A 40752-nucleotide genomic window follows, 5' to 3' on the forward strand; every position below is an offset into this window, starting at 1 on the left:
GAAGCCTTCGAACCGTCGGAGCCGTCCGACGTGCCCGCACCCTTGGACGCACCGCCGGAAGCGGACCCGGAGGCGGCCGGAGCCTTCTCCTTCGCCGGCTCGCCGAGCCGGTCCACGCCGAACTTCAGCGCGGAGGCGTAGGTGTCGTCCGGGTCCAGCCGCCGCAGCTCCTCGGCGATCAGCTCGGCCGTCTCGCGCCGCTTGAGCGCCACCGCGCGGTCCGGCTGGCCCTGGATCGAGAGCGTGGCCAGCGAGCCGTCGGCGCGGTCCAGGACGATCGGACCGCAGTCGGTCTCCATCCGTACGGCGGTCAGGCCCGGGCCCGAGGACCGCGAGCGCTTCACCGGTACGTCGAGGCGGTCCGCGAGCCACATGGCGAGCAGCTCGCAGCTCGGGTTGAACTCCTCGCCCTCCACCTCGACCGACGTCACCTCGCACGACACCTGGTCGAGCGCCGCGGCCAGCATCGAACGCCAGGGCGTGATGCGGGTCCAGGCCAGATCGGTGTCGCCCGGGGTGTAGGTGTCGGCGCGGGCGGTCAGCTCCTCTATGGGCTGCTCGGCCGCGTAGGTGTCGGTGACCCGGCGCTGGGCGAGGGAGCCCAGCGGGTCGTTGGCCGGGTCGATCGGCGAGTTCACCGGCCACCAGACGACGACCGGCGCGTCCGGCAGCAGCAGCGGCAGCACCACCGACTGGGCGTGGTTGATCACCTCGCCGTAGAGCCGCAGCATGACCGTCTCGCCGGTGCCCGCGTCCGCGCCGACCCGGACCTCGGCGTCCAGGCGCGACTGGGTGCGGTCGCGGGGCGAGCGCGAGACGCGCTTGATGACGACGAGGGTGCGCGAGGGGTGCTCGCGCGAGGCGTCGCTCGCGGCGCGCAGCGCGTCGTAGGCGTTCTCCTCGTCGGTGACGATGACGAGGGTCAGGACCATGCCGACGGCGGGGGTGCCGACCGCGCGGCGGCCCTGGACCAGCGCCTTGTTGATCTTGCTGGCCGTGGTGTCCGTAAGGTCGATCTTCATGGCCGGCGCCAGCTCCGTCCGTCTCGTGCGAGCATTTCGTCCGCCTCGACCGGGCCCCAGGTGCCCGACGCGTACTGCGCGGGCGTGCCGTGGGCGTCCCAGTACTGCTCGATCGGGTCGAGGATCTTCCAGGACAGCTCGACCTCCTCCAAGCGGGGGAAGAGGTTGGAGTCGCCGAGCAGGACGTCGAGGATGAGCCGCTCGTACGCCTCGGGGCTGGACTCGGTGAAGGACTCGCCGTAGGCGAAGTCCATCGACACGTCCCGGACCTCCATGGAGGTGCCCGGCACCTTGGAGCCGAACCGTACGGTCACGCCCTCGTCCGGCTGGACCCGGATGACCAGCGCGTTCTGCCCCAGCTCCTCCGTCGCCGTGTGGTCGAAGGGGGAGTGCGGGGCGCGCTGGAAGACGACCGCGATCTCGGTGACGCGGCGGCCCAGGCGCTTGCCGGTGCGCAGGTAGAACGGCACGCCCGCCCAGCGGCGGTTGTCGATCTCCAGCTTGACCGCGGCGTAGGTGTCGGTCTTCGACTTGGGGTCGATCCCGTCCTCCTGGAGGTAGCCGACGGCCTTCTCGCCGCCCTGCCACCCGGCCGCGTACTGGCCGCGCACGGTGTTGGAGCCCAGGTCCTTCGGCAGCCGTACGGCGCCCAGGACCTTGGTCTTCTCGGCCGCGAGCGCGTCCGCGTCGAAGGAGGCGGGCTCCTCCATCGCGGTCAGCGCGAGCAGCTGGAGGAGGTGGTTCTGGATGACGTCACGGGCCGCGCCGATGCCGTCGTAGTACCCTGCCCGGCCGCCGATACCGATGTCCTCGGCCATCGTGATCTGGACGTGGTCGACGTACGACCGGTTCCAGAGCGGCTCGAACATGGTGTTGGCGAAGCGGAGCGCCAGGATGTTCTGGACGGTCTCCTTGCCGAGGTAGTGGTCGATCCGGAAGACCTCGTCCGGCGGGAAGACCTCGTGGACGACCTGGTTGAGCTCCTGGGCGGAGACCAGGTCGTGGCCGAAGGGCTTCTCGATGACCGCGCGGCGCCAGGCGCCGTTCTTCTGGTCGGCGAGCCCGTGCTTCTTGAGCTGCTGGACGACCTGGGGGAAGAACTTCGGCGGCACCGAGAGGTAGAAGGCGAAGTTGCCGCCGGTGCCCTGCGCCTTGTCGAGTTCGGCGATCGTCGACTTCAGCTGCTCGAAGGCGTCGTCGTCGTCGAAGTCGCCCTGGACGAAGCGCATGCCCTGGATGAGCTGCTGCCAGACCTCCTCGCGGAAGGGGGTCCGCGCGTGCGCCTTGACGGCGTCGTGGACCTCCTGGGCGAAGTCCTCGTCCTGCCACTCGCGGCGGGCGAAGCCGATCAGGGAGAAGCCCGGCGGAAGCAGACCGCGGTTGGCGAGGTCATAGACGGCGGGCATCAACTTTTTACGGGACAAATCGCCCGTGACGCCGAAGATCACCAGGCCCGACGGCCCCGCGATACGCGGGAGCCGTCGGTCTGCGGCGTCACGGAGCGGATTCGCTGGGCGAATCGCAGTCAAGGTCTTAGCCCTCCGAAGGTGCCAGGCGCTTGAGCTCCGCCTCGGTCGACTTGAGCAGGTCGTTCCAGGCCGCCTCGAACTTCTCGACGCCCTCGTCCTCCAGGAGCTGCACGACCTCGTCGTAGGAGATCCCGAGCTTCTCCAGGGCGTCGAGCTCGGCGCGGGCCTGCTCGTAGGTGCCCGAGACGGTGTCACCGGTGATCTGCCCGTGGTCGGCGGTCGCCTCCAGGGTGGCCTCCGGCATGGTGTTCACCGTGTTGGGGGCGACCAGGTCGTCGACGTACAGGGTGTCCTTGTACGCCTTGTCCTTGACGCCGGTGGAGGCCCACAGCGGACGCTGCTTGTTGGCGTGCGCCTTGTCGAGGGCGGCCCAGCGGTCGGAGGAGAAGACCTCCTCGTACGCCTGGTAGGCGAGCCGCGCGTTGGCGAGACCGGCCTTGCCGCGGGCGGCCTTGGCCTCGTCGGTGCCGAGCGCGTCGATCCGCTTGTCGATCTCGGTGTCCACGCGGGACACGAAGAAGGACGCCACCGAGTGGATCTTCGACAGGTCCAGGCCGCGCTCCTTGGCCTTCTCCAGGCCGGTCAGGTAGGCGTCCATGACCTTGCGGTAGCGCTCGAGCGAGAAGATCAGCGTGACGTTGACGCTGATGCCCAGACCGATGGTCTCGGCGATCGCCGGCAGACCCGCCTCGGTGGCCGGGATCTTGATGAGCGTGTTCGGGCGGTCCACCAGCCACGCCAGCTGCTTGGCCTCGGCGACCGTGGCGCGGGTGTCGTGCGCCAGGCGCGGGTCGACCTCGATGGAGACCCGGCCGTCCTGGCCCTCGGTCGCGTCGAAGACCGGCCGCAGGATGTCGGCGGCGTCCCTCACGTCCGCCGTCGTGATCATGCGGATGGCCTCTTCGACGGTGACCTTGCGGGCCGCGAGGTCGGTGAGCTGGGTGTCGTAGCCGTCACCCTGGCTGATCGCCTTCTGGAAGATCGACGGGTTGGTGGTGACACCCACCACGTGCGACTGGTCGACCAGCTCGGCCAGGTTGCCGGACGTGATCCGCTTGCGCGACAGGTCGTCGAGCCAGATCGCGACGCCTTCGTCGGAGAGGCGCTTGAGTGCGTCTGTCATGAGAAATGCATCTCCTACTAGTTCGTATACCGGCGTCAGCGCGCGGCGGCGGCGAGAGATTCCCGGGCGGCGGCGGCCACGTGGTCGGCGGTGAAGCCGAACTCCTGGAAGAGGACCTTGCCGTCGGCCGAAGCGCCGAAGTGCTCCAGCGAGACGATGCGGCCCGCGTCGCCCACGTACCGGTGCCAGGTCAGGCCGATGCCGGCCTCGACCGCGACCCGGGCCCTGACCGACGGCGGCAGGACGCTGTCCTTGTACGCCTGGTCCTGCTCCTCGAACCACTCCACGGACGGCATCGAGACCACCCGGGTCGGCACACCGGCCGCCTGGAGCTGCTCGCGCGCCTCGACGGCGAGCTGGACCTCGGAACCGGTGCCGATGAGCACGACCTGCGCGTCGCCCCCTTCGGCGTCGAACAGGACATAACCGCCCTTGGCCGCGTCCTCGTTGGGCTCGTACGTCGGCACGCCCTGGCGGGTCAGCACCAGGCCGTGCGGGGCGCCCTTGCCGAAGACCTTGGTGTAGCGCCGGAGGATCTCGCGCCAGGCGATGGCGGTCTCGTTGGCGTCCGCCGGGCGGACCACGTTCAGACCCGGGATGGCACGCAGCGAGGCCAGGTGCTCGACGGGCTGGTGGGTCGGGCCGTCCTCGCCCAGACCGATGGAGTCGTGCGTCCACACGTACGTCACCGGCAGGTGCATCAGGGCCGACAGCCGCACCGCGTTGCGCATGTAGTCGGAGAACACCAGGAAGGTGCCGCCGTAGATACGCGTGTTGCCGTGGAGCGCGATGCCGTTCATCTCGGCGGCCATCGAGTGCTCGCGGATGCCGAAGTGGATCGTTCGGCCGTACGGGTCGGCCTCCGGCAGCGGGTTGCCCGCGGGCAGGAACGACGAGGTCTTGTCGATCGTCGTGTTGTTCGAGCCCGCGAGGTCGGCGGAGCCGCCCCACAGCTCGGGGATGACCGCGCCCAGGGCCTGGAGGACCTTGCCGGAGGCGGCGCGGGTGGCGACGCCCTTGCCGGTCTCGAAGACCGGGAGCTTCTCCTCCCAGCCCTCGGGCAGCTCGCCCGCGTTGATCCGGTCGAACTCGGCGGCGCGCTCGGGGTTGGCGGTGCGCCAGGCGGCGAACGACTTCTCCCACTCGGCGCGGGCCTCACGGCCGCGGTCCAGGGCGCCACGGGTGTGCGCGAGGACCTCGTCGGCGACCTCGAAGGTCTTCTCCGGGTCGAAGCCCATCACCCGCTTGGTGGCGGCCACCTCGTCGTCGCCGAGCGCCGAGCCGTGCGCGGCCTCGGTGTTCTGCGCGTTCGGGGCGGGCCAGGCGATGATCGAGCGCATCGCGATGAAGGAGGGGCGCTCGGTCTCGGCCTTGGCGGCCTCGATCGCCTCGAACAGCGCCTTGGGGTCCAGGTCGCCGTTCTCCTTCGGGGCCACACGCTGGACGTGCCAGCCGTACGCCTCGTACCGCTTCAGCGTGTCCTCGGACACGGCGGTCTCGGTGTCGCCCTCGATCGAGATGTGGTTGTCGTCCCAGAGCAGGACCAGGTTGCCCAGCTTCTGGTGACCGGCCATCGAGGACGCCTCGGCGGAGATGCCCTCCTGGAGGCAGCCGTCGCCCGCGATCGCGAAGACGAAGTGGTCGAACGGGGAGGTGCCGGGGGCCGCCTCCGGGTCGAACAGACCGCGCTCGTAGCGGGCGGCCATGGCCATGCCCACGGCGTTGGCGACACCCTGGCCCAGCGGTCCCGTGGTGGTCTCCACGCCGGTGGTGTGGCCGTACTCCGGGTGACCGGGGGTCTTGGAGCCCCAGGTGCGGAAGGCCTTCAGGTCGTCCAGCTCCAGGCCGTACCCGGCCAGGTAGAGCTGGACGTACAGCGTCAGGGAGGAGTGGCCCGCGGACAGCACGAAGCGGTCGCGTCCGGTCCAGTCGGCGTCCGCCGGGTCGTGGCGCATCACCTTCTGGAAGAGGGTGTACGCGGCCGGGGACAGGCTCATCGCCGTACCAGGATGGCCGTTGCCGACCTTCTGTACAGCATCCGCGGCCAGGACGCGGCCGGTGTCTACGGCCCGCTGGTCCAGTTCGGTCCACTCAAGGTCTGTGGTGGTCGGCTTGGTGCTCACCCTGGGTCAGGGCTCCTCTCCACATGTTCGTTCCCGGTGACTGTGGGCGCACCGGGCGTTGTCGAGCCTACCCCCGCCGGAACGCTCATTTTTTCGACTGCCCACCGGTTGGGACACACACTCCAGAGTGCCCAAGACCGGTCACTTCCGCCTCACGGCGCGGTCTTCGCGACCCGGCGCCAACACGAGCCCACCCCCGCGAAGGGCGGCGTCTGGGCAACGTCTACAGTGGCGTGGTACGCGCAAGTCTTCACCGGGTTCTCTTGCCCGGAACGTCCGGGCCCATCCGACCGATTGCCCCGGGACTTGCTGGGAATTCTCTGTCAGGGGTGTGCGTGACGGCCGTCGAGTCCCGACCCGCAGGGGTCGTCTTGACTCCCAGCCCGGGGGCCCATCGGCCGTTCGGGGCCCGCGTCAAGGCGTTCGTGGCACTGACCAAGCCGCGGATCATCGAACTGCTCCTCATCACCACCATTCCGGTGATGTTCCTGGCCGAGCAGGGCGTTCCGTCCCTCTGGCTGGTGCTGACCACCACCGTCGGCGGCTATCTCTCCGCGGGCGGCGCCAACGCGCTGAACATGTACATCGACCGCGACATCGACGCCCTGATGGACCGCACCTCGCAGCGGCCGCTGGTGACCGGGATGGTCTCGCCGCGCGAGTGCCTCGCCTTCGGCATCACCCTCGCGGTCGTCTCGACGCTGTGGTTCGGACTGCTCGTCAACTGGCTGTCCGCCGCGCTGTCCCTCGGTGCGCTGCTCTTCTACGTGGTCGTCTACACGATGATCCTCAAGCGCCGCACCTCGCAGAACATCGTCTGGGGCGGCATCGCGGGCTGTATGCCGGTGCTCATCGGCTGGTCGGCCGTCACGGACTCGATGTCGTGGGCCGCGGTCATCCTCTTCCTGGTCATCTTCTTCTGGACGCCGCCGCACTACTGGCCGCTGTCGATGAAGGTGAAGGACGACTACGCGCGCGTGGGCGTCCCGATGCTGCCGGTCATCGCCTCCAACCGGGTGGTGGCACGCCAGATCGTCGCGTACAGCTGGGTGATGGTCGCGGTCTCGCTGCTGCTGACGCCGCTCGGCTACACCGGCTGGTTCTACACGGCGGTGGCGCTGGTCTCCGGCGGCTGGTGGCTCTGGGAGGCGCACGGCCTCCAGAACCGCGCCAAGGCGGGCGTCACCGGCGCGAAACTCAAGGAGATGCGCCTGTTCCACTGGTCGATCACCTATGTGTCGCTGCTGTTCGTGGCGGTCGCGGTGGACCCGTTCCTGCGGTAGACACGCGCTCCTCGTGACGGGAGGGCCCAGTGGCACAGGCCACGGGGCCCTCCCGTCGCATCTGGATCTACTCGCGAGTAGCATCCTGGGCATGGCAGAAACCCAGGTTGACGAGAAGCAGGCCGCCAAGGCCGAGCGGCGGGCGGCGCGCCTCGCCAAGCAGATCGGCCACTTCGCCAAGGAGCACGGCGGCGCCGAGGGCCAGGTCGCGTACATCGGTCAGCGCGGCGCGCGGATCGTGCTGGTCGGCGGGGACGGCGGCTGGGGCGACCTGGTGGCCCCCAGCCACGCCATCGCGCTGAGCGCGGTCGAGAAGGCCGGGATCACCGTCCACGAGGACTTCGACGGCGAGTTCGCCGCCAAGGTCAGGACCGGCCGCTACGAGTGGAGCCGGATGGCCGGCATCCAGCTCGGCGGTCCTAAGAACGGCTGAACGGCAAACAGCAACACTCATCCGGGGCTCACCCGTTAGTGAGGTGGAAGCACACCACCCAGGGAGCCCCGGATGATCGACGCCGTGCCGCAGCCGGACCTGGTGGACCAGCACTGCCACGGCGTGCTCCGCACCGAACTGGGGCTCGGCACGTTCGAGACGCAGCTCGGCAGGACCGGTGCCCCGCCCGCTCCCGGCACGACGTTCTTCGACACCCAGACCGGCTTCGCGGTGCGCCGCTGGTGCCCGCCGCTGCTGGGCCTGGAGGCGCACTGCGCCCCGGCCCGCTACCTCGCCCGCCGGCGCGAGCTGGGCGTCCTGGAGACCGTACGACGGCTGCTGCGCGGCTCGGGGGTCTCCACCTATCTGGTCGACACGAGCCTGCCCGGCGATCTGACCGGGCCCGGTGAGCTGGCCGCCGCCGCCTCGGCCGACGCCCATGAGATCGTCCGGCTGGAGCCGCTGGCCGAACAGGTCGCCGACACCTCCGGCACCGTCGACGCCTTCCTCGCCAACCTCGCCGAGGCCGTGCACACCGCCGCCGCCTCCGCCGTGGCCTTCCTCTCCGTGACGGCCGTACGCCAGAGCCTCGACCCGGCGCCGCCCGGACCCGGCGAGGTGCGCGGGGCGGCGGGCCGCTGGCTCCTCCGGCGCCGCATCCAGGAGCCGCTGGAGGACCCGGTGCTGCTGCGGCACCTGCTGTGGAGCGCGGTCGCCTCCGGCCGCCCGCTCCAGCTGCGGCTCGGCATGGACGACGCGACCGGGCTCGCGGGGTTCGCCGCCGCCACCAACGGCCTGGGCACGGACCTGGTGCTGCTGCACGGCTATCCGTACCACCGCCAGGCCGCCCATCTGGCGAGCGTCTTCCCGCATGTGTACGCGGATGTGGGCCCGGCCCTGGTGCGCACCGGCGCGCGCGCCGCGGACGTGCTGGCCGAGCTGCTGGAGCTGGCGCCGTTCGGGAAGCTGCTCTACTCCAGCGGCGCGCGCGGCCTGCCCGAACTGCATGTGGTGGGCGCGCGGCTGTTCACCCACGCGCTGGGCCGGGTGCTGGGGGCGTGGGTGGCCGACGGGGCGTGGGCGCGCGGCGACGCCGAGCGGGTCGCCGCGATGATCGGGGCGGGGAACGCCCGGCGGGTGTACGGGCTGTCAGGCGCGGGTGAGCGCCGGGTCTGACTGGGCCGGCACCGGCACGGCGGTGTGCGGCCGCTCGCGCAGCGAGAGCACGACCCGGACCACGCCGATCCACACCAGGCAGGAGCCGAGCATGTGCACGGCGACCAGGGCCTCGGGGGTCTTGGTGAAGTACTGGACGTACCCGATGACGCCCTGGGCCATCAGCACCAGGAACAGCTCGCGTGCCCGGTCGCGCGGGCCCTTGGGGGCGTCGACCGCCTTCAGGACGAACCAGAGCGCGACCGTGAGGGCCACCACGACCCAGGCGAGGTCGGCGTGGAGCTGGCTGATCATCGTCCAGTTCAGCGGGATGCGGTCCACGTCGCTGGAGTCGCCCGCGTGGCGCCCGGAGCCGGTGACGACCGTGCCGACCGCGACCAGCGCGCCGGCCGCGACCGTCAGCAGCCAGGTCAGCTGGACCACGGCCCGGCCCACCAGCGGACGCGGCGCGCCGTCGCCCTCGCGGACGCGCTGCCAGGTCATCAGCGCCACGGTCAGGAGCGCGGTGGAGAGCAGGAAGTGGGCCGCGACGGTGTACGGGTTGAGGCCGACCAGGACGACGATGCCGCCCAGGACCGCGTTGCCCATGACGATCCAGAACTGGATCCAGCCGAGCCGGGTGACACCGCGCCGCCAGGGGCTCGCGGCCCGGGCCGCGATGATCGCCCAGCCGACGGCCGCGCACAGCACGTACGTCAGCATCCGGTTGCCGAACTCGACGGCGCTGTGGAAGTCCATCTCGCCGGTCGGCGTCAGGCTCTGGTCGGTGCACTTGGGCCAGGTCGGGCAGCCGAGCCCCGACCCGGTGAGCCGGACCGCGCCGCCGGTCACCACGATGACGACGGCCATGACGACGGCGATGAGCGCCGCGCGCTGGACGGTCCGCGGGGACGGCGTCCACCGCTCGGCGATGAAGGCGAGCGGGTTGCGCACCGCCTGAGCCGCTTCGGCTCGGGTCACGTTCGGCATGGCCCCTATCGTAGGGCTCCGTTTGTGCACGTTTTCACGAGGGGTCCGCCGCCCTCCGCCGCGCCCCTCACTCCCAGCGGAAGAACTTCGCCGCCGCGCCCAGTCCCAGGACCGACCAGACCGCCAGGATCCCCAGGTCGCCCCAGGGCATCGAGGCCCCGTCCCGGAGCACGTCCCGCAGCCCGTCCGAGAGCGCCGAGATGGGCAGCAGCCCGAGCGCCGTCTGCACGCCGCCGGGGAACTTGTCCATCGGCACGATGACCCCGCCGCCCACCAGCAGCAGCAGGAAGACCAGATTGGCCGCGGCGAGCGTCGCCTCGGCCTTCAGGGTCCCCGCCATCAGCAGCCCGAGCCCGGAGAAGGCGGCCGTCCCGAGCACCAGGAGCAGCAGCACCGCGAACGGGTTGCCGTGCGGCGACCAGCCGAGCGCGAAGGCGATCGCTGTCAGCAGGACGACCTGGAGGACCTCGGTGACCAGCACCGACAGCGTCTTGGCGGTCATCAGCGCCCAGCGCGGCAGCGGGGACGCGCCGAGCCGCTTGAGCACGCCGTAGCGCCGGTCGAAGCCGGTGGCGATGGCCTGCCCGGTGAAGGCGGTCGACATCACGGCGAGCGCCAGGATCCCGGGGGTGAGGAAGTCGACCGACTTCCCCTCGCCGGTGTCGATGATGTCGACGCCGCTGAACAGCACGAGCAGCAGCGTCGGGATGACCACGGTGAGCAGCAGCTGCTCGCCGTTGCGCAGCAGCATCCGCGTCTCGAGCGCGGTCTGCGCGCCGATCATCCGGCCGACGGGCGCGGCCCCGGGGTTCGGCGTGTACGTACCGGTACCGACACTCATCGGCGCAGCTCCCTGCCGGTCAGCTCCAAGAAGACGTCCTCCAGGGTGTGGCGCTCCACCGCGATGCCGTCGGGCATCACGCCGTGCTGGGCGCACCAGGAGGTCACGGTGGCCAGCAGCTGGGGGTCGACGGTGCCGCTGATGCGGTACGCGCCGGGGGTCAGCTCGGCCGCGGCCGTGCCGTCGGGCAGCGCCTTGAGGAGGGATGCGAGGTCGAGCCCGGGTCGCCCGGTGAAGCGCAGGGTGTTCTCCGCGCCCCCCCGGCAGAGCTCCTCGGGGGAGCCCTGGGCGACGGCCCGGCCCGCGTCGACGATCACCACGTCGTCCGCGAGCTCCTCGGCCTCGTCCATGAAGTGCGTGGTCAGGACCGCGCTGACGCCGTCGGCGCGCAGTTCCCGTACGAGGTCCCAGGTGGCGCGGCGGGCCTGCGGGTCGAGGCCCGCGGTCGGTTCGTCGAGGAAGACGAGCTCGGGGCGGCCCACCACGGCCAGGGCGAGCGCGAGGCGCTGCTGCTGGCCGCCGGAGAGGCGGCGGTAGGGGGTGCGTCCGCAGCTCTCCAGGCCGAGGCGCTCGATGAGCGCGGGCACGTCGAGGGGGTGGGCGTGCAGCTTCGCCATGTGGCGCAGCATCTCCTCGGCGCGGGCGCCGGAGTAGACCCCGCCGGACTGGAGCATCACCCCGATGCGCGGGCGCAGCCGCTCGGCCTCGGCGACCGGGTCGAGGCCGAGGACGCGGACGGTGCCGGCGTCGGGTCTGCGGTAGCCCTCGCAGGTCTCGATCGTGGTGGTCTTGCCGGCACCGTTGGGGCCGAGGACGGCGGTGACGGTCCCGGCGGCGACCCGCAGGTCGAGGCCGTCCACGGCGGTCTTCGATCCGTACCGTTTGACCAGGCCGGTGACCTGGACGACGGACTCGCTCTTCATGGGTGCCAAGTCTAGGCAGCGCGCGAAGGGCGCCGGACCGGGGGAGGGGGTCGTACAGGGGCGGGGACGCGCGCGTGCGCGACCGCCGATTTCCGGCCGGTCACCGGGCCTGCGGGGAGCGGCCGGGACCCTGACCGGGCCCGCCCGCGCGGGGCCGGGCAGGAGGGTGGGAACAGAGCGCCGAGGTGGCCATATGGCGAGGTCACAGGGGTCGTCGGCCCTGTGTTCCCCCATCCGTCAGATGATCGATCGGAGATCGTTTCCGCAGGTCAGCTTAGGTATGCCTAAGTGATGCACCGCACCGTTCGATGATCGGGACGTGGCTTGTCAGGCTCTGAGGAATTACGCAACAATGGTGTTGTGAAAAACGTCGGCGAGGCTCCGCAGGAGGAGATCGCGACCGGTGAGCGGTCCACCCGCAACCGGGTCGCGCGCTCCATCCTGGACCACGGCCCCTCCACCGTCGCGGACCTCGCGAAGCGCCTCGGGCTCACCCAGGCCGCCGTCCGCCGCCACCTCGACGCCCTCGTGGCCGACGACGTGGTCGTCGCCCGCGAACAGCGGGTGTACGGGGCACGGACCCGCGGCAGGCCGGCCAAGGTCTTCGCCCTCACGGACTGCGGGCGGGACGCCTTCGACCAGTCGTACGACAAGCTGGCCGTGGACGCGCTCCGCTGGATCGAGCGGTCCGCCGGCGAGGAGGCCGTCGTCGCCTTCGCCCGCGCGCGGATCGAGGCCCAGGCCGAGGGCTACCGCGAGGCCGTCGAGGCGGCGCCGCCCGAGGAGCGCACCGAGGCACTGGCCAAGGCCTTGACCGCCGACGGGTACGCTGCTACGGCGCGCAGCGCGCCCCTCCCCGGACGGGGCGAGCAGCTCTGCCAGCACCACTGCCCGGTCGCCCACGCCGCCGAGCAGTTCCCGCAGCTGTGCGAGGCGGAGACGGAGTTCTTCTCCCGCCTGCTCGGAACCCATGTGCAGCGTCTGGCCACCATCGCCCACGGCGACGGGGTGTGCACGACGTTCATCCCGCACAGCGCACCACCGACCCCGCACGACACCGAATCAGCATCCACAAGCACGGCCGGGAGGAACCCCGCATGACTCTCCCCACGGAGACTGCCCACCCCGAACTCGAGGGCCTGGGCACGTACGAGTACGGCTGGGCCGACTCCGACACGGCGGGTGCCGCCGCCAAGCGCGGGCTCTCCGAGGACGTCGTCCGCGACATCTCGGCGAAGAAGAACGAGCCCGAGTGGATGCTGAAGCTGCGCCTCAAGGGCCTGCGCCTGTTCGACAGGAAGCCCATGCCCAACTGGGGCTCGGACCTGTCCGGCATCGACTTCGACAACATCAAGTACTTCGTGCGGTCCACGGAGAAGCAGGCGGAGTCCTGGGAGGACCTGCCCGAGGACATCAAGAACACGTACGACAAGCTCGGCATCCCCGAGGCGGAGAAGCAGCGCCTCGTCGCCGGTGTCGCGGCCCAGTACGAGTCCGAGGTCGTCTACCACCAGATCCGTGAGGACCTGGAGGAGCAGGGCGTCATCTTCCTCGACACCGACACCGCGCTGAAGGAGCACCCGGAGCTCTTCCAGGAGTACTTCGGCACGGTCATCCCGGTCGGCGACAACAAGTTCGCGTCGCTGAACACCGCGGTGTGGTCCGGCGGCTCGTTCATCTATGTGCCCAAGGGCGTCCACGTCGACATCCCGCTCCAGGCCTACTTCCGTATCAACACGGAGAACATGGGCCAGTTCGAGCGGACGCTGATCATCGTGGACGAGGACGCGTACGTCCACTACGTCGAGGGCTGCACCGCCCCGATCTACTCCTCCGACTCGCTGCACAGCGCCGTCGTGGAGATCATCGTCAAGAAGGGCGGCCGCTGCCGCTACACGACGATCCAGAACTGGTCGAACAACGTCTACAACCTGGTCACCAAGCGCGCCGTGGCGTACGAGGGCGCGACCATGGAGTGGATCGACGGCAACATCGGTTCCAAGGTCACCATGAAGTACCCGGCGGTCTACCTGATGGGCGAGCACGCCAAGGGCGAGACCCTGTCCATCGCCTTCGCGGGCGAGGGCCAGCACCAGGACGCCGGCTCCAAGATGGTCCACATGGCGCCGAACACGTCCTCCAACATCGTCTCCAAGTCGGTGGCGCGCGGCGGTGGCCGCACCTCCTACCGCGGTCTGGTCGAGATCGGCGAGGGTGCCCACGGCTCCAAGTCGAACGTGCTGTGCGACGCGCTGCTCGTCGACACGATCTCGCGCTCCGACACCTACCCGTACGTCGACGTCCGCGAGGACGACGTGTCCATGGGCCACGAGGCGACCGTCTCCAAGGTCTCCGAGGACCAGCTCTTCTACCTGATGAGCCGCGGTCTGACGGAGTTCGAGGCGATGGCGATGATCGTGCGCGGCTTCGTCGAGCCGATCGCCAAGGAGCTGCCCATGGAGTACGCCCTGGAGCTCAACCGGCTGATCGAGCTGCAGATGGAGGGTTCGGTCGGCTAGTACCGCCACCGTCCCCGCCAAGCAGCGAACGCAGACTGATCTAGGAAGAGAGCACTACGACAGCCATGGCTGAGGCTCAGCAGAACATCCCGGCGGGCTCCACCACCGCCGGCTCGATCGCGGTGGCCGCCGAGTCGACCGTCGCCACGCGCATGAGCGCGCCCCCGTCCTTCGACGTGGCGGACTTCCCCGTGCCGCACGGGCGCGAGGAGGAGTGGCGGTTCACGCCGCTGGACCGGCTGCGCGGGCTGCACGACGGCACCGCCGTCGCGACCGGCGACGGGCTGCGCGTCGAGGTGAGCGCCCCCGAGGGCGTCACCGTCGAGACGGTGGGCCGCGACGACGCGCGGCTCGGCCGGGCCGGCACCCCGGTGGACCGGGTCGCCGCCCAGGCCTACTCCTCGTTCGAGAAGGCCTCGGTCGTGACCGTCCCCAAGGAGGCGGTCCTCAGCGAGCCGATCCGTATCGCCGTGCACGGCGAGGGCGGCACGGTCTACGCGCACCAGGTCGTCGAGCTCGGCGCGTTCGCCGAGGCCGTCGTGGTCATCGACCACACCGGTGACGCGGTGCTCGCCGCCAACGTGGACTTCGTCCTCGGCGACGGCGCCAAGCTGACCGTCGTCTCCGTGCAGGACTGGGACGACAAGGCCGTCCACGTCGCCCAGCACAACACGCTGGTCGGCCGGGACGCCTCCTTCAAGTCCGTGGTCGTCACCTTCGGCGGCGACCTGGTCCGGCTGCACCCGCGCGTCTCCTACGCGGGCACCGGCGGCGAGGCCGAGCTCTTCGGTCTGTACTTCACCGACAAGGGCCAGCACCAGGAGCACCGCCTCCTGGTCGACCACAACACCCCGCACTGCAAGTCCAACGCCGTGTACAAGGGCGCCCTCCAGGGCGACGACGCGCACGCCGTGTGGATCGGTGACGTCCTCATCCAGGCCAGGGCCGAGGGCACCGACACCTACGAGATGAACCGCAACCTGGTGCTGACCGACGGCGCCCGGGTCGACTCCGTGCCGAACCTGGAGATCGAGACCGGCGAGATCGCCGGCGCCGGTCACGCCTCGGCCACCGGCCGCTTCGACGACGAGCAGCTGTTCTACCTGATGGCGCGCGGCATCCCGCAGGCCGAGGCCCGCCGCCTGGTGGTGCGCGGCTTCTTCGCCGAGCTCGTCCAGCAGGTCGGCGTGGCGGACGTCGAGGAGCGCCTGCTCGCCAAGATCGAGGCGGAGCTGGAGGCGTCGGTCTGATGAGCGCCTTCGTCCGCGTCTGCGCGCTGAGCGAGCTGGAGGAGGACACCCCGAAGCGGGTGGAACTCGACGGCACGCCGGTGTCGGTCGTCCGCACGGCGGGCGAGGTGTTCGCGATCAACGACATCTGCTCGCACGCCAACGTCTCGCTGTCCGAGGGCGAGGTGGAGGACTGCCAGATCGAGTGCTGGCTGCACGGCTCCAGCTTCGACCTGCGCACCGGCAAGCCGTCCGGCCTCCCCGCGACGCGACCCGTGCCCGTATACCCCGTAAAGATCGAAGGGGACGATGTGCTCGTCTCCGTATCCCAGGAGAACTAAGTCCCCATGGCAACGCTTGAAATCCGCGACCTGCACGTCACCGTGGAAGCCGAGAACGGCCCCCGGGAGATCCTCAAGGGCGTCGACCTGACCGTCAGGCAGGGCGAGACCCACGCCATCATGGGTCCCAACGGCTCCGGCAAGTCCACCCTCGCGTACTCGCTCGCGGGTCACCCCAAGTACACGATCACCGGCGGTACGGTCACCCTGGACGGCGAGGACGTCCTGGAGATGTCCGTCGACGAGCGTGCCCGCGCCGGCGTCTTCCTCGCCATGCAGTACCCGGTCGAGGTCCCCGGCGTCTCGGTCTCCAACTTCCTGCGCACCTCCGCCACCGCCATGCGCGGCGAGGCCCCCAAGCTGCGCACCTGGGTGAAGGAGGTCAAGTCCGCGATGGAGCAGCTCCAGATGGACCCGGCCTTCGCCGAGCGCAACGTCAACGAGGGCTTCTCCGGCGGTGAGAAGAAGCGCCACGAGATCCTTCAGCTGGAGCTCCTCAAGCCGAAGATCGCGATCCTCGACGAGACCGACTCCGGCCTGGACGTCGACGCCCTGCGCGTCGTCTCCGAGGGCGTCAACCGCGTCCGCGAGACCGGTGAGGTCGGCACGCTGCTGATCACGCACTACACGCGCATCCTGCGCTACATCAAGCCCGACTTCGTGCACGTGTTCGCGAACGGCCGTATCGCCGAGTCCGGCGGCGCCGAGCTCGCCGACAAGCTGGAGAACGAGGGCTACGAGGCTTACACGAAGGGCGGCGCATCCGAGTGACACATCTGCCGGGCCTCCTCACTGGGTCTGATCTTCTTGACGAGGCGATCCGTAAGGACTTCCCCCTCCTGGACCGCGTGGTCCACGACGGCAAGAAGATCGTGTACCTCGACAGCGCGGCGACCTCGCAGAAGCCGCGCCAGGTGCTCGACGCCCTCAACGAGTACTACGAGCGGCACAACGCCAACGTCCACCGTGGTGTGTACACGGTGGCCGAGGAGGCCACGGCGCTGTACGAGGGCGCGCGCGACAAGGTCGCCGCGTTCATCAACGCGCCGAGCCGCGACGAGGTGATCTTCACCAAGAACGCCTCGGAGTCGCTCAACCTGGTCGCCAACATGCTGGGCTGGGCCGACGAGCCCTACCGGGTGGACCACGAGACCGAGATCGTCATCACGGAGATGGAGCACCACTCCAACATCGTGCCGTGGCAGCTGCTCGCGCAGCGCACGGGCGCGAAGCTGAAGTGGTTCGGCCTCACCGACGACGGCCGCCTCGACCTCTCGAACATCGAAGAGATCATCACCGAGAAGACGAAGATCGTCTCCTTCACGCTGGTCTCCAACCTGCTGGGCACCGTCAACCCGGTCGAGGCGATCGTCCGCCGCGCCCAGGAGGTCGGCGCGCTGCTGTGCATCGACGCCTCCCAGGCCGCGCCGCACATGCCGCTGGACGTACAGGCCCTCCAGGCCGACTTCGTGGCCTTCACCGGCCACAAGATGTGCGGCCCGACCGGCATCGGCGTCCTGTGGGGCCGCCAGGAGCTGCTGGAGGACCTTCCCCCCTTCCTCGGCGGCGGCGAGATGATCGAGACGGTCTCGATGCACTCGTCGACGTACGCTCCGGCGCCGCACAAGTTCGAGGCGGGTACGCCCCCGATCGCGCAGGCCGTGGGCCTGGGCGCGGCCGTGGACTACCTCTCGGCGATCGGCATGGACAAGATCGCCGCGCATGAGCACGCGATCACGGAGTACGCGGTCAAGCGCCTCCTGGAGGTCCCGGACCTGCGGATCATCGGCCCCACCACGGCCGAGGACCGGGGCGCCGCGATCTCCTTCACGCTCGGGGACATCCATCCGCACGACGTGGGCCAGGTCCTCGACGAGGAGGGCATCGCGGTCCGGGTCGGCCACCACTGCGCCCGCCCGGCCTGCCTGCGCTACGGAATTCCGGCGACCACGCGAGCGTCTTTCTATCTGTACTCCACGCCTGCCGAGGTCGACGCCCTGGTGGACGGTCTGGAGCACGTACGGAACTTCTTCGGCTAGGGGTCGGGACGTGCGGCGAGCGATTGCAGGGACGCGAGGTAATTCGTTGTGAAGCTGGATTCGATGTACCAGGACGTCATCCTGGACCACTACAAGCATCCGCACGGGCGGGGCTTGCGGGACGGTGACGCCGAGGTGCACCACGTGAACCCGACGTGCGGGGACGAGATCACCCTGCGGGTGAAGTACGAGGGCTCGCAGATCTCGGACATCAGTTACGAGGGCCAGGGCTGCTCGATCAGCCAGGCCAGCGCCTCGGTCCTCAACGACCTGCTGGTCGGCAAGGAGCTCGACGAGGCGCGGCGCATCCAGGAGACCTTCCTGGAGCTGATGCAGTCCAAGGGCCAGCTGGAGCCGGACGACGCGATGGAGGAGGTCCTGGAGGACGCGGTCGCGTTCGCCGGTGTCTCCAAGTACCCCGCGCGCGTGAAGTGTGCTCTGCTGAGCTGGATGGCCTGGAAGGACGCGACGGCCCAGGCGCTGGGCGCCGAAGCCGAGAGGAAGAGCGCATGACCGAGAACGCAGAGGCCACCTTGAAGCCGGCCTCGGAGGAAGAAGTCCGCGAGGCGCTGTACGACGTCGTCGACCCCGAGCTGGGCATTGACGTCGTCAACCTGGGCCTCATCTACGGCATCCACATCGACGACGCCAACATCGCCACCCTGGACATGACCCTGACGTCCGCGGCCTGCCCGCTGACCGACGTGATCGAGGACCAGGCGAAGGCGGCGACGGACGGCATCGTCAACGAACTCAAGATCAACTGGGTCTGGATGCCGCCGTGGGGCCCCGACAAGATCACGGACGACGGCCGCGAGCAGCTGCGGGCGCTGGGGTTCAACGTCTGATCCCCCTTGCGGGACGTGTGGTCCTGTGTGACCTGTATGACGTGTCGGGCCTCTGGTGCCAATGGGTACCGGGGGCCTTTCGCGCGTGCGGCGGACGGCTCGCGAGGCGGTGCGGCTCAGGGGGAGGCTCCGGCCACGGGCGCAAGCGCGTCGAGCAGTACCGCCGCCGAGCCGACGGAAAGCGCCCCGATCTCCACGTACCCCCGCCCCCTCCCGGTCACCAGACCACGCACCCGCGAGACCTCCTGCTCGGGTACGCCGGTACGGCGCAGGGCCGCGCGCAACAGAGCGGCGGTGTGCTCCGCCTCGGCGAGCGCGCTCCTGTACTGCTCCATGGAGATCATCGTCCCGCCTCCACGGGGGCGCAGTCCGTATGCCAGTACGCGGCGACCGGAGCGGTGTCGGGGCGGGCCGATGCCGCCCGCCGACAGATTTCAAGGCTCATGATGGGCCTTTCACACGCCGGGCACGTCTCGCCTGCGGGCGCGTAGGTCGTGTACTCCCACTGCCGCGCGTCGGTATCACCCTTTGCCTGCTGGGGGCTTTCGGCGGTTCTGGCGGTGACTTCGGGCACTGTCGTCAACCTCTGCTGGTTGTGACCACGCCCCGGACCGTCTGCTTGGTCGTGGGCGTGGGTGTCGTCCCAAAAGCTTGGGCGGGGCGCGGCTGCCTACGGAACAGCGAACGGGGATCCCCACAGGGGCATTTGGGGAACCCCGTTGCGGTTCGACGGGCCCCGTCCAGCGCCCGGGGCTACTCTGGAAAAGATCACTCCGGTCCTCCCCAGGGGCGCCCATGGACGAACGCGAAACCCGGCGCGGCGGCTATCCACTGACGATCCCAGACGCGCTCCTTCGGAGTGAGGCCATGCAACAGGCCTGCTCCGCACGGGACTTCCGGGAGATCTTCCGGCTTGTGAACCGGCGCACCGGCTCCAGTCATGCCGCCATGGCGGCGGCCATCGGGAAGATGTCGAGTTCACGCGTGAGCGACATCATCCGGGGTGTCCGTGGTATCCGGGGGCGTGAAGTTGTCGAACGCGTGGCCGACGGGTTCGGTATCCCCGGAGAAATGATCGGTCTGCCGAGACGGTCATGGGAGAGTGCTTCCGGGGATGGTGGCGAGAGCGCCGCGCTCCTGGAGATCCGTTGCGCGGCCGCACCGCTGGAAGACCAGTACCGCGACTTCGACGGCCCGGCGGTCGACTTTTTACGTGAACAGCTCGAAGTGGCCAAACATGATGACGGTGCTCTGGGCGCGCGGAAGAGCCTGTCGCTGGTTCTCGCTCTGTTGAGTGCCGTGGAGCGCAGGGCACGCGAGGTGAAGCCGTCCGTTCGGCGAGAGCTGTTGTCGGCCGGCGCGGACGGTGCGGAGTTCGCAGGATGGCTCTATCGCGATATCCAGCAACCGGTTGAGGCTGTTTTCTGGTACGACCGAGCTGTGGAGTGGGCGCAGGAAGCCAATGATCCCGCCATGCAAGGCTATATGTTGCTGAAGAAGTCCCAAATGGCGTACGACGACGGAGATGCGGCGCGCATGGTGACGCTGGCGCAGGCGGGTCAGCACGGGAGATGGCGGCTTCCGGCGCGGGTCCGGGCGGAGCTGACGCAGCAGGAAGCGCTGGGGTGCGCCATGCTCGGGGAGCCGTTCTCGCTGGTGGAGCGGAAACTTGGTGCGGCACGCGAACTGCTGGCTGACGCCGCCGTCGCCGAACCGGGCGACCTGGGTGCCTACTTCAACGAACACACGTTGTCGCTCCGGAACGCGGTGAGCTACACAGAGGCAGGGAGACCGGGCCTGGCCGCCGACCTGTTCGGGAGAATCATGGAGGCCGGTACGCTCTCCCGCCGCGACATGGGATTCTTCAACGCCCGGCGTTCTGCCGCCTTGGCGCTGAGCGGTGAGCCGGACGAGGCGGCCCGGATCGGTCGCGCTTCGGCGGAGGTGGCTCGGGCGATGAAGTCCGCACGCACCCTGCGGGTCCTGGACGAAGTAGCACAAACACTGCGCCGCTGGCGCAGTCGCCCTGCCGTGCGGGAATTCCGCGAAGCACTCCAGGCGGTCTAACCCTGGGACGGGTCCGTCGACAACCACTCGGTGACCGTGCGGATCACGAATGCCTGCCATTTCTGACTCTGCGGGTCGAGGTATTCCGGATCGTCGTGCATGGCGAAACCGTGCTGTGATCCTTCGATCTCGACGAGTTCGCAGGGGGCGAGGAACTTCCGTACGGCGGACCGCGATGACTCGATCGGCACGAAGGTGTCCCGCGTGCCATGCACGAGGAGCGTCGGGGCCCGCACCTCCCCGAGCACTTCGTGTGGGTGCAGCCAGAACACCTCGTTGAGGAGAGGCCGCCCATGCCGAAGCGTCGGTGTGAACTGGATGAATCCGTGCTCGGTGAGCTGCCGGGCCGCTTCGTCGCTGATCGAATCATCGGCCCAGTACGAGCGCGTATCAATGGTGCGCCACTTGTAGTCCAGCTGAGGGTTGAACAGAACCAGTCGTGACAGGTCTGCCGGACGCTTCGCGGCGTAGTACGCGCAGATACCGCCACCGAAGCTGGCGCCCAGCAAGGTGATTCCCCCCGCGGTCGTGGCACTGCGCAGACGGTCGATGGCCACACGAATGTCGTTGAGGATCGTGGTGAGCGTCAGCTCCTCCTGCCGGCCCTCGCTCTCCCCGTGGCCCCGCATGTCGAAGCGGAGAGAGGCCACACCAGCGGCAGCCAGTCCGGCGGCCAACCGGGAGAAGAATCCGCCCTCTTCACGGGTGACGCCCCCACCGTGCACCAGGACCACGCCGTGTGAGGCGGGAGCAGCGGGGCTCACGAGGGTGCCGGCCAGGCGCAGACCATCAAGCGTCCGAAGCGTCACGCTGTCAGATGTGGGCATGGCACGAGCCTAGTGTCGGCGCGCCGGACGAGGCGAGACCGCACAGCGCGGGCCCCCCGGCGGAGGCAAATCGGCATCAGTGCCCCGCTCACCCCTCTTCGGAGGCCGTCCCGTCGGTCGGAGGCGGTCGTCGAGGGCGCCCGGCTGCGGCCCCGCGCCGAGGCCCTTTCCACCGGGCTTGCCGCCCCGGGCCCCCAAAGGCTGAGGCCGGGTGCCGGGTACGGTCGTGGCATGGCCCCCGTCCCAGGGCGGGCGACTGAAGGCCCGCCGGTACGACCTCGCCCGGCGGCGCCGCCCACCGAGCCCCGGTCCGCCCCCGCTCAGCCCCCGCCCCCCGCCCGGCGGACCCCCTCCAACGCCGCCCGTACGCTCGCCTCGATGTCCGTGATCGGGTACAGCGCCTCCACCACCGTCCGGTCCCGGGCGACTACCAGGGTGAGGCGCTTGAGCCGGCTCACCCCGGCCGTGCGGAAGGTGGGCAGGCGCAGCGCGGCCGTCAGCTCCAGGTCCGCGTCCGACAGGAGCGGGAAGCGCAGGTGCTCCTTGTCCGCGAACGCCCGCTGCTCGTCCGGGCGTTGGGTGGACACGCCGTGCACGCTCGCGCCCGCCGCCGTGAACTCGGCGAGCTGGTCGCGGAAGGTGCACGACTCCAGCGTGCAGCCCGGCGCCCCCGGAATGCCCGCCCAGCCCGGCGGATAGGACTCCTTGCGGGCGTAGGCGCCGGGGAAGCAGTAGAGCACGGTGTACGCGCTCTCCCGTGACACCGGGTCCCGCGACCGCCCGTCGAAATCGGTGAGTTCGAGCGCGGGCACCGTCGTTCCCACCAGCTCGCGCACCCGCCCGGTCTCCCCGGACCGCTCCGTCGCCGTGGCCATCGTCTCTCCCTCTCCCAGCACCCAGGTGTCACCCCAGTCCTGGAGCGCGATCAGTACGGGCAGCAGGGCACGGCCGCGCGGAGTGAGCCGGTACTCGTACCGCACCGGACGCTCCTGGTACGGCTCCCGGCTCAGCACCCCCGTCTCCACCAGCAGCCTCAGCCGCTCGGCGAGCACCTTCCGGGACATGCCGAGCTCGCGCTGGAGCGCGTCGAAGCGGTGCACCCCGCGTGCGGCGTCGCGCACGATCAGGAGGGTCCACCAGTCGCCGACGACGTCCAGGGCCTGGGCGATGGCGCAGTGCTCGTCGTGGAGCCGGGTGCGTTGAGGCATGGCTCCATCCTTCCGTACGCCGTTGACCTGCGAACCCCATGCTGACATAGTCCGTTCCCATAGGGAACTTACTGAGGGCGAGGCCGGGGGGGCGACGGTGTGAAGACCTTGCGAGCGGTGCCGAGAGACGTCCGGCTGCTGTGCTTCGGCATGTTCTTCAATGCGGTCGTCAGCTTCACCTTCGTCTACCTCTTCATGTACCTGACCGGCCCGCGCGGCCTCGGCGTCGGCCAGGCCGGAGTGATCGGCGGGATCGGAGGCGTCGGCTTGGTCGCCGGGAACCTCACCGGCGGCTGGTTCGGCGACCGGTACGGCCACCGGCGCGCCCTGCTCGCGGGATCCCTGGTCAGCGGCGTCCTGCTCGCCGCCCTCGCACCGCTGCCGACCCCGGTCCTGGTCGCCGCGCTGCCGGTCGCCCAGTACGCCTCCGGAGTCGTCCGGGCCGCGAACTCCGCGCTCGTCGCCGTCGGCGTCCCCGAGGGCAGCCGCCGCCAGGGCTTCGCGGTGATGCGGTTCGCGTCCAACGCGGGCTTCACCGTCGGCCCGCCGCTCGGCGCCCTGGTCGCCGCCCACTGGTCGTACGACTGGCTCTTCGCCGCCGACGGTGCCGGCACCCTGCTCTTCGCGGCGTACGCCGCCCGGGTGCTGCCCGCCCGCGCGGCCGCCCACGCCGGGCCGGTCCACGACCCCCGGGCGCCCGGTCTCCGGCGCGAGCTGCGGGTGCGGCCCGCCGTGCCGGTGCTGCTCGCCGCGATCGTCTGCGTCGACCTCGTCTACCGCCAGCAGTACTCCACCCTGCCCGTCTTCCTCGGCGACCACGGCCTGGACGCCCACGTCTACGGCTGGCTGATCGCCCTCAACAGCGGATTGATCCTCTGCCTCGAACTGCCCGCCGCCCACGCCCTGCGCGGCCGCGCGCCGCTGAGCGTCGTCGGCTGCGGACTGCTCCTGGTCGGCCTCGGCTACGCGCTGCTGATCCCGGGCGCCGCCCTCGGCTGGGCCCTCGCCCTGATGGTCTCGCTCACCCTCGGCGAGATCCTCTACAAGACCACCGCCACCGCTTACGTGGCCGACCAGGCACCGCCGCACGCGCAGGGCCGCTTCCAGAGCCTGTACGCGGGCGCCTCCATCAGCGGCCAGGTGCTGGCCCCGCCACTGGGCGGCGCGCTGTACACCGCCGCGCCCGCCCTGTTGTGGCCCCTGTGCGCCCTCCTCGCGGGCCTCGCCGGGCTGGCGGTGCTGTGGGCGCGGAGGCTGCCGGAGCCGCCGGCCGGGGGCGACGCGCACGGCGGCGCGGGCGGTGAGCCGGCCGGCGGCGCGCGCCCGGCACCTGAGACCGGTTCGCCCCTGCGGGCCGCCGCCGGTTAGGTTTTCCGCTATGACCGACACGACTGCTACTGCTTCTCGCTCCACCGGCGCCGTCGCCGCCGGCCTCGCCACCCTCGCCGGCGACGGCACCGTCCTCGACACCTGGTTCCCCGCCCCCGAGCTCACCACCGAGCCCGGACCGGCCGGCACCGAGCGCCTGAGCGCCGACCGGGCCACCGAACTCCTCGGCAAGGGCGCCGCCGCCGCCCTCGGTACCGACGAGCGCCGGGGCGTCGAGGTCGTCGCCGTCCGTACGGTCATCGCCTCGCTCGACGACAAGCCGCTCGACGCCCACGACGCCTACCTGCGGCTGCACCTGCTCTCGCACCGCCTGGTCAAGCCGCACGGGCAGAACCTGGACGGCCTCTTCGGCCTCCTCGCCAACGTCGCCTGGACCTCGCTCGGCCCGGTCGCCGTCGACGACGTCGAGACGGTGCGGCTGAACGCCCGCGCCGCCGGACTGCACCTCCAGGTCACGTCCATCGACAAGTTCCCGCGCATGACGGACTACGTGGCCCCCAAGGGCGTCCGCATCGCCGACGCCGACCGGGTGCGCCTGGGCGCGCACCTGGCCGAGGGCACCACCGTGATGCACGAGGGCTTCGTGAACTTCAACGCGGGCACCCTGGGCACCTCGATGGTCGAGGGCCGCATCTCCGCCGGCGTCGTCGTCGGCAACGGCTCCGACATCGGCGGCGGCGCCTCCACCATGGGCACGCTCTCGGGCGGCGGCAACGTCCGTATCGTCATCGGCGAGCGGTGCCTGGTCGGCGCCGAGGCGGGCGTCGGCATCGCGCTCGGCGACGAGTGCGTCGTGGAGGCGGGCCTGTACGTCACCGCCGGTACGCGGGTGACCATGCCGGACGGGCAGATCGTGAAGGCGCGCGAGCTCTCGGGGGCGTCGAACATCCTGTTCCGGCGGAACTCCGTCACGGGCGCGGTCGAGGCCCGGCCCAACAACGCCGTGTGGGGCGGCCTGAACGAGGTTCTGCACGCGCACAACTGACGCCGCCCGCTCCACCACGCGGTCCGAGCCCCCGGCTAGCCGGGGACCAGGTCGTCGTACGCCTCGCGCAGTGCGGCGACCCGGTCCGGGGACGCGGGCCGCAGCGGCTCCCGCACCGGACTGCCCAGCAGCGCCTTCGCCGTCACCGTGCCCGGCAGGCCCGACGCCATCATCAACTCCGTCAGCGGGAGCGTGAGGTGGTTGAGGCGGGCCGCCTCCATCGGGTCGCCCTTGTCGTGGGCGTCCAGCGGCGCCCGCATCTGGGCGGGGGCCACGTTCGCCACCGTACTGACGTACCCCGCGCCGCCCACCGCGTACAGCGGCAGGTTCGTCTCCTCGCAGCCCGAGTAGTACGCCAGCGAGGTGCGGCCGATCACCTTGGTGGAGCCGAGCAGGTCGTAGGCGCAGTCCTTGACCGCCACGATCCGCTCGTGCTCCGCGAGCCGCAGCAGCGTGTCCGTGCCGATCCGGACGCCGGTGCGGCCGGGGATGTCGTAGAGCATCACCGGCAGACCCGTGGCGTCCGCCACCGTACGGAAGTGCGCCTCCACCGCCTCGCTCGGCGGGCGGCTGTAGTACGGCGAGACCACCAGCAGGCCGTTCGCGCCCGCCTCCTCGGCCTGCCGGGCCAGCTCCACGGTGTGCCGGGTGGAGGCGGTGCCGACCCCGGCCACGACGTGGACGTCCGGGCCGACCTCCGCGCGCACCGCCCGGACCAGCTCCGCCTTCTCGGCGTCGGTGGTGGTGGGCGACTCGCCGGTGGTGCCGCTGAGCACCAGCCCGTCGCAGCCCCCGGCCACCAGGCGCGCCGCCAGCCGTCGCGCGTGGTCGAGGTCGAGGCGGTCGTCGGCGGTGAACGGCGTGACCATGGCGCAGAGTGCGCGCCCGAAGGGGCGGGAAGTGCTCATGGCCGCAGTCTGGGCCGCGATGAGCGTGAAGGTCTACTTAGATCTGCTTGCCGTTCATCAACAGCAGTGCTGAAGTGTGGCCGCCGCAGGCGCTCTTGGCGGGGACCGCCGCGTACGCCACCATGGGAGGCCGGTGCGTCCGTTCCCGTCCGTCCCGTCGTTCCGTCGGAGGTCGTCATGAGGCTCGGCAAGGCTCTCGCCACCGGGGTCGCGGAGGAGCGGCCCGAGGACGTCGTACGGGACGAGGCGCCGCCCGTGCCCGAGGAGGTCCCGGCCGGGGATCCCGTCGAGGTGACGGCGGCCCGATGAGGCCGCGGCTCCCCGAGGAACGCCCGACGGAGCCGCCCACCGGCTACAAGATCGCCCATGCGGCGCTCTCCGAGGACGGCTCGCGGGCCGGGTTCCTCGGTGTCTCGCTCGGCGCCGCCCTGCCCTACGGCGTCCTTGACGACGCGCGCTGCGTCTACGGGCGGCGCCACCGCTCGCCCTCCCGGCTCTGCGACTGCGGCTTCCACTGCCTCCACGAGCGCGCCGAGGCCGCCGCGCTGACCTGCACGGCCGAGCACCGCCCGGCCCTGCTGCTCGACGTGGCCGTCCTCGGGCGCTACCTCCGCTTCGAGCGCGGGATGCGCTATGCCCGGCAGCGGGTGCGCACCGCCACGGCCGGCCCGTGCCGCTGCCGGCGCACCGCGACCGGTCTGGCCGACGCGGGCTGGGGGCGGCCCGGCTGGCGGGCCGTGGAGCCGGTCTGCCCCGGGTGCGCCGGGGCGCGCGCGGTCGTGGGGTTCGACGACTTCGCCCGCCGGGGCGGCGAGGGGCTGAAGGTCACGGCCGCGCCCGCCACCGGCGCGGATCCCGGTCCCGGCCGCAGCTTCCCGGAACTGGTCGCGGAGGCGGCCCTGCTCCAGGCCCGGCTCGACTGGTTCCAGAGCGAGTTGGCGCGGCTCGGCGACCAGCGGGAGTGAGGCGCCCGGCCGCCCTTGACCTCAAGTGGCCTTGACGTTTCAGGATGGTGATCGTCCACGCGGCACAGGACCCCCACGATCACCAGGAGACCACCATGGCCACGACGTCCACCGACGCCATCTTCGACGCCCTGCCCGACCCGCGCCGCCCCGGCGTCGGTGTGGTCAAGTCCAGCGTCTGGCGCACGGGCACCCCCGAGCGGCAGCGGGCCGCCGTCGAGGCCATCGCCAAGGCGTGGGGCAGCCGGGACTGGCCGGACTCGGGCCTGCTCGCGTACAGCGTCCTCACCGGAACCGACGGGGACTCGCTGCTCCACTACTCGCAGTGGCGGAGCGAGTCGGCGTACCAGGACTTCGTCCGGCGGTTCCGGGACGACCGCAACGCCGAGATCGACGCGGCCGTCCCGGGCATCGAGCGCGTGGCACTGCACTCCTACGCGCTCCACCGCAGCAGCGACCCACGGCCGGGCGCCCCCCGGACGCCCGGCTGCGTGGTCGTCGTCGACGTGGAGTTCGAGGGGCCGGACCCCGAGCGGCAGCGGGCCTGGGTGGACGGTGTCCTCGAGGCGCTCGCCACCGACCCGGACCTGCCCGAGGGAGGCATCTCCGCCCACTTCCACACCAGCCTGGACGGCACCCGCGTCCTCAACTACGCGGAGTGGGAGAGCGAGCAGGCCCACATCGACGCGCTCGCCGCACCCGGCTCCGGGGTCGGGTCGAGGACCCCGGAGTGGGAGCGGGTGCAGAGCTACCCCGGCGTGAGCGGTGGCGGGGTGGCGCGCTACCTCCCGGCGCTGACCGTCACCCCGGCCGCCTGACCTACGGGCGGAAGCGGATGACCTGCGGGTCGTGGTCGCTGGTCTGGTCGGCGAACTCCGCGTTGATGTGCACGCTGTCGTAGTCGAAGCCGCGGACGGCCGGGCTGGTCAGGATCTGGTCCAGAACCTGGGTGTTGCCCTGGTAGACGTAGGAGTAACGCTCCTTCTTCGGCAGCGTACGGAACGCCGAGCGCAGCGCGCCCCCGTCCTCCAGGGCCCGGGTGGTGTCCGAGAAGTCGAAGTCGTTGATGTCGCCGAGCGCGAGGACCCGGGCGTGCTTGTCGACCGCGAGGAGCTGCTTCACGAAGCCGTTGACGGCCTGCGCCTGGAGCAGCCGCTTGGCCTCGGAGGAGCGCGGCACCGGCTGGTGCTGGGAGACCAGGCCCTCGTCGCCGCCCTTGGAGGCGAAGTGGTTGGCGATGACGAAGACGGTCTTCCCCCGGAAGACGAACTCGCCCGCGAGCGGCTTGCGGCTGTCCGCCCACGCCGGGTTCGCCGGGTCGACGCGGCCGGGGGAGAGGGTGAGCGCCGGGTGGCCCTTGGCGCCGGTGACGCCGACGGCGGTGCGGGCGTCGCCGCCGGGGCGGTCGGTGAAGGAGACCCGCGCCGGGTTGAAGAGGAACACCTGGCGGATGTTGCCGCCGGGCTCGCCGCCGTCCTTCAGGTTCTCCGGGTCGATCGAGCGCCACTGGTAGGCGGGTCCGCCCTTGGCGGTGATCGCGTCCGTGAACTTCTTGAGGGTCGCGGAGGCGCCGACCGTGCCGTCGTTCTTGGCGCCGTTGTCGTCCTGGATCTCCTCCAGGGCCACGATGTCGGGCGAGGCGAGGTGGGTCACGATGCCGTCGGCCAGCGCGTCGAACTTGGTCTGCGGGTCGGACGGGTCCAGGTTCTCCACGTTGTACGTGGCGACCGCGAGCTCGCCGGTGCGCTGCTTGCGGGTGCTCTCCCGCGTGAGGCCCTTGTCCGCGACCGTGCCGAGCGTCCGGGCGGTGATCGTGTAGCCGCCGAACTGGTTGAAGTCCAGCGGGCCCTCGGCGCCACCGGTCAGGGTGTCGCCGACGTTCGCCTTGGGGAACGGCTGCTGGGCGCTGGGCACCAGGCTCTGGATCTGGAGCCGGCCGGTGTTCTGGTCGCCGTAGGACGCGTAGAGCGTGCCGCCCCGCTTCGTGCGGTTCTCGTGCGGCTTCACGGTGACCCACAGCTCGCTGTACGGGTCGGTGGCGCCCACGATCCGCGAGGTGCCGACGCGGACGTTCATGCCCTCCAGGGACTCGTAGTAGTCCAGGGCGTACTTCTTCGGCTTCAGGGTCAGGCCGTTGACGCTGTTGCCGGCGGCCGGGTCGCCCGCCGGGGTGTAGCGGTCCGGGACGGTACGGGCCGTCACGGCGACCGGGGCGGGCAGCGGGTTGCCCGAGGAGACGACCGTCACGGTCGCCTTGGATATCTGGGTCAGCGACTGGTTGCCGGAGGAGAGGCCGCCCGGGACGTACTCGGTGACCGTGCCGGAGACCGTCACCGCGTCACCGACGGCCACCTTCGGCGCCGAGCTCGTGAAGACGAAGACGCCCTCGCTGGTGGCCGGGTTGTCGTCCGGGGCGGAGTCCTGGAACCAGAAGCCCTTCGAGGAGCCGTACGTCCGTACGCCGGTGACGACGCCCGGCACGTCGGCCACCTGCGCGCCGGCCAGCGGCGAGGTGCGGGTCGTGCCCTGGATGTCGTGGATGCGGGCCGCGGTGGGGGCGGCCGGGTCGGCGGCGGCCGACGAACCGGCGGCGAGCAGACCGGCGCCCAGCGCGGCGGCGACGACGGCGGAGACGGCGGCGGATCTCGGAACGGGCATCAACAGACTCCGGAGGATGAGGGTGAGGGTGGACCGGCGCACGTGCCGGTGCGGTGCCGCATGCGGGCGGCAAGTTCTACGCGCGTCAATCTCTTGGCTGAGCGGGGCAGTTGTCAAGGGTCGCCGGGTGGCCGGAATCCGACGGCCGGATGAACCGGCCGCGCCGGGAGGCCGGACACCGCCCGCCGATTCCCGTACGCAACCGCGCCGCGCCCCGGCCGGAACCCGTCGTCCGGCCCGGGCGGGACGGGGACCGCGCGCGGCGATACCCGGTGAAATGCGTCTACGCTGGGTGCCTCATCCCTCACACCCGCGACCCCACCGCTTCGCCCGAGGAGTACGTCACAGATGTCCGGAGACCGCCCCACCCTGCCGCCGGTGCGGCTGCACTCCGAGGCCGAACTCGCGCGCGCGGCCCTGGCCGCCCCGCTGCTCGCCCGCGCGGTCCGGCTGGCCCGCTGGGCCGGGCCCGCGACGCGCGTCGGCCCCGGGGGCGAGCTCGTCGAGGAGCAACTGCCCGCCGCGGCCGAGGCCCTGGGCCTCGCCTCCGACGACGACGGCGCCGCCGAGGCGAGCGAGGCGTGGCGGGTCGCCGTCGACGCCGGGCTCGTCGAGGTCCAGGACCCCCCGGGGGAGGAAGGGGCCGAGGAGGACGGCGAGGGCACGGCCGCGGCGGGCGAGGCGCTGGCCCAGCTCACCGCCGGATCCCCGCAGGACGTCCTCACCGTCTGGCTGGACGCGTTCGACGCCGTCTTCGCGGACGCGACCGCTCCGGTACTCGACGACTTCGCCGACCTCATCGGCGAGGACGGCGAGGTGGACTTCGACCGGCTCGACTGGGACCCGCAGGCGGAGGCGGACTTCCTGGAGGGCGTCCTCGGCAACCTGTACCTGCTCACCGTCACCGAGGGCGGCGCGGGCGAGGGACCGGTGCCGCTGCCCGCGCTCGCCGCGTCGATGATCGTCCCCGACGACATGGGGGAGCCCACCGACGACGTCCTGGAGCAGGTCTCCGACGCGATGATGCGCCTGGACGACCAGTTCCGCCTCCTCGAACCGATCGGCCTGGTGGAGTACCGGCCCGTCGACGAGGCGCTGATGGCCGAGGAGGGCGAGGAGCCCGCCCCGCCCGTCGACGACGAGGACGTCGCCCGGTACGGCATGGTCCGCCTCACCCCGCTCGGCCTCTACGGCGTACGGGCGCGGATGCTGGAGGCGGGCGTGGAGGCGCCGGCCGTCGGCGACCTCGTGGACAAGGGCGCGGACGTGCTGCTCGACGGTATCGCCCACTACCCGGAGGCGGCCGCCCGCGCCGAGACCGAGCAGTGGCTGGCCCGGCACGAGATGCCGGGCGCGGTACGGGAGTTGCTGGCGGCGGCCCGCGGCACGGACGACCGCGGCCCGCTGCGCCGGCTCCACTGCCAGCAGGCGCTCGCCCTCACCGGCCCCGAGGCGGAGCCCGCGTTGCGCGAGGTCCTGGACGACGCCGAGCTGGGCGGCCTCGCCCGGGTCTGGCTCGCCGAGCGCGGCGCCCAGGACGTCCCCGCGCCGCCGGAGGCGATGGTGTTCTGGCTCGCGGTGGACACGATCGCCGCGCAACTGGAGGTGGACGGGGACCTGGAGGAGCTCCAGGGCCTGGTGGAGGGCCTGATCGGGCAGCACAGCGGCTTCTTCGATGCCGCGTGGCGGGTGGAACACCCCGCGACGGCGGACGTGCTGGAGGCGATGGGGCGGCTGCACCCGGACAAGAAGGTGGCGAAGGAGGCCCGCAAGGCGGCTTTCAAGGCCCGCTCACGGGCGTAGCGCGGGCCCTTGCGGGGCGCGGTGATGTTTGGCCGCGGTCCGTATGCGGCTGGCCGCGCCCTTTTCTGCCCGGGGTTCGTCTGCGGGCCGGTGGGTGGCTGAGCGCGCAGTTCCCCGCGCCCCTTTTCTGCCCGGGGTTCGTCCGCGGACCGTGGGCGGCTGGCCGCGCAGTTCCCCGCGCCCCTTTTCTGCCCGGGGTTCGTCTGCGGATCGGTGGGTGGCTGAGCGCGCAGTTCCCCGCGCCCCTAACTGCCTAGGGGCGCGGGGAACGGCGCGAGCAACCCAGCACGGTCCGCAGGCGAACGACGGCAGGTGTCTTGGGGGCGCGGGGAACGGCGCGACCAGCCCACCGCCGGCCCGCAGGTGAGTGACGGCCTTTGAGGGGCGCGGGGAACGGCGCGAGCAACCCAGCACGGTCCGCAGGCGAACGACGGCAGGTCTCTTGGGGGCGCGGGGAACTGCGTGACCAGCCCACCACCGGCCCGCAGGTGAGCGACGGCCTTTAAGGGGCGCGGGGAACTGCGCGAGCACCCTCCACCGGCCCGCAGGCAACGACGAACCCCTTCAGGGGCGCGGGGAACTGCGCGAGCAATCCACCACGGCCCGCAGGTGAGCGACAGCCCGGGGCGGGAGTTGGGGTCGGCGACACCCCGTGTTATCGCGGTGTTCGCCCACCCCCGGCACCCTGACCCCGCCCCCCCCGCCTCACCCCACCTCGTCAGGAGACCCGCGATGTCGCTCAGCCGCAGGGAGTTCGCCAGGAACTCCGCCCTCACCGGTGCCGGGGTCGCCCTCACCGGATCCGTCGGGGCGCTGGCCACGGCGCCCGGCGCGCTGGCCGCCGAGGACGTCCACGGCGCCGCCGGACACGGCCACCACCACGAACCCGGATACGGCCCGCTGCGGCCCGACCCCCAGGGCATACTCGCGCTGCCGCAGGGCTTCTCGTACCGGATCATCACCCGTACCGGCGTCACCAGGCTGGACTCCGGCGAGAGCACCCCGTCGAACCACGACGGCACCGCCGCCTTCGAGGGGCCGCGCGGGGTCACCCTGCTCGTCAACAACCACGAGCTGAAGGGCCCGCGCAAGAACTGGCCGCACCCGGTGCCCCTCACCGAGGGCCTGGTGTACGACCCGGCCGCGTCCGGCGGCTGCACCGTCGTCGAGGTGCACCCGCACGGCGGCCCGGTCGCCGAGTGGGTCGGCATCGCCGGCACCTCCACCAACTGCGCGGGCGGCGCCACCCCCTGGGGCACCTGGCTGACCTGCGAGGAGACCGAGGACAGGGCCGGCTCCAACGGCATGACCAAGGACCACGGCTATGTCTTCGAGGTCGACCCCTGCGACCGCCGCGCCAACCGCGCCCCCGAGCCGGTCAAGGCGCTCGGCCGGTACGCCCACGAGGCCGTGGTCGTCGACCCCCGGCGCGGCCACCTGTATCTGACCGAGGACGCCTCCGGCCCCAACGGCCTGCTCTACCGCTGGACCCCGCCGCACGGCTTCGAGCACGGCCGCGGCCGGCTGCGCACCCTGGCCGACGACGCCGGCGTGCTCCAGGCCCCCAAGTGCTACGACGCGGGCGGCCGGTTCGTCGACGACCTCTCGCGCGCCACCGCGATCGGCACGGTGTACGGGGTCGACTGGGTGGACGTGCCCGACCGCGACGCCCGCACGACCTCCGTGCGCAAGCAGTTCGCGGCCGGGGACGTCACCCGCGCCCGCAAGCTGGAGGGCATGTGGTGGGCCGACGGCGGCGCCTACATCGTCTCCAGCTACGCCCGCGAGGAGTCCCCGGTGCGGCACGACGGCCAGGTGTGGTTCTACGACCCGCGCCGCCGCACCCTCACCCTCAAGGTGCTGCTCGGCGTCAACACCGAGCCCGGCGAGGACGGCGCCTTCGACGGCCCCGACAACATCACCGTCTCGCCGTACGGCGGCCTGGTCATCGCCGAGGACGGCGAGGGCGTCCAGCACCTCTTCGGCGCCACCGACTCCGGGCGTACGTACCCCATCGCCCGCAACGAGCTCAACCTGGGCACCGCGCAGGAGCCGGAGTACAGCGAGTTCACCGGGGTGACCTTCTCGCCCGACGGGCGGACCCTGTTCGCCAACATCCAGGAGCCGGGCATCATGCTCGCCATCACCGGCCCCTGGCGCCGCCAGCCGCGCTGAGCGCCCGGCCGGAGCGGAGGCGGCGGATCCGTGGCCCGTCACGGATCCGTCAGCCGGAGCCGTCCGGCCCCTGGAAGGTGGTGAGGACCGAGCCGACGCACACATGCGCCAGCCCTCCTCCGCCCGCGCTCCCGCACGGCTCGCCGCGGCTCTCGAAGGGCACGGCCCACAGCAGCCGGCCGGTCGCCGGGTCGAGCGCGTGCAGCCCCCACGTCGGCCCGCCCAGGGCGAGCCGGTCACTGCCCGGCTCGGGCCCGGTGGCGTACAGGTGTCCCTGGTGGAGCAGCGGCGGCCCGTCCACCGTCCCGCCGAGCCGCCGTACGTCGGTGCGCAGCCAGCGGGTGCGGCCCGTCGCCGCGTCCAGGGCGTTGACCTCCGCGTCCGAACCCGCGTGCACCAGGCCGCCGGAGGCCCGCGGGGTCACCGACACCGCACCGGTCACACCCCGGGACCACAGGGTCGTCCCGGTCGCCAGGTCGACCGCGCCGACCGCCTCGCCCCTGGCGAAGTAGCCCGTGCCTTCGGCCCCGGGGTGGGCGTCCGGCCGGGGCGCGCCGCCCGCGAGGGTCGTCTCCGCCCGGCCGTCGGCGGCCCGCAGCACATGGAGCGGGCCGCCCGCCCCGTGCCCGCCGGGGCCGTCCGACGCGGCGGGGGCGGAGGCGGCGACCGCGAACCGGCCGCCCGCGTGCCGTACCGCCGTCACCGCGGCGGGCGTCCCCTCGTGGTACCAGAGCCCCTCGCCGGTCGCCGGGTCGTAGCCGTACGCCCGCCAGGGCAGCGCCCGCGCGGCCTCCACGAGGGAGTCGTACGGCTCGTACGTGACCAGGCACGCGACCGCGTCGCCCAGCGCGAACAGGCCCCGGGAGCCCTCCGGTCCGGCCGCACCGGGCAGCGGCGAGGACGGCGGGCGCAGGCCCTCCAGGCGCGGATCGCGGGTCTCCCAGCGGGTGTCGCCGGTGGCGGAGTCGAGCGCGGCCAGGACCGGGGCGGCGCCGGGCGCGGTTCGTACGACATGGACCGTGTCGGTGCCGTGCGGCACGACCTGGGTGACGCCCTCGGCGTCCCGCCGCCAGCGGACGGCGCCGGTGGCGGGGTCGAGGCGGGTGAGAGAGGCCGCCTCGTGGACGTAGAGGGCGTCGCCGTGGCGCAGGAGGCCGGCGGGGGCGGCGCCGAGGTCGCGGGTCCACAGGGCGCGGCCGCGGGGCCAGGAGGCCCTGTCGCCGGCCGCCGGGTCCTCGGCGCCGTCCGCCCGCTGGGCGACGGCGGTGGAGATCGCGGCGGCGGCGACGGCGCCGGAGGCGGACCACAGGAGGAAGCGCCGCCGGGACGCGGGGGAGTCGGCCGGGGCGGCGGAGGCGGGCGCGTCGGGGGCGGGCGCTGCCTCGACCAGTTCGGCGGTGGCCTCCTCGTGCTGGCGTATCAGGCCGGTGACCGGCTCCCGCTCCCACCAGGGCTCGCGGGCGCCGCGCTCGGCGCACCAGGCCAGCGCCTCGTCGACGGTGGGCCGCTCGGCGGGCTCGCGGGCCAGGCACCGCCCCAGGAACTCCCGCCAGTCGTCGTCCGGTACGCCGTCGAGGTCCGGCGCCTCGTGGAGCGTGCGGTGCAGGACCTTGGGGGCGCTGCCCGCGCCGAACGGGTTGCGGCCGGTGGCGCAGAGCGCGAGCAGCCCGCCGAGCGCGAACACGTCGGCGGCCGGGCCGGGTTCGCCTTCGCGGGCGAGCCGCTCGGGGGCGATGAAGCCGGGGGAGCCGACGGCTGTTCCGCCGGTGCCCTCGTCCGGGGCGCCGCCCGCGATCCCGAGGCCGACGACCTTCGGCCCCTCGCGGGTCACCAGGACGTTGGCGGGCTTGAGGTCGCGGTGGAGGAGGTGCGCGGCGTGTACGGCGGCCAGCGCCTCGGCCAGCAGGGCGCCGAGGGCGGCGAGTTGCCGGGGACCGAGGGGGCCGAGCGCGGAGACGGCCTCGGAGAGGGCGGGGCCCGCGGCGTACGCCGTGGCCAGCCACGGGGGTTCGGCGTCCGGGTCGGCCGCGAGCACCCCGGCGGTGTACGGGCCGTCCACGGTCCCGGCCGCCGCCACCTCGCGGCGGAAGCGCTCGCGGAAGCGGGGGTCGGCGGCGAGGTGCGGATGCACGGTCTTCAGGGCGACCAGCCGGCCGGACGCGGTGCGGGCGAGGTGTACCTGGCCCATGCCGTCGTCGCCGAGCAGGGCGACGAGCTGGTACCCGCCGATGTTCCGCACCGCACCTCCCCAACGTCCCTGACCTTGTGGTCGTCAGGATGTGCGACGCGACGGGGGCCCCGTCCGGTTGCGTCCCCAGGGTGTCCTCGGCAGGTCGGGAGGCAGGTCGAGCGGCTTCCGCGCTCCTCGGGCGCGCCTCCGGATGCCGTGATTCCAGGGGAATTACGGGGCGTCGGGCGCCCAGACCCAGGGTTCCGGGAAGGGAATGGGGTGGGGAAGGTCACCCCACCGCGCCCGACCTCCGTACCGCCGCCAGGTCCTGGGCCGAGGCCAGCCCCCCGTGGTACAGCCGCACGTCCGTCGCCCCGGCGGCCGCCGCGCGCGCCGCGTCCTCCCCCAGCGCCCCGGGCCGGCCGCCCATCCCCGCCACCACCGTGAAGTTCGCCGCCACCACCGCCCCCTCGGGCGCGTGCTCCGCGAACGGCCGCAGCAGATCCACTCGGCCCCCCGCGCACGGCACCACCACCCCGTCCGCGAACCCGAGGACCCCCGCCGCGTCCACTCCCGCGTTCGCCCCGCACCGGTGCACCCCGGGATCCGCGTGCAGCAGCACCTGGAAGCCCGGTTCCGCCGCGTCCCGTACCGCGCGCACCACGTCCTCCTGGAACGCACGCGCCACCGAAGCCCGGTAGCCGACCGTGGCGTCGAGGAGCTCCTTCCCGTCCGCGCACGGGCCCTGCGCCCACACCGGCTCCAGCGCCCCCCGCACCCGCGCCGCCAGGCGTTCCGCGTCCAGACCCGCCTCCCCGTACCCCCGCCGGCAGACGTCACAGAAGCACAGGGACATCAGATACTGGGCGGTGTCGTCGAGCGGCACCCCCGCGGTCTTGTCGTGGGCGTGCAGATGCGCCAGGCCGTACCAGCCGCAGGACTCCAGTTCCGTCCCGCGCGCCCCGGGCCGTACCGCCGCCTCCGCCGCCAGGGCGATCAGGTAGGCGCGGACCTCGGGCCGCGCTATGCAGGGCGCCCAGGGGTAGCGGTCGCCGTAGGCGTTGACCACCGACGTTCCGGGATGCTCCGCGCCCAGGCGGGAGTTGTGGGCGAGGACGACCCAGGAGTGGACGTCGAGACCGGCCGCGGCCAGCGCCTCGGCGGCCTCGCCGTAGGCGTCGCCGGGCGCCCACCGGCCGGCGGGGTACGGCCGCAGCGCACGGCCGGACCAGCGCCGTTCGTCCACGGGGTACAGGACCGCCGCGTGCTCGGCGGTGACCACCCGGTGGCGCGGGTGGTGCGGGGTCAGCGCCCGGGTCGCGTGGTAGGCGGCGGCGAGCGTCACCTGTCCCGCCCCGAGGCCGGCGATGCGCGCGGGCGCGTCCGGGTCGCCGATCACGTCCCAGGGGTAGAGGAACACCGACGCCTTCACGCGCCCGCCCCGTTCCGTACCGGCCCGTCCTCCGCCAGCAGCGCACGCCCGCGCTCGATCAGCGCGGCCAGCTGCTTGACGTGGGCCGCGTCGGGCTCGCTCAGCGGGGGCCGCACCTCGCCCACGTCCAGACCGGACAGCCGTACGCCCGCCTTGACCAGCGAGACGGCGTAGCCGCGGCCCTGCTTGCGCAGCTCGACGAGCGGCACGAAGAAGCCGTCGAGGAGGCGGTTCACGGTGGCGTCGTCGCCGCCGGCCAGCGCCCGGTGGAAGGCGAGAGCGATGTCCGGGGCGAAGCAGAAGACCGCCGAGGAGTAGAGGGTGACGCCGATGCCCCGGTAGGCGGGGCCGGTGAGTTCGGCCGTGGGCAGCCCGTTGAAGTACAGGAGGGCGTGCTCGGGGGCCTCGCGGCGGACCGTGCTGACGATCCGCTGCATCAGGTCGAGGTCCCCGACGCCGTCCTTGAGGCCGATGATCTTGTCGTTGCGGGCCAGTTCGACGGCGGTGGCGGGTGTGAGGACCGCGCTGTCGCGCTGGTAGACGATGACGTCGAGGGAGGTGGCGGCGGCGAGGGTGGTGTAGTGGCGCAGCAGCCCCTCCTGGTCGGCGACGACGAGATAGGGCGGCAGGGCGAGCAGTCCGTCGGCGCCCGCGTCCTCGGCGAGCCGGGCGTACTGGACCGCGAGCGCCGTCCCGTACCCGGCGCCCGCCACCACCGGGACGCGGCCCGCGGCCTCGGCCACGGCGGCGGCCACGCACGCGTGGAACTCCTCCGGGGTGAGCGCGTGGAACTCGCCCGTCCCGCAGCAGGCGAACACCGCGGCGGCGCCCGCCTCGATGCCGCTCCTCACATGCGCGCGGAAGGCGTCGAGGTCGAGGCCGCCGTCCGGGCCGAAGGGGGTGACCGGGAAGAAGAGCAGGCCGTCCAGGCGGGCGGCGAGCGGGGAAGGGTTCTCGGGCGTCACGGGCGCTCCCAGGGCAAAGGCCGTCGGCACGGGCCGTCGTGCACAGTTCTGATCGGCGTCTATATTTCTGAACGCCGCCACGCTAAGGCAGTCCGCCGACGGGGGTCAAGACGCGCACCCCCGGCGTGCGGGTGTTTTCAGCGGACATCGGACGAGTGCCGGTAGGTGGCGCATCCGGGCTTCCTGGCACGGCCCGGTGCTCCGCGTCCCCCTTGACGGGCCCGGAGGCCGCTCCCTAGCGTGTCCACGCATATGAATGACATCCATAGAGATGTCCATTCGGCTCCCTTCCGCGCCCGCACCGCCCGCCCGGACCGTTCCGACCGCCGCACCGAGGAGATTCCCCATGCCCGCTCCCCGTACCGTCCTGCTCACCGGCGCCGCCGGGGGACTCGGCACCCTGATGCGCGGACTGCTCCCGGCGTACGGCTACGACCTGCGCCTTCTCGACGCGCGGGCCGTCCCGGGCGAGCCGGACGCGATCACCGCGGACCTCGGCGACCGGGACGCGCTGCGCGAGGCGGTCCGGGGCGCCGACGCGGTGCTGCACCTCGCGGGCATCTCGCTCGAGTCCACCTTCGACAAGATCGTGCGGGCCAACATCGAGGGCACGTACAACCTCTACGAGGCCGCGCGCGAGGAGGGTGTCGCGCGCGTGGTCTTCGCCTCCTCCAACCACGCGGTCGGCTTCACCCCGCGCCCGCACGGCGCGACACCGCTGCCGCGCGAGGCCCTGATCCCGGTCGACACCCCCCGCCGCCCCGACACCCTCTACGGCCTCTCCAAGGCGTTCGGCGAGGACCTGGCGCAGTTCTACTGGGACAAGCACGGCCTGGAGAGCGTCTCGGTGCGGATCGGCTCCTGCTTCATGGAGCCCACTTCCGTACGGATGCTGTCGGTCTGGATGAGCCCGGGCGACGGCGCCCGCCTCTTCCACGCGGCCCTCACCGCCGAGAACGTCGGCCACACCGTGGTCTACGGCTCCTCCGCCAACACCCGGCTGTGGTGGGACCTGTCGTCGGCGCGGGCGCTGGGGTACGAGCCCGAGGACGACTCCGAGCAGTACGCCGAGAAGCTGATCGTCGAGCAGGGCGACCTCGACCCCGGCAACCCGGACCACGCCTTCCTCGGCGGCCACTTCACCACCGACCCGCCGGTGTGGCCGTACTGAGGTGGGCGGGAGCGGGAACGGGGGCGGGAACCGGGGGCGGGCTCGGGCTCCGGGGGCCGGGTCCGGGGGCGTCCCCGCATTGGCGGGACGTTCAAGGAACCGTAAAGCCGTGCCGCTCGTTTCCGGGGCATGACCGCAATGACACCTGGCTCGAACCTTCCGCTCCCGGCCGCCCGCGTGGCGGTGGACGTCTCCGCCCCGGTGCGGCTCGACGTGTCGGGCCTGTTGCTCACCGCCGACGGCAAGGTGCGCTCGGACGACGACTTCATCTTCTACAACCAGCCCTCGGGCCCCGGCGTCACCTACCGGTCCGGCGGCGGCACCGCGCCGGACGCGATCGTGGTGGACACCGCGGCGGTGCCGCCCGGCATCGAGAAGATCGTCGTCACCGCCAGCCCCGACGCCGCGGGCCAGACCTTCCAGGGCATCGAGCCCACCGCCACCCTGCGCAACGCCGACGACGGCAGCGTGATCGCCACCTTCACCCCGCCGCAGCTCGGCGGCGAGACCGCGCTCGTCGTCATGGAGGTCTATCTGCGCGGCGGCGCCTGGAAGGCCCGCGCGGTCGGCCAGGGGTACGCGAACGGCCTGGCCGGCATCGCCACCGACTTCGGCGTCTCCGTCGAGGAGCCGCAGCCCGCCGCCCCCGCCGCCGCCCCGGCGGCCCCGGCCGCCCCCGTGACCGCGCCCCCGATGCCCGCGGCCCCTCCGGCCCAGGCCCCCGCCGCGCCCGCCGCCGCGGCCGGCGGGAAGATCAACCTGGACAAGGGCCGGGTCAGCCTGCAGAAGAACCAGACAGTCTCGCTGGTCAAGGGCGGCCGCCCGCTGCTCTCCCAGGTCAAGATGGGCCTCGGCTGGGAGCCCGCGTTCCGGGGCAAGAGCATCGACCTGGACGCCTCGGTGATCGCGTACGGACCGCAGCGCAACCACCTGGACAGCTGCTACTTCGGCAAGCTCTCCATCCTGGGCGGCGCGGTCAAGCACTCCGGCGACAACCTCACCGGCGAGGGCGCGGGTGACGACGAGGTGATCGTCGTCGACCTCGGCCGCATCCCGGCGGACGCCACGGGTCTTGTCTTCACGGTGAACTCGTTCTCCGGCCAGAAGTTCACCGAGGTCGCCAAGGCGTACTGCCGACTGATCGACGGGGCGACGGGCGAGGAGCTGGTCCGCTTCGACCTGACCACCGCCGAGCCGCAGACGGGCGTGATGATGGCGAAGCTGATCAAGCAGTTCTCGGGGGAGTGGGAGATGACGGCGCTGGGGAGTTTTGTGAAGGCGCGGACGGTGAGGGGGATGGTGAAGCCGTCGGCCGAGGCCCTCTGAGGCCCCCGGCGCCCCCCGGCCGGGGGTTCGTCTGCGGGCCGGTGGTGGGCTGCTCGCGCAGCTGGTCGGCCGGGGGTTCGACTGCGGGCCGGTGGTGGGCCGGTCGCGCAGTTCCCCGCGCCCCTGGTCGGCCGGGGGTTCGTCTGCGGGGCGGTGGGTGGCTGCTCGCGCAGTTCCCCGCGCCCCTTCGGGGCCCGGTGGTCGTCTGCGGGTTGTCTGTGGCTGAGCGCGCAGTTCCCCGCGCCCCTAGCCACCTAGGGGCCGTCGCGTTGCGGGGGATGAAGGCGAGCTGGGTGGGGAGGGCG

At 72.1% G+C, this 40752-nt stretch carries 36 protein-coding genes (1 of these 36 cut by a window edge); 21 read left to right on the forward strand and 15 right to left on the reverse strand.

Going from position 1 to position 40752, the window contains the following annotated elements; translation table 11 throughout:
- The 4 genes in view from opcA to tkt are tightly spaced (at most 35 nt apart) and all read right to left on the reverse strand, a layout consistent with a single transcriptional unit that may run on beyond the window.
- On the reverse strand, positions 1-1022 hold the 5' portion of the coding sequence (gene opcA, locus ABZ404_RS14640; RefSeq protein ID WP_358835287.1) for a glucose-6-phosphate dehydrogenase assembly protein OpcA. 82 nt of this gene lie to the left of the window's left edge; the window shows 1022 of its 1104 coding nt (coding positions 1-1022); it begins with the start codon at positions 1020-1022; its stop codon lies beyond the left edge, outside the window.
- Positions 1019-2551, reverse strand: a complete 1533-nt coding sequence (gene zwf / locus ABZ404_RS14645) for a glucose-6-phosphate dehydrogenase (protein ID WP_358835286.1) — start codon at positions 2549-2551, stop codon at positions 1019-1021. The genes opcA and zwf overlap by 4 nt, the downstream gene beginning before the upstream one ends.
- A gap of 4 nt (positions 2552-2555) precedes the next feature.
- Positions 2556-3674: a transaldolase gene (gene tal, locus ABZ404_RS14650; protein ID WP_358835285.1), complete on the reverse strand. Its 1119-nt coding sequence runs from the start codon at positions 3672-3674 to the stop codon at positions 2556-2558.
- Positions 3675-3709: 35 nt separating this feature from the next.
- On the reverse strand, positions 3710-5797 hold the full coding sequence (tkt, locus tag ABZ404_RS14655; protein ID WP_358835284.1) for a transketolase: 2088 nt from the start codon (positions 5795-5797) through the stop codon (positions 3710-3712).
- A gap of 329 nt (positions 5798-6126) precedes the next feature.
- Here tkt and ABZ404_RS14660 point away from each other — a divergent pair, with 329 nt between their 5' ends.
- The 3 genes from ABZ404_RS14660 to ABZ404_RS14670 all read left to right on the forward strand — a co-directional run bounded on the left by ABZ404_RS14660 (position 6127) and on the right by ABZ404_RS14670 (position 8689).
- Entirely contained in the window at positions 6127-7080 is a 954-nt protein-coding gene (locus ABZ404_RS14660; protein ID WP_358835283.1) for a heme o synthase, read from the forward strand.
- Positions 7081-7171: 91 nt separating this feature from the next.
- A complete protein-coding gene (locus ABZ404_RS14665) occupies positions 7172-7513 on the forward strand; it encodes a hypothetical protein (protein ID WP_358835282.1) in 342 nt (113 codons plus the stop codon).
- Positions 7514-7585: 72 nt separating this feature from the next.
- Entirely contained in the window at positions 7586-8689 is a 1104-nt protein-coding gene (locus ABZ404_RS14670; protein WP_358990444.1) for an amidohydrolase, read from the forward strand.
- Here ABZ404_RS14670 and ABZ404_RS14675 read toward each other — a convergent pair.
- Genes ABZ404_RS14675 through ABZ404_RS14685 form a run of 3 tightly spaced genes read right to left on the reverse strand, consistent with a single transcriptional unit; the run spans position 8663 to position 11422 of the window.
- Entirely contained in the window at positions 8663-9667 is a 1005-nt protein-coding gene (locus tag ABZ404_RS14675) for a COX15/CtaA family protein (RefSeq protein ID WP_358834186.1), read from the reverse strand. The two genes, ABZ404_RS14670 and ABZ404_RS14675, sit on opposite strands and share 27 nt — an antisense overlap.
- Before the next feature lie 58 nt (positions 9668-9725).
- Entirely contained in the window at positions 9726-10499 is a 774-nt protein-coding gene (locus ABZ404_RS14680) for an ABC transporter permease (RefSeq protein WP_358834185.1), read from the reverse strand.
- A complete protein-coding gene (locus tag ABZ404_RS14685) occupies positions 10496-11422 on the reverse strand; it encodes an ABC transporter ATP-binding protein (protein WP_358834184.1) in 927 nt (308 codons plus the stop codon). Before ABZ404_RS14685 ends, ABZ404_RS14680 begins: the two co-directional genes overlap by 4 nt.
- 360 nt (positions 11423-11782) lie before the next feature.
- On the opposite strand from ABZ404_RS14685, the gene ABZ404_RS14690 reads away from it, so the two are divergent.
- The 8 genes from ABZ404_RS14690 to ABZ404_RS14725 all read left to right on the forward strand — a co-directional run bounded on the left by ABZ404_RS14690 (position 11783) and on the right by ABZ404_RS14725 (position 18398).
- A complete protein-coding gene (locus tag ABZ404_RS14690; RefSeq protein ID WP_358834183.1) occupies positions 11783-12523 on the forward strand; it encodes a metalloregulator ArsR/SmtB family transcription factor in 741 nt (246 codons plus the stop codon).
- Positions 12520-13941, forward strand: a complete 1422-nt coding sequence (gene sufB, locus ABZ404_RS14695) for a Fe-S cluster assembly protein SufB (protein WP_358834182.1) — start codon at positions 12520-12522, stop codon at positions 13939-13941. The genes ABZ404_RS14690 and sufB overlap by 4 nt, the downstream gene beginning before the upstream one ends.
- A 65-nt stretch (positions 13942-14006) precedes the next feature.
- On the forward strand, positions 14007-15191 hold the full coding sequence (sufD, locus tag ABZ404_RS14700) for a Fe-S cluster assembly protein SufD (protein WP_358834181.1): 1185 nt from the start codon (positions 14007-14009) through the stop codon (positions 15189-15191).
- A complete protein-coding gene (locus ABZ404_RS14705; protein ID WP_358834180.1) occupies positions 15191-15511 on the forward strand; it encodes a bifunctional 3-phenylpropionate/cinnamic acid dioxygenase ferredoxin subunit in 321 nt (106 codons plus the stop codon). Before sufD ends, ABZ404_RS14705 begins: the two co-directional genes overlap by 1 nt.
- A 6-nt stretch (positions 15512-15517) precedes the next feature.
- Complete coding sequence (gene sufC / locus ABZ404_RS14710) at positions 15518-16282, forward strand: Fe-S cluster assembly ATPase SufC (RefSeq protein ID WP_358834179.1); 765 nt, start codon at positions 15518-15520, stop codon at positions 16280-16282.
- Positions 16279-17550 (forward strand): cysteine desulfurase, encoded by a 1272-nt coding sequence (locus ABZ404_RS14715; protein ID WP_358834178.1) that lies wholly within the window; start codon positions 16279-16281, stop codon positions 17548-17550. The genes sufC and ABZ404_RS14715 overlap by 4 nt, the downstream gene beginning before the upstream one ends.
- A gap of 48 nt (positions 17551-17598) precedes the next feature.
- On the forward strand, positions 17599-18063 hold the full coding sequence (gene sufU / locus ABZ404_RS14720; RefSeq protein ID WP_358834177.1) for a Fe-S cluster assembly sulfur transfer protein SufU: 465 nt from the start codon (positions 17599-17601) through the stop codon (positions 18061-18063).
- Complete coding sequence (locus tag ABZ404_RS14725; protein ID WP_344074290.1) at positions 18060-18398, forward strand: metal-sulfur cluster assembly factor; 339 nt, start codon at positions 18060-18062, stop codon at positions 18396-18398. Before sufU ends, ABZ404_RS14725 begins: the two co-directional genes overlap by 4 nt.
- Before the next feature lie 116 nt (positions 18399-18514).
- On the opposite strand, the gene ABZ404_RS14730 is transcribed toward ABZ404_RS14725, so the two are convergent.
- On the reverse strand, positions 18515-18733 hold the full coding sequence (locus ABZ404_RS14730) for a hypothetical protein (protein ID WP_358834176.1): 219 nt from the start codon (positions 18731-18733) through the stop codon (positions 18515-18517).
- 460 nt (positions 18734-19193) lie between these two features.
- Between ABZ404_RS14730 and ABZ404_RS14735 the strand changes: the two genes are divergently transcribed.
- Positions 19194-20465, forward strand: a complete 1272-nt coding sequence (locus tag ABZ404_RS14735; protein ID WP_358834175.1) for a hypothetical protein — start codon at positions 19194-19196, stop codon at positions 20463-20465.
- On the opposite strand, the gene ABZ404_RS14740 is transcribed toward ABZ404_RS14735, so the two are convergent.
- Together ABZ404_RS14740 and ABZ404_RS14745 are read right to left on the reverse strand one after the other, a co-directional pair.
- Complete coding sequence (locus ABZ404_RS14740) at positions 20462-21292, reverse strand: alpha/beta fold hydrolase (protein ID WP_358834174.1); 831 nt, start codon at positions 21290-21292, stop codon at positions 20462-20464. The two genes, ABZ404_RS14735 and ABZ404_RS14740, sit on opposite strands and share 4 nt — an antisense overlap.
- 320 nt (positions 21293-21612) lie before the next feature.
- On the reverse strand, positions 21613-22500 hold the full coding sequence (locus ABZ404_RS14745; RefSeq protein ID WP_358834173.1) for a winged helix-turn-helix transcriptional regulator: 888 nt from the start codon (positions 22498-22500) through the stop codon (positions 21613-21615).
- A 99-nt stretch (positions 22501-22599) separates the two neighbouring features.
- On the opposite strand from ABZ404_RS14745, the gene ABZ404_RS14750 reads away from it, so the two are divergent.
- Positions 22600-23868: an MFS transporter gene (locus ABZ404_RS14750; RefSeq protein WP_358834172.1), complete on the forward strand. Its 1269-nt coding sequence runs from the start codon at positions 22600-22602 to the stop codon at positions 23866-23868.
- Between the two features lie 10 nt (positions 23869-23878).
- On the forward strand, positions 23879-24874 hold the full coding sequence (dapD, locus tag ABZ404_RS14755) for a 2,3,4,5-tetrahydropyridine-2,6-dicarboxylate N-succinyltransferase (RefSeq protein ID WP_358834171.1): 996 nt from the start codon (positions 23879-23881) through the stop codon (positions 24872-24874).
- A 35-nt stretch (positions 24875-24909) separates the two neighbouring features.
- Here dapD and dapA read toward each other — a convergent pair whose 3' ends face one another.
- A complete protein-coding gene (gene dapA / locus ABZ404_RS14760) occupies positions 24910-25782 on the reverse strand; it encodes a 4-hydroxy-tetrahydrodipicolinate synthase (RefSeq protein ID WP_358834170.1) in 873 nt (290 codons plus the stop codon).
- A 177-nt stretch (positions 25783-25959) separates the two neighbouring features.
- Here dapA and ABZ404_RS14765 point away from each other — a divergent pair, with 177 nt between their 5' ends.
- The 3 genes from ABZ404_RS14765 (at position 25960) to ABZ404_RS14775 (ending at position 27565) form a co-directional block, all read left to right on the forward strand.
- Positions 25960-26091: a hypothetical protein gene (locus ABZ404_RS14765; protein WP_358834169.1), complete on the forward strand. Its 132-nt coding sequence runs from the start codon at positions 25960-25962 to the stop codon at positions 26089-26091.
- Positions 26088-26747, forward strand: a complete 660-nt coding sequence (locus ABZ404_RS14770) for a hypothetical protein (protein ID WP_358834168.1) — start codon at positions 26088-26090, stop codon at positions 26745-26747. Before ABZ404_RS14765 ends, ABZ404_RS14770 begins: the two co-directional genes overlap by 4 nt.
- 95 nt (positions 26748-26842) lie before the next feature.
- Positions 26843-27565, forward strand: coding sequence for an antibiotic biosynthesis monooxygenase (locus tag ABZ404_RS14775; protein WP_358834167.1), 723 nt, complete (start codon positions 26843-26845; stop codon positions 27563-27565).
- 1 nt (position 27566) lies between these two features.
- Here ABZ404_RS14775 and ABZ404_RS14780 read toward each other — a convergent pair whose 3' ends face one another.
- Positions 27567-29405, reverse strand: coding sequence for an endonuclease/exonuclease/phosphatase family protein (locus tag ABZ404_RS14780; protein WP_358834166.1), 1839 nt, complete (start codon positions 29403-29405; stop codon positions 27567-27569).
- A gap of 348 nt (positions 29406-29753) precedes the next feature.
- Between ABZ404_RS14780 and ABZ404_RS14785 the strand changes: the two genes are divergently transcribed.
- Positions 29754-31208 (forward strand): hypothetical protein, encoded by a 1455-nt coding sequence (locus ABZ404_RS14785; protein ID WP_358834165.1) that lies wholly within the window; start codon positions 29754-29756, stop codon positions 31206-31208.
- Positions 31209-31940: 732 nt separating this feature from the next.
- On the forward strand, positions 31941-33383 hold the full coding sequence (locus tag ABZ404_RS14790) for an alkaline phosphatase PhoX (protein ID WP_358837661.1): 1443 nt from the start codon (positions 31941-31943) through the stop codon (positions 33381-33383).
- A 49-nt stretch (positions 33384-33432) separates the two neighbouring features.
- Here the strand turns inward: ABZ404_RS14790 and ABZ404_RS14795 are convergent, their stop codons facing one another.
- The 3 genes from ABZ404_RS14795 to ABZ404_RS14805 all read right to left on the reverse strand — a co-directional run bounded on the left by ABZ404_RS14795 (position 33433) and on the right by ABZ404_RS14805 (position 37950).
- Complete coding sequence (locus tag ABZ404_RS14795; RefSeq protein WP_358990447.1) at positions 33433-35622, reverse strand: PQQ-binding-like beta-propeller repeat protein; 2190 nt, start codon at positions 35620-35622, stop codon at positions 33433-33435.
- A 220-nt stretch (positions 35623-35842) separates the two neighbouring features.
- On the reverse strand, positions 35843-36985 hold the full coding sequence (locus tag ABZ404_RS14800) for a hypothetical protein (protein WP_358837338.1): 1143 nt from the start codon (positions 36983-36985) through the stop codon (positions 35843-35845).
- Positions 36982-37950, reverse strand: a complete 969-nt coding sequence (locus ABZ404_RS14805) for a 5-dehydro-4-deoxyglucarate dehydratase (protein ID WP_358837339.1) — start codon at positions 37948-37950, stop codon at positions 36982-36984. Before ABZ404_RS14805 ends, ABZ404_RS14800 begins: the two co-directional genes overlap by 4 nt.
- A 346-nt stretch (positions 37951-38296) precedes the next feature.
- On the opposite strand from ABZ404_RS14805, the gene ABZ404_RS14810 reads away from it, so the two are divergent.
- On the forward strand, positions 38297-39121 hold the full coding sequence (locus ABZ404_RS14810; RefSeq protein WP_358837340.1) for an NAD(P)-dependent oxidoreductase: 825 nt from the start codon (positions 38297-38299) through the stop codon (positions 39119-39121).
- A gap of 129 nt (positions 39122-39250) precedes the next feature.
- Entirely contained in the window at positions 39251-40447 is a 1197-nt protein-coding gene (locus ABZ404_RS14815; RefSeq protein WP_358990450.1) for a TerD family protein, read from the forward strand.
- The last annotated feature ends 305 nt before the right edge of the window (positions 40448-40752 follow it).

This window comes from Streptomyces sp. NPDC005878 (genome assembly GCF_040629815.1).
Taxonomy (GTDB): Bacteria; Actinomycetota; Actinomycetes; order Streptomycetales; family Streptomycetaceae; genus Streptomyces.

What these genes read in the sequence shown, in the direction of transcription:
- sufC (WP_358834179.1), top strand. Translation starts at nt 15,518, where the DNA reads ATGGCAACGCTTGAAATCCGCGACCTGCACGTCACCGTGGAAGCCGAG.
- ABZ404_RS14740 (WP_358834174.1), bottom strand. Translation starts at nt 21,292, where the DNA reads ATGCCCACATCTGACAGCGTGACGCTTCGGACGCTTGATGGTCTGCGC.
- tal (WP_358835285.1), bottom strand. Translation starts at nt 3,674, where the DNA reads ATGACAGACGCACTCAAGCGCCTCTCCGACGAAGGCGTCGCGATCTGG.
- ABZ404_RS14790 (WP_358837661.1), top strand. Translation starts at nt 31,941, where the DNA reads ATGTCGCTCAGCCGCAGGGAGTTCGCCAGGAACTCCGCCCTCACCGGT.
- sufD (WP_358834181.1), top strand. Translation starts at nt 14,007, where the DNA reads ATGGCTGAGGCTCAGCAGAACATCCCGGCGGGCTCCACCACCGCCGGC.
- dapD (WP_358834171.1), top strand. Translation starts at nt 23,879, where the DNA reads ATGACCGACACGACTGCTACTGCTTCTCGCTCCACCGGCGCCGTCGCC.
- ABZ404_RS14685 (WP_358834184.1), bottom strand. Translation starts at nt 11,422, where the DNA reads ATGAAGAGCGAGTCCGTCGTCCAGGTCACCGGCCTGGTCAAACGGTAC.
- ABZ404_RS14670 (WP_358990444.1), top strand. Translation starts at nt 7,586, where the DNA reads ATGATCGACGCCGTGCCGCAGCCGGACCTGGTGGACCAGCACTGCCAC.
- ABZ404_RS14780 (WP_358834166.1), bottom strand. Translation starts at nt 29,405, where the DNA reads ATGCCCGTTCCGAGATCCGCCGCCGTCTCCGCCGTCGTCGCCGCCGCG.
- ABZ404_RS14785 (WP_358834165.1), top strand. Translation starts at nt 29,754, where the DNA reads ATGTCCGGAGACCGCCCCACCCTGCCGCCGGTGCGGCTGCACTCCGAG.
- ABZ404_RS14725 (WP_344074290.1), top strand. Translation starts at nt 18,060, where the DNA reads ATGACCGAGAACGCAGAGGCCACCTTGAAGCCGGCCTCGGAGGAAGAA.
- ABZ404_RS14705 (WP_358834180.1), top strand. Translation starts at nt 15,191, where the DNA reads ATGAGCGCCTTCGTCCGCGTCTGCGCGCTGAGCGAGCTGGAGGAGGAC.
- ABZ404_RS14680 (WP_358834185.1), bottom strand. Translation starts at nt 10,499, where the DNA reads ATGAGTGTCGGTACCGGTACGTACACGCCGAACCCCGGGGCCGCGCCC.
- ABZ404_RS14810 (WP_358837340.1), top strand. Translation starts at nt 38,297, where the DNA reads ATGCCCGCTCCCCGTACCGTCCTGCTCACCGGCGCCGCCGGGGGACTC.
- ABZ404_RS14735 (WP_358834175.1), top strand. Translation starts at nt 19,194, where the DNA reads ATGGACGAACGCGAAACCCGGCGCGGCGGCTATCCACTGACGATCCCA.
- sufB (WP_358834182.1), top strand. Translation starts at nt 12,520, where the DNA reads ATGACTCTCCCCACGGAGACTGCCCACCCCGAACTCGAGGGCCTGGGC.
- ABZ404_RS14815 (WP_358990450.1), top strand. Translation starts at nt 39,251, where the DNA reads ATGACCGCAATGACACCTGGCTCGAACCTTCCGCTCCCGGCCGCCCGC.
- ABZ404_RS14730 (WP_358834176.1), bottom strand. Translation starts at nt 18,733, where the DNA reads ATGGAGCAGTACAGGAGCGCGCTCGCCGAGGCGGAGCACACCGCCGCT.
- ABZ404_RS14775 (WP_358834167.1), top strand. Translation starts at nt 26,843, where the DNA reads ATGGCCACGACGTCCACCGACGCCATCTTCGACGCCCTGCCCGACCCG.
- ABZ404_RS14745 (WP_358834173.1), bottom strand. Translation starts at nt 22,500, where the DNA reads ATGCCTCAACGCACCCGGCTCCACGACGAGCACTGCGCCATCGCCCAG.
- ABZ404_RS14765 (WP_358834169.1), top strand. Translation starts at nt 25,960, where the DNA reads ATGAGGCTCGGCAAGGCTCTCGCCACCGGGGTCGCGGAGGAGCGGCCC.
- ABZ404_RS14665 (WP_358835282.1), top strand. Translation starts at nt 7,172, where the DNA reads ATGGCAGAAACCCAGGTTGACGAGAAGCAGGCCGCCAAGGCCGAGCGG.
- dapA (WP_358834170.1), bottom strand. Translation starts at nt 25,782, where the DNA reads ATGAGCACTTCCCGCCCCTTCGGGCGCGCACTCTGCGCCATGGTCACG.
- ABZ404_RS14770 (WP_358834168.1), top strand. Translation starts at nt 26,088, where the DNA reads ATGAGGCCGCGGCTCCCCGAGGAACGCCCGACGGAGCCGCCCACCGGC.